The sequence below is a fragment of the Pseudomonas sp. MYb118 genome, assembly GCF_040947875.1.
Taxonomy (GTDB): domain Bacteria; phylum Pseudomonadota; class Gammaproteobacteria; order Pseudomonadales; family Pseudomonadaceae; genus Aquipseudomonas.
The window spans coordinates 505446-563116 of the sequence record NZ_JBFRXN010000003.1; the positions used below are offsets into that span (position 1 = coordinate 505446).

At 62.9% G+C, this 57671-nt stretch carries 44 protein-coding genes (2 of these 44 cut by a window edge); 26 read left to right on the forward strand and 18 right to left on the reverse strand.

Annotated features, from left to right (window positions below; all coding sequences use genetic code 11):
• The 13 genes from ABVN20_RS23795 to ABVN20_RS23855 form a co-directional block, all read left to right on the forward strand.
• Window positions 1-1626, forward strand: partial view of a fumarate reductase/succinate dehydrogenase flavoprotein subunit gene (locus ABVN20_RS23795; RefSeq protein WP_368558708.1) — the 3' portion only. 105 nt of this gene lie to the left of the window's left edge; the window shows 1626 of its 1731 coding nt (coding positions 106-1731); the start codon falls outside the window, past its left edge; the stop codon is at window positions 1624-1626.
• A gap of 25 nt (window positions 1627-1651) precedes the next feature.
• On the forward strand, window positions 1652-1897 hold the full coding sequence (locus ABVN20_RS23800; RefSeq protein ID WP_008060065.1) for a ferredoxin family protein: 246 nt from the start codon (window positions 1652-1654) through the stop codon (window positions 1895-1897).
• Between the two features lie 150 nt (window positions 1898-2047).
• Window positions 2048-3454 (forward strand): ABC transporter substrate-binding protein, encoded by a 1407-nt coding sequence (locus tag ABVN20_RS23805; protein WP_368558197.1) that lies wholly within the window; start codon window positions 2048-2050, stop codon window positions 3452-3454.
• 133 nt (window positions 3455-3587) lie between these two features.
• Window positions 3588-4370: an ABC transporter permease gene (locus tag ABVN20_RS23810; RefSeq protein WP_368558198.1), complete on the forward strand. Its 783-nt coding sequence runs from the start codon at window positions 3588-3590 to the stop codon at window positions 4368-4370.
• Window positions 4370-5218: an ABC transporter ATP-binding protein gene (locus tag ABVN20_RS23815; protein WP_368558199.1), complete on the forward strand. Its 849-nt coding sequence runs from the start codon at window positions 4370-4372 to the stop codon at window positions 5216-5218. The genes ABVN20_RS23810 and ABVN20_RS23815 overlap by 1 nt, the downstream gene beginning before the upstream one ends.
• On the forward strand, window positions 5215-6177 hold the full coding sequence (locus ABVN20_RS23820) for a HEAT repeat domain-containing protein (protein WP_368558200.1): 963 nt from the start codon (window positions 5215-5217) through the stop codon (window positions 6175-6177). Before ABVN20_RS23815 ends, ABVN20_RS23820 begins: the two co-directional genes overlap by 4 nt.
• A complete protein-coding gene (locus ABVN20_RS23825; protein WP_368558202.1) occupies window positions 6174-6449 on the forward strand; it encodes a DUF971 domain-containing protein in 276 nt (91 codons plus the stop codon). Before ABVN20_RS23820 ends, ABVN20_RS23825 begins: the two co-directional genes overlap by 4 nt.
• A 242-nt stretch (window positions 6450-6691) precedes the next feature.
• Window positions 6692-7309 (forward strand): transcriptional repressor LexA, encoded by a 618-nt coding sequence (gene lexA, locus ABVN20_RS23830; protein ID WP_368558203.1) that lies wholly within the window; start codon window positions 6692-6694, stop codon window positions 7307-7309.
• The gene (gene imuA / locus ABVN20_RS23835; protein WP_368558204.1) at window positions 7309-7926 is read left to right on the forward strand and encodes a translesion DNA synthesis-associated protein ImuA; all 618 of its coding nucleotides are present in this window, start codon (window positions 7309-7311) and stop codon (window positions 7924-7926) included. Before lexA ends, imuA begins: the two co-directional genes overlap by 1 nt.
• Before the next feature lie 7 nt (window positions 7927-7933).
• Entirely contained in the window at window positions 7934-9349 is a 1416-nt protein-coding gene (locus tag ABVN20_RS23840; protein ID WP_368558205.1) for a DNA polymerase Y family protein, read from the forward strand.
• A complete protein-coding gene (locus ABVN20_RS23845) occupies window positions 9325-12423 on the forward strand; it encodes an error-prone DNA polymerase (protein ID WP_368558206.1) in 3099 nt (1032 codons plus the stop codon). Before ABVN20_RS23840 ends, ABVN20_RS23845 begins: the two co-directional genes overlap by 25 nt.
• A gap of 285 nt (window positions 12424-12708) precedes the next feature.
• The gene (locus tag ABVN20_RS23850) at window positions 12709-14772 is read left to right on the forward strand and encodes an ATP-binding protein (protein ID WP_368558207.1); all 2064 of its coding nucleotides are present in this window, start codon (window positions 12709-12711) and stop codon (window positions 14770-14772) included.
• A gap of 158 nt (window positions 14773-14930) precedes the next feature.
• Entirely contained in the window at window positions 14931-17567 is a 2637-nt protein-coding gene (locus tag ABVN20_RS23855; protein WP_368558208.1) for an excinuclease ABC subunit A, read from the forward strand.
• Window positions 17568-17775: 208 nt separating this feature from the next.
• Here the strand turns inward: ABVN20_RS23855 and ABVN20_RS23860 are convergent, their stop codons facing one another.
• From ABVN20_RS23860 to ABVN20_RS23885, 6 genes are read right to left on the reverse strand one after another with little or no spacing between them, the layout of a single operon-like run.
• Entirely contained in the window at window positions 17776-19719 is a 1944-nt protein-coding gene (locus tag ABVN20_RS23860) for a response regulator (RefSeq protein ID WP_368558209.1), read from the reverse strand.
• The gene (locus tag ABVN20_RS23865) at window positions 19709-20584 is read right to left on the reverse strand and encodes a sensor histidine kinase (RefSeq protein WP_368558210.1); all 876 of its coding nucleotides are present in this window, start codon (window positions 20582-20584) and stop codon (window positions 19709-19711) included. The genes ABVN20_RS23860 and ABVN20_RS23865 overlap by 11 nt, the downstream gene beginning before the upstream one ends.
• Window positions 20577-21581, reverse strand: a complete 1005-nt coding sequence (locus ABVN20_RS23870; RefSeq protein ID WP_368558709.1) for an ATP-binding protein — start codon at window positions 21579-21581, stop codon at window positions 20577-20579. Before ABVN20_RS23870 ends, ABVN20_RS23865 begins: the two co-directional genes overlap by 8 nt.
• A complete protein-coding gene (locus ABVN20_RS23875; RefSeq protein ID WP_368558211.1) occupies window positions 21578-21982 on the reverse strand; it encodes an ATP-binding protein in 405 nt (134 codons plus the stop codon). The genes ABVN20_RS23870 and ABVN20_RS23875 overlap by 4 nt, the downstream gene beginning before the upstream one ends.
• Window positions 21979-22341 (reverse strand): STAS domain-containing protein, encoded by a 363-nt coding sequence (locus ABVN20_RS23880; RefSeq protein WP_368558212.1) that lies wholly within the window; start codon window positions 22339-22341, stop codon window positions 21979-21981. The genes ABVN20_RS23875 and ABVN20_RS23880 overlap by 4 nt, the downstream gene beginning before the upstream one ends.
• A gap of 4 nt (window positions 22342-22345) precedes the next feature.
• Complete coding sequence (locus tag ABVN20_RS23885) at window positions 22346-23197, reverse strand: STAS domain-containing protein (protein WP_368558213.1); 852 nt, start codon at window positions 23195-23197, stop codon at window positions 22346-22348.
• A 235-nt stretch (window positions 23198-23432) separates the two neighbouring features.
• Here ABVN20_RS23885 and ABVN20_RS23890 point away from each other — a divergent pair, with 235 nt between their 5' ends.
• Complete coding sequence (locus ABVN20_RS23890; protein WP_368558214.1) at window positions 23433-23609, forward strand: hypothetical protein; 177 nt, start codon at window positions 23433-23435, stop codon at window positions 23607-23609.
• Window positions 23610-23736: 127 nt separating this feature from the next.
• Here ABVN20_RS23890 and ABVN20_RS23895 read toward each other — a convergent pair whose 3' ends face one another.
• Window positions 23737-24372, reverse strand: coding sequence for a TetR/AcrR family transcriptional regulator (locus ABVN20_RS23895; RefSeq protein ID WP_368558215.1), 636 nt, complete (start codon window positions 24370-24372; stop codon window positions 23737-23739).
• A gap of 160 nt (window positions 24373-24532) precedes the next feature.
• On the opposite strand from ABVN20_RS23895, the gene ABVN20_RS23900 reads away from it, so the two are divergent.
• From ABVN20_RS23900 to ABVN20_RS23915, 4 genes are all read left to right on the forward strand, one after another.
• Entirely contained in the window at window positions 24533-25699 is a 1167-nt protein-coding gene (locus ABVN20_RS23900) for an ATP-NAD kinase family protein (protein WP_368558216.1), read from the forward strand.
• Between the two features lie 36 nt (window positions 25700-25735).
• Window positions 25736-27139, forward strand: a complete 1404-nt coding sequence (gcvPA, locus tag ABVN20_RS23905) for an aminomethyl-transferring glycine dehydrogenase subunit GcvPA (RefSeq protein WP_368558217.1) — start codon at window positions 25736-25738, stop codon at window positions 27137-27139.
• A complete protein-coding gene (gene gcvPB / locus ABVN20_RS23910; protein WP_368558218.1) occupies window positions 27136-28692 on the forward strand; it encodes an aminomethyl-transferring glycine dehydrogenase subunit GcvPB in 1557 nt (518 codons plus the stop codon). The genes gcvPA and gcvPB overlap by 4 nt, the downstream gene beginning before the upstream one ends.
• Window positions 28693-28825: 133 nt before the next feature.
• Window positions 28826-30448, forward strand: coding sequence for an acyl-CoA synthetase (locus tag ABVN20_RS23915; RefSeq protein ID WP_368558219.1), 1623 nt, complete (start codon window positions 28826-28828; stop codon window positions 30446-30448).
• A 257-nt stretch (window positions 30449-30705) separates the two neighbouring features.
• Here the strand turns inward: ABVN20_RS23915 and ABVN20_RS23920 are convergent, their stop codons facing one another.
• Window positions 30706-31143, reverse strand: a complete 438-nt coding sequence (locus ABVN20_RS23920) for a nuclear transport factor 2 family protein (protein WP_368558220.1) — start codon at window positions 31141-31143, stop codon at window positions 30706-30708.
• A 250-nt stretch (window positions 31144-31393) separates the two neighbouring features.
• A complete protein-coding gene (locus ABVN20_RS23925) occupies window positions 31394-31915 on the reverse strand; it encodes a DUF4142 domain-containing protein (protein ID WP_368558221.1) in 522 nt (173 codons plus the stop codon).
• A 216-nt stretch (window positions 31916-32131) separates the two neighbouring features.
• Here ABVN20_RS23925 and ABVN20_RS23930 point away from each other — a divergent pair, with 216 nt between their 5' ends.
• Window positions 32132-32374, forward strand: a complete 243-nt coding sequence (locus ABVN20_RS23930) for a DUF465 domain-containing protein (RefSeq protein ID WP_368558222.1) — start codon at window positions 32132-32134, stop codon at window positions 32372-32374.
• 110 nt (window positions 32375-32484) lie between these two features.
• Window positions 32485-32673 carry a hypothetical protein gene (locus ABVN20_RS23935; RefSeq protein ID WP_368558223.1) on the forward strand — a complete coding sequence of 63 codons (189 nt, stop codon included), beginning with the start codon at window positions 32485-32487 and terminating at the stop codon, window positions 32671-32673.
• A gap of 114 nt (window positions 32674-32787) precedes the next feature.
• Here ABVN20_RS23935 and ABVN20_RS23940 read toward each other — a convergent pair whose 3' ends face one another.
• The 6 genes from ABVN20_RS23940 to ABVN20_RS23965 form a co-directional block, all read right to left on the reverse strand.
• Window positions 32788-33879: an SMP-30/gluconolactonase/LRE family protein gene (locus tag ABVN20_RS23940; RefSeq protein WP_368558224.1), complete on the reverse strand. Its 1092-nt coding sequence runs from the start codon at window positions 33877-33879 to the stop codon at window positions 32788-32790.
• On the reverse strand, window positions 33876-35021 hold the full coding sequence (locus tag ABVN20_RS23945; RefSeq protein ID WP_368558225.1) for an SRPBCC family protein: 1146 nt from the start codon (window positions 35019-35021) through the stop codon (window positions 33876-33878). The genes ABVN20_RS23940 and ABVN20_RS23945 overlap by 4 nt, the downstream gene beginning before the upstream one ends.
• A 107-nt stretch (window positions 35022-35128) precedes the next feature.
• The gene (locus tag ABVN20_RS23950) at window positions 35129-35992 is read right to left on the reverse strand and encodes a LysR family transcriptional regulator (protein ID WP_368558226.1); all 864 of its coding nucleotides are present in this window, start codon (window positions 35990-35992) and stop codon (window positions 35129-35131) included.
• A gap of 153 nt (window positions 35993-36145) precedes the next feature.
• Entirely contained in the window at window positions 36146-37063 is a 918-nt protein-coding gene (locus ABVN20_RS23955; RefSeq protein WP_368558227.1) for an IS110 family transposase, read from the reverse strand.
• 748 nt (window positions 37064-37811) lie between these two features.
• Window positions 37812-38126 carry an SCP2 sterol-binding domain-containing protein gene (locus ABVN20_RS23960; protein ID WP_368558228.1) on the reverse strand — a complete coding sequence of 105 codons (315 nt, stop codon included), beginning with the start codon at window positions 38124-38126 and terminating at the stop codon, window positions 37812-37814.
• Between the two features lie 50 nt (window positions 38127-38176).
• Window positions 38177-38887 carry a histidine phosphatase family protein gene (locus ABVN20_RS23965; RefSeq protein ID WP_368558229.1) on the reverse strand — a complete coding sequence of 237 codons (711 nt, stop codon included), beginning with the start codon at window positions 38885-38887 and terminating at the stop codon, window positions 38177-38179.
• A 200-nt stretch (window positions 38888-39087) separates the two neighbouring features.
• Here ABVN20_RS23965 and sohB point away from each other — a divergent pair, with 200 nt between their 5' ends.
• The 3 genes from sohB to ABVN20_RS23980 all read left to right on the forward strand — a co-directional run bounded on the left by sohB (window position 39088) and on the right by ABVN20_RS23980 (window position 48982).
• Complete coding sequence (sohB, locus tag ABVN20_RS23970; protein ID WP_368558230.1) at window positions 39088-40110, forward strand: protease SohB; 1023 nt, start codon at window positions 39088-39090, stop codon at window positions 40108-40110.
• A gap of 174 nt (window positions 40111-40284) precedes the next feature.
• Complete coding sequence (locus ABVN20_RS23975) at window positions 40285-45162, forward strand: DUF6543 domain-containing protein (RefSeq protein ID WP_368558231.1); 4878 nt, start codon at window positions 40285-40287, stop codon at window positions 45160-45162.
• Window positions 45155-48982 (forward strand): DUF6543 domain-containing protein, encoded by a 3828-nt coding sequence (locus ABVN20_RS23980; protein WP_368558232.1) that lies wholly within the window; start codon window positions 45155-45157, stop codon window positions 48980-48982. The genes ABVN20_RS23975 and ABVN20_RS23980 overlap by 8 nt, the downstream gene beginning before the upstream one ends.
• 214 nt (window positions 48983-49196) lie before the next feature.
• Here the strand turns inward: ABVN20_RS23980 and ABVN20_RS23985 are convergent, their stop codons facing one another.
• Entirely contained in the window at window positions 49197-49691 is a 495-nt protein-coding gene (locus ABVN20_RS23985) for a DUF934 domain-containing protein (protein WP_368558233.1), read from the reverse strand.
• Window positions 49675-51333, reverse strand: a complete 1659-nt coding sequence (locus tag ABVN20_RS23990) for a nitrite/sulfite reductase (protein WP_368558235.1) — start codon at window positions 51331-51333, stop codon at window positions 49675-49677. Before ABVN20_RS23990 ends, ABVN20_RS23985 begins: the two co-directional genes overlap by 17 nt.
• A 521-nt stretch (window positions 51334-51854) precedes the next feature.
• Here ABVN20_RS23990 and ABVN20_RS23995 point away from each other — a divergent pair.
• Window positions 51855-52928 carry an ABC transporter substrate-binding protein gene (locus ABVN20_RS23995; protein ID WP_368558236.1) on the forward strand — a complete coding sequence of 358 codons (1074 nt, stop codon included), beginning with the start codon at window positions 51855-51857 and terminating at the stop codon, window positions 52926-52928.
• Here the strand turns inward: ABVN20_RS23995 and ABVN20_RS24000 are convergent.
• Window positions 52925-53143 (reverse strand): DUF2970 domain-containing protein, encoded by a 219-nt coding sequence (locus ABVN20_RS24000; RefSeq protein WP_368558238.1) that lies wholly within the window; start codon window positions 53141-53143, stop codon window positions 52925-52927. The genes ABVN20_RS23995 and ABVN20_RS24000 overlap by 4 nt on opposite strands.
• 251 nt (window positions 53144-53394) lie before the next feature.
• Here ABVN20_RS24000 and ABVN20_RS24005 point away from each other — a divergent pair, with 251 nt between their 5' ends.
• Both ABVN20_RS24005 and ABVN20_RS24010 read left to right on the forward strand, forming a co-directional pair.
• Entirely contained in the window at window positions 53395-54558 is a 1164-nt protein-coding gene (locus ABVN20_RS24005; protein WP_368558239.1) for a DUF6543 domain-containing protein, read from the forward strand.
• Between the two features lie 32 nt (window positions 54559-54590).
• Window positions 54591-57671: the 5' portion of a leucine-rich repeat domain-containing protein gene (locus ABVN20_RS24010; protein ID WP_368558240.1), read on the forward strand. Its footprint extends 543 nt past the window's final position; the window shows 3081 of its 3624 coding nt (coding positions 1-3081); the start codon lies at window positions 54591-54593; its stop codon lies off the right edge, out of view.

Consider the following 57671-nt stretch of genomic DNA (forward strand, 5'->3'; position numbering starts at 1 on the left):
CGCGTGTTGTTGATCGACAAGGCCAACGTGAAACGCAGCGGCGCGATCAGCATGGGCATGGACGGCCTGAACAACGCGATCATCCCCGGGCATTCGACACCCGAGCAGTACACCAAGGAAATCACCATCGCCAACGACGGCATCGTCAACCAAGCGGCGGTCTATGCCTACGCCACCCACAGTTTCGAGACGATCGAGCAACTGGACCGCTGGGGCGTGAAGTTCGAGAAGGACGAGACCGGTGACTATGCGGTGAAAAAGGTCCACCACATGGGCGCCTATGTGTTGCCAATGCCGGAAGGACACGACATCAAGAAAGTCCTGTACCGCCAGTTGAAGCGCGCGCGGGTCGCCATCACCAATCGCCTGGTGTGCACCCGGTTGCTCAAGGACGAGGAGGGCGCGGTCAATGGCGTGATGGGCTTCGATTGCCGCACTGCCGATTTCCATGTGATCAAGGCCAAGGCGGTGATCCTGGCCTGTGGCGCGGCGGGACGCCTGGGCCTGCCGTCCTCGGGTTACCTGATGGGCACCTATGAAAACCCCACCAATGCCGGTGACGGCTACGCCATGGCCTATCACGCAGGGGCGGAACTGGCGAACCTGGAGTGTTTCCAGATCAACCCGCTGATCAAGGATTACAACGGCCCGGCCTGCGCCTACGTGACCGGTCCTCTGGGTGGCTACACCGCCAACAACAAGGGCGAGCGCTTCATCGAGTGCGACTACTGGAGCGGTCAGATGATGTGGGAGTTCCACCAGGAGCTGGAGAGCGGCAATGGTCCGGTGTTCCTCAAGCTCGATCACCTGGCCGAGGAAACCATCCAGAACATCGAAGAGATTTTGCACAGCAATGAACGGCCGAGTCGCGGCCAATTCCACGCCAATCGCGGCACCGACTACCGCACGCAGATGGTCGAGATGCACATCTCCGAGATCGGTTTTTGCAGCGGGCATTCGGCGTCCGGGGTGTGGGTCAACGAGAGGGCGGAAACTTCGGTCAAGGGGCTGTATTCGGCCGGTGACATGGCGGCCGTGCCGCACAACTACATGCTCGGTGCGTTCACCTACGGCTGGTTTGCCGGCAACAACGCCGCGGACTACGTTGCAGGTCGTGAGTTTTCTGAAGTCGATGCCGCGCAGGTCGAGCTGGAAAAACAAAGGGTCTACGCACCGCTGGATCGCGAGCACGGCCTGCCGCCGGCCCAGGTCGAGTACAAGTTGCGCCGCTTCGTGAACGACTACCTGCAACCGCCGAAAGTGACGAAGAAGATGCAAATCGGCCTGCAACGTTTCAGCGACATCCAGCGCGACCTCGACCAGATCAAGGCGCACAACGCCCACGAACTGATGCGCGCCATGGAAGTCAGCGTGATCCGTGACTGCGCGGAAATGGCCGCCCGGGCTTCGTTGTTCCGCGCCGAAAGTCGCTGGGGGCTTTACCACTATCGGGTCGACCACCCGCAACGTAACGACAGCGACTGGTTCTGCCATTGCCACCTGAAAAAGGATGAAAACGGTTTGATGAGCAGTTTCAAGAAAGCCGTCGAGCCTTACATCATCCCGCTGGATGCCGAAGAAATGCAGGCCTACGACCGGCTGCGAGTCGGTGCCTTTGCCGCCTGAGCACCCTTATAAGAGAGACCGTGAAATGGCCTATCAACCCCAGGAAATCTTCTTTCGCTCAAACGCCCCGGTCACGGTCGATGAAGACCTGTGTATCGCCCATAAAGGCTGCACCGTGTGCGTCGACGTCTGCCCGATGGACCTGCTGGCGATCAATCCGGCCACCCAGAAAGCCTACATGGCGTTCGATGAGTGCTGGTATTGCATGCCGTGCGAGAAGGACTGCCCCACGGGGGCAGTGAAGGTCGACATTCCCTATTTGTTGAGGTGACTGACAGGGCCCCATCGCGGGCAAGCCCAGACACCAGAGAAACCGCCACCCGGCCACCCCGGACGCTTGCTTGAAAAACACCCCTCGTTTCCCACCACGCCCTGATCGTGGCGGAGACGAACACCTAAAATGATTCGAGGGGACACACCCATGTTATTGCGCGCAGCATTCGCCGGTCTGGTACTGGCTTCGTTCACCTTGTCGGCTTCGGCCGAAACCATCCGCATCGCCATCGGCACTCAGGACACGACCATCAACTGCGCCGCCGGCGGCCTGTTGATTCGCGAACTGGGCCTGCTGGACAAGTACCTGCCCCACGACGGCCCATACAAGGATGCCAAATACGAGGTGGTGTGGAAGAACTTCACCAGCGGCGCGCCGCTGACCAACGAAATGGTCGCCGGCAAACTCGACTTCGGCGCCATGGCCGATTTCCCCGGCTCCTTCAACGGTGTTGCGTTCGAAACCGCCGGCAAGCACAGCCTGTTCATCAACGTGTTGTCGGGCAGCATCAAGGGCAGCGGCAACGGCATCGTGGTACCCAGTGCCTCGAGCGTACAGTCCCTGGCCGAGCTGAAGGGCAAGACCATCTCCGTGCCGTTCGCTTCGACCTCACACGGCATGTTGCTGCGGGCCGTGGCGGATCAGGGTTGGGACCCGCTCAAGGACGTCAACATCATCGCCCAGGCGCCGGAAGTCGCCGGTTCCGCCTTGCAGGCTGGCAAGATCGACGCCCACGCCGACTTCGTGCCGTTTGCCGAACTGTTCACCAGCCGTGGTTTTGCCCGCAAGATCTTCGACGGCTCCCAGGCCAATGCGCCGACCTTCCATGGCGCGCTGGTGGATCAGGCCTACGCGAAGAAGTACCCGGAAATCGTCGTTGCCTACCTGCGCGCCAGCATCGAAGCCAACCAGTTGCTGGCCGATGAGCCGGAGAAATACAGCGAGCTGATCGCCAAGGTCACGGGCGTCGATGCCGAGGTCAACTACCTGTTCCACGGCCCGCTCGGCGTGCAGACCCGCGACCTGAGCTGGAAGCCGGAATACCGCCAGGCGGTCGGCACCGCCATCGACACCCTGAAATTGCTGAAGAAGGCGGACCGGGGTCTGGATCTCAACACCTTCATCGACGACCAATACATCCGTGCCGCGTTCAAGGCGTCGAACCTGGACTACAACGCTCAACTGACCAATTACGCACAAACTCCGCTCAAGGCCGTGGATGCGGCGAGCGGCAAGCCCATCACCGACTTCAAGCATGTCGCCGAGATCTGGGTGCGTGGCGAGCTGAAGGTCCGTCAATACGCCTCGGCGGAGTCGGCATTCACCGCGTTGGCCAGCCTTAAACAGGAAGGCAAAAACATCCGTGCGGTGTATGCCCAGGCCAGCGACAGCGGCATCAAGCTGCTGGCCGACCAGGCCTGGTTCGCCAGTGACGCCAAAGGCCGCCTGAGCGCGTTCCTGCTCAAGGGCCAGGCCCAGCAATACGCCACGGCGCAGGGCGGCAAGGTGTTCGACTTCACCGATGCCACGACCCAGGCCGTGGCGACTCGCTGATGCCCTGACCCTATCCATGTAGGAGCGAGCTTGCTCGCGATCGCGGTAGCTCAGTCACATCAACGCTGACTGATACGCCCTCATCGCGAGCAAGCTCGCTCCTACAGAGGTGGGGCTGCCCGGAGGAATAATTGTGTATAGATCACTCCAACGCTGGCTCCCCAGAGCCGCCTCACTACTGCTCTGCCTGCTGTTCTGGCAGTTCGCCGCCAGCCACCACTGGAACCTCGGCCTGGTCACCTTCGCCAACGTACCGACCCCGTGGTCCGTCGTCGAAGCGGCGCTCGGCCTGGGGGACTCCGGCAAACTGGCCCAGCACCTGGGCAGTAGCCTCAGCCGGGTGTTCGCCGGTTACCTGGCGGCGCTGGTCCTGGGCATTGGCCTGGGCCTGGCCATCGGCCGTTCGAAATGGGCCGAAGACCTGTTGCTGCCGCCCCTTGAAGTGCTGCGCCCGATCCCCGCCGTGGCGTGGATTCCACTGGCGATCCTGATGTTCCCGTCCTCGGAACTGTCGATGGTGTTCATCACCTTCACCGGCGCCTTGTTCCCGATCCTGCTCAACACCGTGCACGGCGTCGAAGGCGTCGACCCGCGCCTCATTGCTTCGGCGAAAAGCCTGGGGGCAGGGCGCTGGGCAATGTTGCACGAGGTGATCCTGCCTGGCGCCGCGTCGAGCATCATTACCGGGCTGGCCATCGGCATGGGCACGTCGTGGTTCTGCCTGGTGACGGCGGAAATGATCTCCGGGCAGTTTGGTATCGGTTATTACACCTGGGAGTCCTACACCATTCAGAACTACCCCGACATCGTCGTCGGCATGTTGCTGATCGGTGTACTCGGGATGGGCAGCAGCCTGCTGATCAAACGCCTCGGCGGGTTGTTCACGCCCTGGCATCGACCACGAGGAAAAGCCTGATGAGCATTCTTCAACAACCTGAAGGGCAGATCGACATTTGCGGTCTGTCGATCCGCCTCGGCGAGGGACGGGCGGCGTTCGAAGCCGTGCAGGGCCTGGATTGCCAGATCGAGCCAGGACAGTTCGTGTGCATCCTCGGACCATCCGGTTGCGGCAAGTCCACCTTGCTCGGCGCGCTGGCCGGCCACCTGCAACCCTGCGCCGGCAGCCTCAAGGTCGACGGCGCTGACGTGTCGAGCCCGTCGCCGCAGCGCGGCATGGTGTTTCAGCAGCACACGCTGTTCCCTTGGCGCACGGTGCGCGACAACGTGGCGTTCGGCCTGAAAATGCGTGGCATCGGCAAGGCCGAGCGGCACCGCGCGGCCGATGAAATTCTGGCGCTGGTCGGCCTGGAAGGGTTCGCCGAACGCTGGCCGGATCAGCTTTCCGGCGGCATGCAACAACGGGTGGAGATCGCCCGGGTGTTGATCAACCGGCCACGCCTGTTGCTGATGGATGAGCCGTTCGGTGCGCTCGATGCCCTGACCCGTTTGAACATGCAGGAACTGCTGCTCAAGATCTGGACGCAGATTCGCACCACGGTGGTGTTCGTCACCCACGACATCGACGAGGCGCTGTTTCTCGCCGATCGCCTGCTGGTCATGAGCTCACGCCCTGGGCGGATCATCGAAGACCTGCGCCTGGACTTTGCGCGACCGCGTACCACCGAACTGGTCACCAGCCACGAGTTCTCGCGCTTGAAGCGCCATTGCCTCGAACTGCTGCATCACCAGGAGGGTCGGCAGTTACCGCGCCTGAACCCGCTGGGCCTTCCTCTCGAAAACAAACTGCCGCGATTTGCCCTATGACTTCTCTATTCGATGTAACCGATAACGACGACATTCTCGCCCTGCAACCGCGCCTGACCGACGAGGACCCCGGCGTGCGCCGGATTGCCTTGATCGAATTGGCTGACCTCGAGGAACCGGACGGCCTGCTGTGGCTGGTCAATCGACTGGTTGAGGACCCGACCGAGGAAGTCCGCGCTGAAGCCGCGCGCTTGCTCGAGGCCTGGGAGGACACGCCTGTGGTCGCAGCGTTGTGCCAGGCCCTGACCGACCCTGCGCCGACGGTACAGGCTGCCGCCGCGCAGAGCCTGAGCCTGCTCAAGAGCGAGGCCGCAGGCCGGGTGATCCTGCCGTGGACCGGGCACGCCGACGTCAGCGTGCGCATCGCCGCGTTCCGGGCCTTGCGCGAATTGCGCTTTGCCGAGGCCGCCCCGGCGGCGTTGTTGGCGTTGGCCGACCGTGACGCCAACGTCCGGCGTGAGGCGGTTGGCGTATTGGGCTGGCTCAAGCAGCTCGATGCCTTGCCGGCGTTGGCTCGGCTGGCCAGTGATGACCCGGATACCGACGTGCGCCGCGCGGCCACCGGGGCGCTGGGGCTGGCGTCTGATACGCAGGTGCTGCCGGCGTTGCGTCAGGCGTTGCAGGATCAGGCCTGGCAGGTGCGTGAAGAGGCCGCCACGACGCTGGGCAAGGTCGGACATGGCGAGGCCGGGCCGGCCTTGATTGCGGCGCTGAGCGACGATTACTGGCAGGTGCGCCTGCGCGCGACCCGCAGCCTCGGCCGATTGCGCTTTGCCCCGGCACTGGACGCGTTGATCGAAACCCTCGGCCATCGCATCAGCAATCTGCGCAAAGAAGCTGCACTGGCCCTTGGCGAGCTCAACGAAAAAGGCGCCATCGCCGCCTTGCAGGCCGCCCAGGACGACGGCGACCCGGAAGTGCGTAAAGCCGTGCGCATCGCCCTGGGCCAGTTGCAATGAACCCGCTGGCGATCGGCAACTCGCGCAGCCGACAGCAGTTGCGCCTCAACTGGCCGGATGGACGCGAACAGCTACTGGCCCACGCCGAACTGCGCCGCCAGTGCCCATGCTCGCAATGCCGGGCGTTTCGCTTGCGAGGCACGCCGCCGTTGGTGGATGAGCGTGTGCGGGTGGTTGAACTCCATCCGCAGGGGTATGGGCTGCAATTGATCTTCAGTGATGGGCATGAGCGCGGGATTTATCCGTGGGCGTACCTGGCTGATCTGACCTGATCCAGAATCTGTATGGCTGTACCGGCCTCTTCGCGAGCGGGCTCGCTCCCACAATTGTTTAAATGGGAAGGCGAATTTTGCATCCACTGAAAATCCCCTGTGGGAGCGAGCCTGCTCGCGATGGTCGTTAACGATAACGCTGGCTGTCTGACACCCAGCGGCGCTCTTGCATCTATCGCGAGCAAGCTCGCTCCTACAGTTCATCTACAAATTCTTGTAAGAAAAATCGCAAAAGAGTACAAATGTACTCCATGACGACTTTAACTCCCCGCCGTACCGCCATCCTGACCTTCATCCGCGAGCGCATCGCCGAGCACGGTCAGTCCCCGAGCCTCGCCGAGATCAGCGAGGCCTTTGGTTTTGCCTCGCGCAGCGTGGCGCGCAAACATGTGCTGGCGTTGACCGAAGCCGGTTTCATCGAGGTCAACCCGCATCAGGCCCGGGGCATTCGTTTGCTCGGGCAACCGGCGCGCCCCGAGTTGCTGGACATCCCGGTGCTCGGTCGGGTGGCTGCAGGTGCGCCCATCGGTGCCGATGCCGATGTACATAGCCGCCTGCTGCTCGACCCGGCGCTGTTCTCCCGCACACCGGACTACATGTTGCGGGTGCGCGGCGACTCGATGATCGAGGACGGCATTCTCGATGGCGACCTGGTGGGCGTTCACCGCAGCCCCGAGGCGGTCAACGGGCAGATCGTCGTCGCCCGGCTGGAAGGCGAAGTGACCATCAAGCGCTTCGAGCGGGTCGGCGACAAGGTGCGCCTGTTGCCGCGCAACCCGGCCTATCAGCCGATCGTCGTCGAGCCCGGCCATGACCTGGCAATCGAAGGGGTGTTCTGCGGCCTGGTGAGGCAAGGCTGATGGGTGCCGTCGTCGCGCTGGACACGTTGTTCAATGGCGGCCAGGTCTGGAAGGGCCGGCCTGCGCCACCGACCGCCAGCCCGCAACCCACCGGGCATGCCGCGCTGGATGCGGCGCTGCCCAGTGGTGGCTGGCCGGAAGCGGCGCTGAGCGAAATCCTCCTGGCCGGGCAGGGCATTGGCGAGTTGCAACTGGTGTGGCCGACCCTGGCCCGGCTGGCGGCTGCTGGCGAACGTATCGTGCTGGTGGCGCCGCCGTTCGTGCCGTATCCGCAGGCCTGGGAAAACGCCGGCATCGACCTGCGCCAGTTGTCGATCATCAAGGCCTGCGAACGCGATGCCCTGTGGGCGGCAGAGCAATGCCTGCGTTCGGGCAGTTGCGGCGCGGTGCTGTGCTGGCCGCACAAGGCCGACGACCGCGCGTTGCGGCGCTTGCAGGTGGCGGCCGAAACCGGCTCGACCCTGGCGTTTGCCTACCGCTCGATCAAGGAGGCGATCAACCCGTCCCCGGCGGCCCTGCGCATCGCCATTGACGCCCGGCCTGCGCAATTGCGTGTGCTCAAGTGCCGGGGCGGGCTGGCCCGCTCGGCGCCGATTGCCTTTGCCGTGGGGCATTGAGGTTGCCATGCGTTGGGTGTGCATTGTTTTCCCGCAATTGGCGCTGGACGCGGTACTGCGTCAGCGCGCCAACCCCGATGAACCGCTGGCGCTGCTGACCGGTCCGGCGCAGCGCCGGGTGTTGCAGGCGGTCAACGCCCCGGCGCGTGAGCTGGGTTTGCGCCCCGGCCAGTCGATGACCGCCGCCCAGGCGCTGAGCAAGGGTTTCGCCACCGCTGAATACGACGCCGCCGAAATCGAGCACTGGCAACAGTTCCTGGCGGCCTGGGCCTATCGCTTCAGTGCCCAGGTCAGCGTGCATTACCCGCGCGCGGTGGTCTTCGAGATCGAATCCAGCCTGGGCCTGTTCGGCGACTGGGCGCAACTGGAATCACGTCTGCGCCGCGAGCTCGACGAGCTGGGCTTTCGTCATCGCATCGTCGCGGCGCCCAATCCGGTGGCGGCGCGGATCCTGGCCAACGCCTATGACGGCCTGGTGGTGCCTGACGAACAAGCCTTGCAACGTCATCTGTGGCCATTGCCCGTCGACCGTATCGGGCTTGAGGCCAAGGTCGCCACGGCGTTGTCGCGCATGGGCCTGCGCACCCTGGGCCAGGTCCAGGCGTTGCCCCGGCAGAGCCTGGCCCGGCGCTTCGAGGCCCAGGTGCTCAAGCACCTGGACGCGCTGTTGGGCCTGCGGCGCCTGGCGCTGGCGTTCTACCTGCCGCCGGATCGTTTCGATGTGCGCATCGAACTCAATTTCGACGTGCAATCCCACCAGGCGCTGCTGTTTCCACTGCGCCGTCTGACCGGCGACCTGTCGGCGTACCTCTGCGGGCGCGACAGTGGCGTGCAGCGGTTCGACCTGCACCTGGAGCACAACGGCTTGCCGGACAGCGTGATCAAGGTCGGTTTGCTCAGCGCCGAGCGCGACCCGGCGATGCTCTTCGAGCTGGCCCGCGGGCGGCTGGAGCAGGCGCAGGTCGAAGCCCCGGTGCGCGGTTTTCGCCTGCGCGCCGAAGACCTGCCGGCCTTCGTGCCGCAGTATCAGGAACTGTTCGACGAGCGCCCGCAGCAGTCCTTGCCCTGGGAGCAACTGCGCGAACGCCTGCGCGCCCGGCTGGGCGATGACGCGGTGCATGGTTTGCGCTTCCAGGCCGACCACCGCCCCGAATGTGCCTGGCAGGCCGGTGACGACAGCCGCCGCTGCCCGAGCCTGCCGGGGGTGCAGCGCCCGGGCTGGCTGCTGACCGAGCCGCAGGAGGTCCATGCCGCCTCGACGCGTATCCTCATGGGCCCGGAACGCATCGAGACCGGCTGGTGGGACGGCGACGACGTGCGCCGCGATTACTACCTGATCGAAACCCGCAGCGGCCAGCAAGGCTGGGCTTTTCGGGCGGTGGGTGAAGAAGGCCCGTTGTGGTTGCAGGGCTGGTTCGCATGAGCCTCGACTACGCCGAGCTGCACTGCCTGTCGAACTTCAGTTTCCAGCGCGGTGCCTCCAGCGCCCTGGAGCTGTTCCAGCGGGCGAAAAAGCACGGTTACCAGGCCCTGGCGATCACCGACGAATGCACCCTGGCGGGCATTGTCCGCGCCTGGCAAGCGGCCAAGTCCGTGGAGCTGCCGCTGATCATCGGCAGCGAAGTGCGCATCGAAAACGGCCCGAAACTGGTGTTGCTGGTGGAGAACCTCGAGGGCTATCAGCACCTGTGTCGGCTGATCACCCAGGCGCGCCGACGCACGCAGAAGGGCCAGTACCAGGTGTTGCCCAGTGACTTCGACCAGCCCATGCCGGGGTTGCAGGTGCTGTGGGTGCCCGATGCGCCGGATGACCACGAACAGGGCCGCTGGCTCAAGCAGGTGTTCGCCGACCGGCTGTGGCTGGCGGTGCAGTTGCATCGTGGCCAGGACGATCAGCGGCGCCTGCAGCAACTATTGGCGTTGGCAAGGACGCTGGACATTCCGGCCGTGGCCAGCGGTGATGTGCACATGCACTGCCGTGGCCGCCGTGCCTTGCAGGACACCATGACCGCGATCCGCCATCACCTGCCCGTGGCCGCTGCCGGCTTGCGCCTGCACCCCAATGGCGAACGGCACCTGCGCAGCCTCGAACTGCTGGGCGAGCTGTACACACCGGCACTGTTGCAGGCCTCGGTGGACCTGGCCCGGCGTTGCACCTTCGACCTTGGCCAGTTGCGTTATCAATACCCCAAAGAACTGGTGCCCGAGGGCTACTGCGCCAGTGGCTGGCTGCGCCACCTGACGAAAGAGGGCATCGCCTGGCGCTGGAAAAAAGGCGCGCCGAGAAAGGTGCTGCGCCAGATCAGCAAGGAACTCGAGCTGATTGCCGAGCTGGGTTATGAAAGCTATTTCCTCACCGTGCACGACGTCGTGAGCTTCGCCCGCCAGCAGCACATCCTCTGCCAGGGTCGTGGCTCGGCGGCCAACTCGGCGGTTTGCTACGCCCTGGGCATCACCGAGATCGACCCGGACCGCACCACGCTGCTGTTCGAGCGCTTCATGTCCAAAGAGCGCAACGAGCCGCCGGACATCGACGTGGATTTCGAGCACGAGCGCCGCGAGGAAGTGCTGCAATACGTGTTCCGTCGTTATGGCCGCGGGCGCGCCGCGTTGACCGCCGTGGTCAGCAGTTATCACGCTGCAGGCGCCGTGCGCGACGTGGCCAAGGCCTTGGGCTTGCCGCCGGACCAGATCAATGCCCTGGCTGATTGTTGCGGTCACTGGAGCGATAACACACCGCCGCTGGAGCGCCTGGTCGAAGCCGGTTTCGACCCGCAAAGCCCGGTGCTGCGCCGGGTCTTGAGCCTGACCGATCAATTGATCGGCTTCCCCCGGCACCTGTCGCAGCATCCCGGTGGTTTCGTGATTTCCGAACAGCCGCTGGACACCCTGGTGCCGGTGGAAAACGCCGCCATGGCCGATCGCACCATCATTCAGTGGGACAAGGACGACCTCGACGCGGTCGGCCTGCTCAAGGTCGATATCCTCGCCCTAGGCATGCTCAGTGCGATCCGCCGCTGTTTCGACCTGTTGCGCCGCCATCGCAATCAGGACCTGACCCTGGCGACGATCCCCTCTGAAGACGCGGCCACCTACGAGATGATCAGTCGCGCCGACACCATCGGCGTGTTCCAGATCGAGTCGCGGGCGCAGATGTCGATGCTGCCGCGCCTCAAGCCCCGGACCTTCTACGACCTGGTGATCGAAGTGGCCATCGTCCGCCCGGGGCCGATCCAGGGCGGCATGGTGCATCCGTACCTGCGCCGGCGTAATAAAGAGGAACCCGAAACCTATCCGTCGCCGCAGCTTGAGGTGGTACTTAAGCGCACCCTTGGCGTGCCGCTGTTCCAGGAACAGGTGATGCAGATCGCCATTGTCGCCGCCGACTACAGCCCCGGAGAGGCCGATCAACTGCGTCGCTCCATGGCTGCGTGGAAACGCCACGGCGGGCTGGAACCGCACAAGGAACGACTGGCCGCCGGAATGAAGAAAAATGGCTACACCGCCGAGTTCGCCGCGCAGATCTTCGAGCAGATCAAGGGGTTCGGCAGTTACGGCTTCCCCGAGTCCCACGCCGCCAGTTTCGCCTTGCTGACCTACGCCAGTTGCTGGTTGAAATGCCACGAGCCGGCGGCCTTCGCCTGTGCGCTGATCAACAGCTGGCCGATGGGTTTCTATAGCCCCGACCAGATCCTGCAGGACGTGCGTCGGCATCATTTGCAGGTGCGCCCGGTGGACGTGCGCGCCAGCGACTGGGATTGCAGCCTGGAACCGCTTAACGTCGGGCAGCCGGCGATTCGCATGGGCCTGCGTATGATCAAGGGGTTTCGCGAGGAGGATGCCCGGCGCATCGAGGCCGCGCGGACCAGGGGCGCGTTCATCGACGTCGCCGACCTCGGCGAGCGCGCGCAGCTCGACAGTCGGGCGCAGGAGCAACTGGCCGACGCCGGTGCCTTGCGCGGGCTGGCCGGTGATCGGCATCGGGCGCGCTGGGAAGTGGCCGGGGTGCAGAAGCAACTGGGGTTGTTCGAAGGGTTGCCGAGCCAGGAAGAGATCGTTGTGTCACTGCCCAAGCCGACAGTGGGCGAAAACCTGCTGGCCGACTACACCAGCCTTGGCACCACCCTGGGCCCGCACCCGCTGGCCCTGTTGCGCGGCGAATTGAGGGCCCGGCGCTGTCGCAGCTCCAAAGAGTTGCAGGCGGTCGAGCATGGTCGCCCGGTCAGCATCGCCGGACTGGTCACCGGGCGCCAGCGGCCGGGCACCGCCAGTGGCGTGACCTTCGTTACCCTGGAAGACGAGTTCGGCAACGTCAACGTGGTGGTCTGGCGCGATCTGGCCGAGCGCCAGCGCAAGGTGCTGGTGGGCTCGCAATTGCTCAAGGTCGATGGCCGCTGGGAAAAGGAAGGCGAGGTGCGCCACCTGATCGCCGGGCGTTTGAGCGATTTGAGTGAACTGCTCGACGGTATCAACGTGCGTAGCCGGGATTTCCACTAACCCAATTACAGCAATCCCTATGTGGAAACGCACCTTGTGGGAGCGAGCCTGCTCGCGATGACAGCCAGAACAACACGGACATTCAGAAACCCAGCGTCATCGTTGGCGACCATCGCGAGCAGGAGCCCGGCGGATCTGTAGGAGTGTCCGACAGATTCAGCTATATCTCAATGAAACCATTACCCTGCATGATGCTCGAAACAAACGGGCGTCAATCACAGGACTCAGAGCCAGTCGATGCATTTTCTAGACGATAGCCACGGGTGTGCCGGATGGCGCGGTGAGATGGCCGGTCGGATCCGCACGTTCGACTGGAGCCACACCGAATTGGGCAGCCTCGACACCTGGCCCGCCAGCCTGTGCAGTGCGGTACAGATGCTGCTGGCCTCGCCGGTGCCGATCGTGATGCTGTGGGGGCGGATGGGCTACATGATCTACAACGACGCCTACTCGGTCTTCGCCGGTGGGCGCCACCCCTATCTGTTGGGCGCGCCGGTGGAGCTGGGCTGGCCGGAAATCGCCGAATTCAACCGCAACGTGGTCGATACCTGCCTGGCCGGTGGCACCTTGACCTTCCACAGCAAGGAACTGGTGCTGCTGCGTGATGGCGTGCCCGAAGATGTCTGGATGGACCTGTATTACAGCCCGGTGGCCGATGATACGGGCAAACCGGCCGGGGTCATGGCCATTGTGGTGGAGACCACTGACCACGTGATCTCCGAGCGCCGGCGCCAGGAAGCCGAGGCTGCTTATCGTGCCGACAACGAACGGGTGCGCCTGGCGCTGAATGCCGGGGCCTTGCTCGGTTCGTTCGTCTGGGACATCAAGGCCGACCGGCTCTCGGGGGATGAGCGTTTCGCCCGGACCTTTTCCTTCCCGCCCGACCAGCGTCTCGACGACCTGCCCATCGCGTACGCCGAATCGAAGATCCACCCCGACGACTTCGCCTGGGTCAACGAGCAGGCCAACCGCTCCGTAGCCACCGGCGAGCCCTTCAACGCCGAATATCGGGTCCTGCGCCCCGACGGCGGTTATCTGTGGGTGCAGGCCAGTGGGTGCTGCGAGTTCGACGAGCAGGGCCAGCCGTTCCGCTTTCCGGGGGTGGTGATCGACATCCACGAGCGCAAGATCGCCGAAGAGTCGCTGCTCAAGTTCACCCGCAATCTCGAACAGCGCGTGGCCGATGAAGTCGGCGCGCGGCTGGCGGCCGAAGAGCAACTGCGCCAGTCGCAGAAACTCGAAGCCATCGGCGGTCTCACGGGCGGCGTGGCCCATGACTTCAATAACTTGCTGCAGGTGATCGCCGGCAACCTGCACCTGCTGGCGCGGCACGAGCCGGAAAATGCCAATGTGCAACGCCGGGTCTCGGCATTGATTGCGGCGGTGGAGCGCGGCGCCAAGCTGTCGGCGCAACTGCTCGCATTCGCTCGCCGCCAGCCGTTGTCGCCCGCGGTCTGCGACCCCCTGCAGATTTTCGAAGGCCTGGGCGAGTTGCTCCAACGAGCGCTGGGCGAGACCATCCAGATTGATGTGCGGCTGCCGCAGGCGTCCTGGTACATCCACGTCGATCGCAACCAGTTGGAAAATGCCATCCTCAACCTGGCGATCAATGCCCGCGACGCTATGCAGGGTGAGGGTGTCATCGAACTCAATGCGCAGAACGTCACGCTCGACCGCCAGTTCTGCGCCGGCAAGGGGATCGTCGAAGGCGATTACGTGCGGGTGGCACTGAGCGATACCGGTGTCGGCATGTCCGAGCAGGTGCTGGCCCAGGCATTCGAGCCGTTCTTCACCACCAAGGCCGATGGCAAGGGCACCGGCCTGGGCCTGAGCATGGTGTTCGGCTTCGTCAAACAGAGCGGTGGGCACATCGAGATGTCCAGTGTCGAAGGCGAGGGCACACGGGTGCAGTTGTATTTCCCGCGCAGCCGGCGGGCGTTGCTGGTCGAGCCCGCCGACCCTGGCCCGCACGAAAAGGGTGGTCACGAAACCATCCTGGTGGTCGAGGACAACGAAGCCGTACGGACCTCGGCCGTCGAGCTGCTGACGGAGGAGGGCTACCAGGTACTAACCGCCAGCAACGCCGATGTCGCCATGCAGATGTTGCTGGAGGGGGCGGCGGTGCAATTGATTTTCACCGACGTGGTCATGCCCGGCCTGATCAAAAGCACCGACCTGGCCGCCTGGGCCAAAGTGCAGACGCCGCCGGTGGCGGTGCTGTTCACCTCCGGCCACACCCGTGACATGATCTCGCGCAACCACCAGCTCAGCCCCGACACGTTCCTGCTGGGCAAACCCTACCGCCCCGAAGCGCTGATGCGCATGGTGCGTACGGTGCTCAATGGCTGAAACCCATTCCTGAGGGGGTGAGCAGGCTTCACTGTGGGAGCGAGCCTGCTCGCGATGGCGGCATTACATCCAATGAAGATGTTGAATGTTATAGCCCTATCGCGAGCAGGCTCGCTCCCACAGGTGAAAACCCCATAATTCCAATGACAAGGCCACCCATGACCGCCAAGCGCCCCACCAACCCACCTTCCAACATGGTCAGAGTGCGCGGGGCCCGTGAGCACAATCTCAAGAACGTCGACGTCGACATCCCCCGCGACGCATTGGTGGTGTTCACCGGGGTGTCCGGTTCGGGCAAGTCGTCCCTGGCGTTTTCCACCCTGTACGCCGAAGCGCAGCGCCGTTACTTCGAATCCGTGGCGCCTTATGCGCGGCGCCTGATCGACCAGGTCGGGGTGCCCGACGTCGATTCCATCGAAGGCCTTCCGCCGGCAGTGGCCTTGCAACAGCAGCGCGGTACGCCGAGTACACGCTCTTCGGTGGGCAGCGTGACCACTCTGTCGAGCCTGATCCGCATGCTCTACTCGCGCGCCGGCAGCTATCCGCCGGGCCAGCCGATGCTGTACGCCGAGGACTTCTCACCCAATACGCCTCAGGGCGCGTGCCCGGAGTGCCATGGCCTGGGACGAGTGTATGAAGTCACCGAAGCACTGATGGTCCCTGACCCCAGCCTGACCATTCGCCAGCGCGCCGTGGCGTCTTGGCCTCTGGCGTGGCAGGGCCAGAACCTGCGCGACATCCTCGTGACCATGGGCATCGACGTCGACATTCCCTGGCGCAAGCTGCCGAAAAAGCAGCGTGACTGGATTCTCTTCACCGAGGAAACCCCGACCGTGCCGGTGTATGCCGGGCTTACCCCGGAAGAAACTCGCGTCGCCCTCAAGCGCAAGATGGAGCCGAGCTACCAGGGCACGTTCTCCGGCGCCCGGCGCTACATCCTGCACACCTTCACCCATTCGCAAAGTGCGCTGATGAAGAAGCGCGTCTCGCAATTCATGATCGGCAGCCCGTGCCCGTTGTGTGCCGGCAAACGGCTTAAGCGCGAGGCGTTGTCGGTGACCTTCGCCGGCTATGACATCGGTGAACTGTCGCAAATGTCGCTGTTGCAGGTGGCCGAGGTCTTGCGCCCGGTGGCTGCGCACAGCTACATTGATGAAGGCGATGAAGCGGGCGAGGTGTTGACCCACCAGCAGACCCGCGACGCCCGCGAGCAACGGGTGGCCCACGGTGCCAGCGGTCACGCCAACGCCCCGGACGTGCGCCACACGCCCAACCTGTCGGTGGAAAAGCGCCTGGCCGCGCAACGCATTGCCCAGGACCTGCTGGAGCGGGTCAGCATCCTCACCGACCTGGGGCTCGGCTACCTGGCGCTGGAGCGCAGCACGCCGACCCTGTCTTCCGGCGAATTGCAGCGCCTGCGCCTGGCCACGCAACTGGGCTCGCAGTTGTTCGGGGTGATCTACGTGCTGGACGAACCTTCGGCCGGCCTGCACCCGGCGGACGGTGAAGCGCTGTTCGAGGCCTTGCAGGGCTTGAAGGCGGCGGGCAACACCCTGTTCGTGGTCGAGCATGACCTGGAAACCATGCGCCGGGCCGACTGGCTGATCGACGTCGGCCCGGCGGCGGGCGAACATGGCGGGCAGGTCTTGTACAGCGGGCCGCCCCAAGGCTTGGCTGGCGTGGAGAACTCGCAGACTCGAGATTACCTGTTTGCCGAGCAGGTCACGACCTCAAGGAGCGGGCGCAAACCGAAGGACTGGTTGCGCCTTGACGGCATCACCCGCAACAATCTCATTAACCTCAGCGCCGAATTTCCGTTGGGCTGCTTCACTGCCGTGACCGGTGTTTCCGGTTCCGGCAAATCCAGCCTGGTCAGCCAGGCGCTGCTGGAATTGGTGGGCGCACACTTCGGGCGCGGGGCTGGCGACGGCGAAGCCGCTGAGTTGAGCCTGGAAGACGACGCGCCGCAGGTCAGTGGCGGCAAGGTCAGCGCCGGCCTGGAATCCATCAAGCGCCTGGTGCAGGTGGACCAGAAGCCCATCGGCCGTACGCCGCGCTCGAACCTGGCGACCTACACCGGTCTGTTCGATAACGTGCGCAAGCTCTATGCCGCCACCGACGAGGCCCAGGCCGCAGGGTTCGACGCCGGGCAGTTCTCCTTCAACGTCGCCAAGGGCCGTTGCGCAACCTGCGAAGGCGAGGGGTTCGTCAGCGTTGAATTGCTGTTCATGCCCAGCGTCTACGCACCATGCCCGACCTGCCACGGCGCGCGCTACAACCCCGAGACGCTGGCGATCACCTGGCAGGGCCTGAACATCGCCCAGGTGTTGCAGTTGACGGTGGACCAGGCGGTGGAATTCTTCAGTGAACAGGCGGGCATTCGCCGTTCTCTGGAGGTGCTGCGCGACATCGGCCTGGGTTACCTCAGGCTGGGTCAGCCGGCCACAGAGCTGTCCGGTGGCGAAGCCCAGCGCATCAAACTGGCCACCGAGCTGCAACGCAACCAGCGCGGGGCGACCCTGTACGTACTCGACGAGCCGACCACCGGCCTGCATCCCCGGGATGTCGACCGCTTGCTGGAGCAGTTGAACAACCTGGTGGCGGCGGGGCACACGGTGATCGTGGTCGAGCATGAAATGCGCGTGGTGGCGCAGAGTGACTGGGTGATCGACATCGGGCCGGGGGCAGGGGATCAGGGCGGCAAGATCGTCGTGGCCGGTACGCCGCAGAAGGTTGCCAGTAGCAAGAAGAGCCGAACGGCGCCATTCTTGGCCAGGGTGTTGGGTAAGGGCTGATACCGCATCGCGAGCAGGCTCGCTCCCACAGGGGATCTATGGTGTTCCCATACCCCCTGTAGGAGCGGGCTTGCCCGCGATGGGGCCGGCACAGCCAACATGTTCATCGACTGACCCACCGCAATCGCGAGCAAGCTCGCTCCTACAGAGGATGTTTGAACAACACCGGTCCCCTGTGGGAGCGAGCCCGCTCGCGAGCTTTTGATCTTCAGGCCCCGTCGATCGTCCGCCGAACCTTGTCCAGCAACTCACTGATCTGGAACGGCTTGACCAGCATGTCCATGCCATCGCCGAGGAACACCTGGCGATTGAGGGCGTTTTCGGCGTAGCCGGTCATGAACAGGATCGGCAGGCTTTCGCGCCAGCCACGGGCAACGTCCGCCAGTTCGCGGCCGTTCATGCGCGGCAGGCCGACGTCGGTCAGCATCAGGTCGATGGACGGGTCGTTCTGCAAACGCTCCAGCGCGCTTTCGATATCACCGGCCTGGGTGCACCGATAGCCGGCATCCACCAGCACTTCGGCGACGAACATGCGCACCGACGGCATGTCCTCGACGATCAGCACATGCTCGCCAGTGCCCTGCGCATCGACCACCGGCGGGGCTTGCTCGACCGTGGTCGGGTCGCTGCTGGCCGGCAACATGATGGTCACTTCGGTGCCGCGTCGGGCCACGCTGCGGATGTGTGCGTCACCGCCGGATTGCCGGGCGAAACCGTAGATACTCGAAAGCCCCAGGCCGGTGCCCTGGCCCAGCGGTTTGGTGGTGAAGAACGGATCGAACACCTTGTCGATCACGCTGTGCTCGATGCCGGTGCCGTCATCGCGCACCGCCAGCGCCACGTAGGCGCCGTCCGCCAGTTTCGGGTCGCCATGGGAGTAGGCCGCATAGGTGCTGACCCAGATATTGCCGCCCTCGGGCAGGGCATCGCGGGCGTTGATCACCAGATTCAACACCGCGCTTTCCAGCTGGATGGGGTCGACCAGGGCGATAGCCGCCTTGGAGGTCAACTCCAATCTCAAGGTGATGTGTTCGCCAATGGTGCGCGCCAGCAGTTCCTCGAGTGAGCGAATGTGTTCGTTGATGTCCACCGGCCGCGTATTGAGCGGTTGCTGACGGGCGAAGGCCAGCAGGCGATGGGTCAGCGAGGCGGCGCTCATCGCCGAGTTGAGGGCCGCTTCGGCATAGAACTGAACCTTGTCCGTCCGTGCATCGGCCATGCGTTTCTGGATCAGTTCCAGGCTGGTGATGATGCCGGTCAGCAGGTTGTTGAAGTCATGGGCGATGCCGCCGGTGAGCTTGCCCAGGGCGTCCATCTTCTGCACTTGCAGTAACTGGGCTTCGGTGCGCACCCGTGAGGCGATCTCGGTTTCCAGCTGCGAGGTGGCGTCGTCCAGCCGTGCCAGGTGCGAGCGCTCGCGGTGCCGATGTTCGGTGACATCCTCGACGAACACCAGGCTCAGCTCCGGCGTGCGATAAGGCGAAATCTGCCACTCGGTCTCCCGTTCTTCGCCCTCGACCCGCATGTTCAGCGTACCTTTCCAGCGCTCGCCGACGCTCAAGCGCAGGCGCAGTTCATCGAGGATAACTTCCTGATGATCGGCAAACGACTCGCGCAGAGCGTCCGGGTCGCGGTTGTCCTGGATGAGCCGGGCGAAGGCATGGTTGCATTCGTGCACCTTGAGCTGGGCGTCGAGCACGGCGATGGGTGCGGAAATATTGGTGAAAATCTCGCGAAAGCGCGCCTCGCTCTCACGCAGGGCGTTTTCGGTGTCGCGTACCCGCAGCAAGGTGCGCAGGGTCGCGAGCAACACATCGGCGTCAACCGGGTGGATCAGGTAGGCATCGGCGCCGGCGTCCAGGCCGGTGATGATGTCGCCGGACTGTATCGAGGCGGCGGAAACATGGATCACCGGGAGCAGGGCGGTGGCAGGTTCCGAGCGCAGTTTGCGCACGATGTCGAAGCCGCTCATGTCCGGCAGGTTGACGTCCAGGATCAGCGCGTCGAAGGTTTCCCTGTCGATCAGGTCGAGACCTTCGCCACCGGTCCCGGCTTCTTGCACGATGTAGCCATGCCGTTCCAGGCGCCTGCGCAGGGCGTAGCGCGTGGCAACGTTGTCATCGACGATCAGCAGGCGGATATCACGTTTCATCGGCGGGCTCCGTGGCGATCGCCAGCGGGATGATCACAAAGAAAGTCGAACCAACCCCGGGCGTACTCTCGACGCCGACTTCGCCGCCCAGCAGGGCGGCAAAGCGTTTGCACAACGAAAGCCCCAGGCCGGTACCGCGCAGGCGCTTCTGCAGGGGGGAGTCGACCTGGGAAAAGTCCTCGAACAATGCACCATGCAGCTCGGGAGCGATGCCGATCCCGGTGTCGGTAACGGCGAAACGGATGCGGTCGCTGCCTTCCAGCCTGGCCGACACGCGCACTTCGCCGCGGGTGGTGAACTTCAATGAGTTGGAAATGAAATTACGCAGGATCTGCCCGAGTTTCTTGTCATCGGTGTACAACCTTGGCAGGCCGACGGGTTCCTCGAAAATCAGGTCCACGGCGCTGGCATCGACGATGGGCCGGAACATGCCGCGCAAGGCGGCGAACAGGTCGAACATGTCGAACCAGGCCGGAGAAATGGTGATGCGCCCGGCCTCGATCTTCGCAAGATCGAGAAGGTCGTCGACCATGTCGCTCAGTTCGCGCGCAGCATTGCTGACGAAGTTCACCTGTTTGTGTTGCTCGGGGCTCAGCGGCCCGTCGAGTTCATCGGTCAACAGGCTGGCGATGCTCAGGATCGAGCCCAGTGGCGTGCGAAACTCATGGCTCATGTACGACAGGAAGCGGCTCTTGAGGTCCGAAGCCTGGCGCAGTTGTTCGGCCTGGGTGTCGAGCTCGGCATACAATGCCAGTACACCCTGGTTGGTTTCATCCAGTTCCGCACGCAGAGCGTCCGCTTCGCCTTGCAGGCGTGTCACCAGGGCGGCCTGTTCGTCGATCTGACTCAGGGGTGTATCAGCCATGGGCTGTCTCCAGAGCAATGACCAACACCGTGACGTCATCACGCCCACGGCAGAAGTCGCGGTGCAGGATGGCGGCGATCACGGCGGGATGGCGGTGTACCAGGCCGGGATAGTCTTGCAGGTTCCAACGCGATTGCAGGCCGTCGCTGTACATGATCAACAGATGTCCATTCACTTGAGCATAGTCAAAGGGTTGGGTGCGTCGGAATTGTCCGCCAACGATGCCGGGATGGGAGGCCAGCCCACGGGATTTTTCCGGGCCGATCAGGCTGGCGCCGATGTTGCCGATGCCCACGAATCGCAGGGCGTTGCCATCGAACTGCGCGACGGCAACAGCACCGCCGCGGGTGCCGGTCATGGCGTCATGCAGGTCATTGAGTAACAGCGTCGGATCGGAGAAAGGCGCGACGGCAAAGGCTTTTTCGCCAGCCTTGGCCGCCTGTTCTGCCTCCGGGCCGTGTCCCAGGCCGTCGATGACCAATGCACTGATACCAGGGCCGTCGAATGCCAGATGCCAGGTGTCACCGCATGCAGGATCGTTGTGCAATGAATGCTGGCTGATACCTATCGGCAGGTCCCGAGCCTTGTCGTTGCGCGGGTAGAGGCGGGCCAACAGCGCCGCCCCGCGTGCATCGGCGTAGACATCGAACACTTCGGCCTGGCGTGATATGGCACCCAGGCCAATGCCCTGGGTGCCGCGGGTGGAAAAGCCGTCGGCCAGGCAGGCGTCCACGTCGAAACCGGCCGCGCGGTCGATGGCGAGGATTTCGATCCCCGCACTCGATGCGCGTGGCACCACCCTCAAGTGCAGCTCGCCGTGGCTGGCGTGTTTAAGGATATTGCTCGCCAGCTCCGTCGTCACCAAGGCCACCCGTCCGGCATCGGTGGCATCGAAGCCGTGTTTTTCCGCGACCTGCTGGGCAATACGACGCGCGTGACCGACCTGGCTGCTGTCTTCGATTGGCAGCACTTGGGTCATTGACCCCGAGATATTCATGTCCATCGGGTAATAGTTATGCGAGTACCTTTGCCGGGCTCGGTATCGAGTTCGAATTCTTCCACCAGCCGCTTGGCGCCGGTCAGGCCCAAGCCCAGGCCGCTGCCGGAGGTCCAGCCGTCGGTCATGGCCAGCTTGAGGTCCGGGATGCCGGGGCCTTCGTCACGAAACACCAGGCGCACGCCGGTACGGCTGCCTTCCTCGATGATCTGCCAGTCCATGTCGCCGCCACCGCCATACACCATGGTGTTGCGCGCCAGCTCGCTGACGGCGGTCACCAGTTTGGTCAGGTCGATCAGGCGCATGCCGCATTCGGTGGCCAGCTTGCGCGTGAGTTGTCGGGCCAGCACCACGTCCTGCTCGATGTGAATCGGTTGGGAGCCGCTGTTGCGCACGGTCATTGCTGGCGTACTCGGTCCTGAAGCAGTTTCATACCGCGCTCGACGTTCAGTGCGGTGCTGACACCGGGCAAGGTCAGGCCCAGCTCCACCAGGGTGATCGCCACGGCAGGCTGCATGCCCACCAGCACGGTCTGGGCGTCCATGATCCTGGACAGGCCCGAGATGGTGCCGATCATTCGGCCGATGAACGAGTCGACCATGTCCAGCGCCGAAATGTCGATCAACACGCCGCGCGCCGAGGTCCGGCTGATGCGCTCGGACAGGTCGTCCTGCAGGGTCAGGGCGAGTTGGTCATGCATGTCGACCTGGATGGTCACCAGCAGGAAGTCGCCCATTTGAAGAATCGGTATGCGTTCCATCGCCTTAGCCCGCCTTGCTAACGGTCAGCCCCACGCGGGTCAGGGCCAGTTTCAGTGCGTCGGCCAGGTTGGCCTTGGTGACTACGCCTTGCAGGTCCAGGCCCAGGTGCACAATGGTCTGGGCGATTTGCGGACGCACGCCGCTGATGATGCAGTCGGCGCCCATCAGGCGAATGGCGGTCACGGTCTTGAGCAGGTGCTGGGCCACGAGGGTGTCGACGGTGGGCACGCCGGTAATGTCGATGATGGCGATTTCCGAGCCGGTATCGACGATGCGTTGCAGCAGCGCTTCCATCACCACCTGGGTGCGTTGCGAGTCGAGGGTGCCGATCATCGGCAGGGCCAGGACGCCATCCCACAGCTTGACCACCGGCGTCGACAGTTCCAGCAGTTCTTCCTGCTGGCGCTTGATCACTTCTTCGCGAGATTTCTGGAAGGTGCGGATGGTGTGCATGCCCAGGGTGTCGAGCAGCTCGGAGATTTCCCAGAGTTGTTCGGCCAGTTGCGCCGGATTGTCCTTGTAGTGAACTTGCAGCAGGGCGAACAGTGGGCCCTTGAGCGCGAAGATGAAACTGGCGGTTTGCTGCGAGTCCTGGCCGAGCAGGGCGCGGCTGCGCGAGAGTTTTTCCAGGAACAGACGGATCTCGTCCCAGCCGCCGGCGGCCAGGTTCTGGCCATTGCCGCTTTCCAGGCCGTTGATGATCAATTGCAGGAATTCGGCGGTCTGTTGCTTGATTTCGATGTCTTTGAGGTTACGCGTGGCGCCACTTTGTTCAAGGCCGGTGAACCAGTCTGCAATCAGTTGCGTCTGGTTTTTCTTGATAGCGTCAAGTGTGCTGGTCTGCAGTGCTGCCATGTGCGTGAGCTCCTGGAAAGTGTGCGCCGATTCCCCGAATAACGACCGGCGCAGTTCAATGACATTGGCGTGTTGAAATAGTTGTTCGCTGCGGCGTGATTATTTAGCCCGGCGCATTAATACATTAGTTGGCACTGCGCAAAGTTGCGTCCATTTGACATCAATCAGCCATCGGAGGGAACCCTGGGCGGGCCGCGGCTTCGAAATGGTTATGGCAGTGATCAACGAGGTAGTTATGAGAACCCAGGACGACGGACAAACCCCTGAACCCGAAAGCGCCGACGAGTCGGTGGACCAGAAGCAACATCACGACGATAACGACAACGAATTCAGCCCGGGCTTCAAGCCTGATCCGGATCGACCCAAGCCCAGTGAAGAGACGGATGCGGACATTGATACCGATGGGGGCTAAGAGTTATCGCCATAAAAAAAGAGCCGCATGCGGCTCTTTTTTATGGCTGGCACGTTACCTGTAGGAGCGAGCTCGCTCGCGAAAAAACCATCAGGCTCCGCGAACAGCCAGGCAACCGTTGGACTCGTTAACGCCCATCGCGACGGTTCGACGCCTCGACGATCTCGCTCCTGCCGTCTGCCATCAGCAACCCCGAAGCCAGTGCAAGGAAGCTCTCGATGGCCCTTTCGGAGGCGGCCTGGGGATCTTGCGCATGGGCAATCCACAACGACGCGCCGAGCAGGGCACCCATGATCAGGCGGGCGGTGGCTTCGGTGTCGACCGGGCGAATGGTCCCTTCATCCATCAGGCGCTGAAGGCTGCGTTGAGTGCTGCCGATGCAGGCATTCTGGCTGGGCCATTGCGAAGGGTCACCCAGCGCGGCGGGGCCGTCGAGGAACACGATGCGCTGGATTTCAGGCTCCAGCGACATCTTGATGTAGGCGATGGATTCCTCGAGAAAGCCCTCCCAGGGTGTGTTCGCCTGTTCGATGATGACCGCCAGACGCGCCACCATTTCCGCATCTATCTGGGCGATGACCGCCTGTAACAGGCCTTTCTTGTCGCCGAAGTGGTGGTACAGCGCGCCACGGGTCAACCCGGCCTGAGCCGTGAAATCGTCCATCGAACTGTCCGCGTATCCCTTCGCGGCAAACGCGTGCCGCGCAGCCTTGATCAGTTTGCCGCGAGTCTCCGCGATCATGTCCGCACGCTTTTGAGCCATCGCTCGTCTTCCCCCATAAAAAATAACATTCGCGGCGTATGTCAGTTGACATGCGCGGCGTATGTCTTATTATTTCTCACATACGAGGCGTATGCAAATGGCGCGAGTCGTGTGCTCTCCGACATTTCTCTTGCCGCCATCCAACACAGGATACCGATCAATGCTCAAGCCGTGCGATTGCGTTACTTCACTGGACTCTGAGTTTCAGGGAAAAACCATCGGGTTGATCGTCAATCCGGTTGCCGGCATGGGCGGGCGCGTGGGGTTGAAAGGCACCGACGGGCCGGAGATTCTGCGCGAGGCCATGCTGCGCGGCGCACAGCCGGTCTCCGGCGAGCGTGCTCTGCTGGCGCTCAAGCGTCTGGCGGCGTCGAACACGCCTTTTCGTCTGATGACCGGCTCCGGTGAGCTGGGTGAAGACGTGGCGCGCAGCGTCGGTCTGGAACCCATTGTCGTTTACACCGCATCGCCCGGTTCGAGCCAGCCGGACGACACACGCAAGGTCGCGCTGGTCATGGCGTACGCCTGCGTTGATCTGCTGCTGTTCGCCGGTGGCGACGGCACCGCCCGTGATGTGTTGGCGGTGGTCGGCGACCGGGTGCCGATCCTGGGTATTCCGACGGGCGTCAAAATGTATTCCGCCGTCTTCGGCACCAACCCGGAAAACGCCGGCCATCTTGCCGCGCGGTTCGTCGCGGCAGAGTCGTCGGTGCGCTTTCGCGAGGCTGAGGTGATGGACATCGACGAAGCGGCCATGCGCAACGACCAGGTGTCGGCGCAACTCTACGGCTATGCGCGCAGCCCCTACGAACGCCACCTGGTGCAAAACGCCAAGGCCGGCTCGGTGCCCAACGAGAATCTGGCGCTGGACGCCGCCTGCCGGCAAATCGTGCGGCAGATGCAGGCAGGTTGCCTTTATCTGCTGGGGCCGGGCACGACGACGCGCCGGGTGATGACCGAGCTGGGCCTTCCTTCGACGCTGCTGGGCGTGGATGCCGTCATGGACGGCGCGCTCGTCGGTGCTGACCTGAACGAGCAGACGCTGCTGCGGCTGATGGAAGGACGTGAGACCCGCATCATCGTCGGCGTGCTCGGTGGCCATGGCAGCTTGTTCGGGCGCGGCAACCAGCAGATCAGCGCCGAGATCATCCGCCGCACCGGGCGCGAACACATCATCGTCGTCACCTCGATGGACAAGCTGTTGTCCCTCGATGCCGGCTGCCTGCGCGTCGACACCGGTGACGCCGAGGTCGACGGGATGCTCAGCGGCCACATCCGCGTTCACACCGCACCTGACCGATCGGTTTTCTTCAGGGTTCGAACCTGATCTTTCGTTTCATCCGAAAAACACGAGGATACATCCATGAGCAATCATGTCGCCCATCCGTACATGGCGAACTCTGTGCCTGCGCTCAAACAGGAGATGCTCGACTCGATCGGCGTCGCCAGCATCGAGCAATTGTTCCAGCAGATCCCCGATGAACATCGCCTGCAACGTCCCATCGACTTGCCGCCGGCCCTCAATGAAAGCGAGCTGCGTCGACATCTGGTCCGCACGTTGTCGAAGAACAAGACCTGCGAACAGAACCTCAACTTCCTCGGCGCCGGTTGCTGGCAGCACCATGTTCCGGCTGCCTGCGACGAGGTGGTGCGCCGTAATGAGTGGCTGACGTCGGTGTTCGGCGAGCCCAGCTCGGACCACGGGCGCAATCAGGCCTGGTTCGAATTCTGCAGCCAACTCGGTGAGCTGCTGAACATGGATCTGGTCGGCATGCCCGTGCGCAGTTGGGGCTGCGCCGCCGGTCATGCGATTCGCATGGCCACGCGCATCACCGACCGCAGCGAAGTCGCGGTGGTCCGTGCCATCGACCCGGAACGGCTGTCGGTCATCCGCAACTATTGCGAGCCGGTGGACATGCCGAGCCACATCGTCGTGCGTCTGGTCGATTACGACCCGGCAACCGGCTTGCTCGATCTCGACCATCTGCGTGCTTCGATCGGCGCGCAAACGGCTGCCGTCTATTTCGAAACCCCGTCCTACCTCGGTGTGATCGAACAGCAAGGCGCGCAAATCGCCGCCATCGCCCATGCCGTGGGGGCAGAAGTGATCGTCGGCGTCGACCCTATTTCCCTGGGTGTCCTGGCGGCGCCGATCGACTTCGGCGCAGACATCGTGGTCGGTACCACGCAACCGCTCGGCGTGCACATGAACTGCGGTGGCGGCGTCAGCGGTTTCATCGCGACGCGTGACGAAGAACTGTATGCGCACCAGTATCCGACGCTGTTCATCAGCATTGCCGAAACCACCCAGCCCGGAGAATACGGGTTTGGTCTGAGTCTGTTTGAGCAGTCGTCCTACGGCCTGCGTGACAAGGGCAACGACTGGACCGGGCACTCGGTTTACATGTGGGCGATCGCCAACGCCGTGTACATGGCGATGATGGGCCCCAAGGGCTTCGAAGACGTCGGCAAGGTCATCCTGCAACGGGCGCATTACGCGGCGAAGCTGCTGGGCGACATCCCCGGTGTGCGGGTGGTGTTCCCCTCGGGGTTCTTCAAGGAATTCGTGGTCAATTTCGACGGCACCGGGCTCAGCGTGAAAGAGATCAACAAGCAACTGCTCGCGCTCGGGATCTTCGGCGGCAAGGACCTGACACAGGACTTCCCGGCGCTGGGGGCCAGCGCGCTGTACTGCGTCACCGAAATCCACACCCAGGCCGATCTGCAACGCCTGGCCGATGCACTCAAAAAGGTAATCGCACAATGAGCACGACACTCAAGCCATACCATGCCCCCGTGTGGAGCGAACCGGTCATTCTGCAGATGGGCTATCCGGGCCGCCGCGGTGTGATTTTTTCCGATGTCGAGGACGACGTGCAGGCGGCGGTCGGCAGCGCTGACGATTTGATCCCCGCGAGCATGCGGCGCTCGCACAAGCCGGCGTTGCCGGAAATGTCCGAGCCCGAAGTGCTGTACCACTACCTGCGCCTGTCGCAGCAGACGCTGGGCATGATGAACATCAGCCTGTTTGGCACCTGCACCATGAAATACAACGCGCAGATCAATGAGGCCATGGCCTGGCGCCCGGAAATGACCCACGTGCATCCCTACCAGGACGAGGACACCCTGCAGGGTGCGCTGGAAGTGGTTCACGGTATGGACACCATTCTGCGTGAGTTGTCCGGCATGGATCAGTTCATCTTCCAGGCCGGTGGCGGTGCCGATGCGGCGTACACCAGCTGCGCCGTGACCCGTGCCTACCATGCTTCGCGCGGTGAACTGGCGCAGCGTGACGAAATCATCACCACGATACAGACGCACCCCAGCAGTGCCGCGACGGCAGCGGCCGCCGGCTTCAAAGTCATCACCCTGATGATCGAGGAGAATGGTTACCCGTCGCTCGAATCGCTCAAGGCGGCCGTGTCCAATCGTACTGCGGCGTTGATGGTCAACAACCCGGACGACATGGGCGTGTACAACCCGCAAATTCGCGAATGGGTGAAGGTGGTGCACGAGGCGGGCGGCCTGTGCTTCTACGATCACGCCAACTTCAACGGCGCGATGACCAAAATCCGCGCTCGTGAACTCGGCTTCGATGCGTGCATGTTCATGCTGCACAAGACCTTTGGCGCGCCGAAAAGCGGAGTCGGCGGTCCGGCGGTCGGTGCTTATGGTTGCTCCGCGGAGCTGGCGCCATTTCTGCCGGCCCCCGTGGTGGCCTTTGATGGCGAACGCTACAGCCTCGATTACGACCGTCCGCAGAGCTCCGGCAAGATCCGTGAGTTCTGGGGCAACGTGCCGGTCATTCTCAAGGCCTATGCCTGGTCTCGTGCCATGGGCGCGCAGGGCATGGCGCAGGCGTCGGATATCTCGGTGCTGGCCAACAACTACATGGAAAAGGGTCTGCTGGCGATACGCGGCGTGACCCGCTCACACCCCGATGCCACGAGCCCGCGGATGGAAATGACCCGCTACAGCCTTGAGCAGCTCAAGGAGGACACAGGGGTAGACGTGCACGACGTGCAGAATCGCATGAGTGATTTCGGCATCGACCCCATGTGGAGCAGTCATCACCCCTGGCTGGTGCCTGAGCCCTTTACCCCGGAGCCGGGCGAAATGTACGGCAAAGAGGCTCTGGACACCTGGATTGCGGTGCTGGCGCACATCTCCGATGAGGCCTATTCCAACCCTGAGGTGGTCAAGACTTCGCCGCACAACCAGGCGATTCACCGGTTGAAAAGCGCACCGCTGGAAGACCCGGCACGGTGGGCCATGACCTGGCGCGCCTACCTGCGCAAAAACAAACGGCAGACGGCCTGAGTTACCCGCTACCGTTACAGCGGCCCCGTCGATCAGGCGGGGCCGTTTTGAAACCTGATCAGAGCTAACAATCAGCCATCGGAGGTTTCCAGCACAGCGACACCGGCTGGTGATCTCCCCACAGGACAACCTCATGTCGATTTACGAAACCGGCCTTGCGCCTTCGTCCGTCAACCATATCGCGCTCTCTCCGCTGAGTTTCATCGAGCGCACGGCGTCGGTCTACGGTGAGTATCCCGCCGTCATCCACGGTTCCATCCGGCGTAACTGGCATCAGACGTATGAACGCTGCCGGCGCCTGGCGAGTGCGCTGGACAGGCGCGGCATTGGCAAGGGCGATACCGTGGCGGTGATGCTGCCCAATATCCCGGCCATGCTCGAAGCCCACTTTGCGGTGCCGATGATCGGCGCGGTGCTCAATACCCTCAATGTGCGACTCGATGCGCAGGCGATCGCCTTCATGCTCGAACACGGCGAAGCCCGGGTGTTGATCACCGACCGTGAATTCCATGGCGTCATCACCGAAGCCCTGAGCCTGCTGTCCGATCCGCCACTGGTGGTCGATGTGGACGATCCCGAATACGGCGAAGGGCGTGCCGTCAGCGCGCTGGACTATGAAGCGTTGCTGGCCGAAGGCGATCCGCAGTTCGCCTGGCGATGGCCCGATGATGAATGGCAGGCCATCTCCCTCAATTACACCTCCGGTACCACGGGTAACCCCAAGGGTGTGATTTATCACCACCGCGGCGCTTACCTCAACGCCCTGGGCAATCAGATGACTTGGGCTATGGGCAATCACCCGGTGTATCTGTGGACGCTGCCCATGTTCCACTGCAATGGCTGGTGCTACCCCTGGACGGTCACCGCGCTGGCCGGCACCCACGTGTTCCTGCGTCGGGTCGATCCGGTAAAAATCCTCGAGCTGATTCGCGAACATCGAGTCAGCCACTTGTGCGGGGCGCCCATCGTGCTCAATGCGCTGGTCAACCTGCCGGAGGCAGCAAAGATCGCCATCGAGCATCCGGTCAGCGCCATGGTCGCCGGTGCAGCACCCCCGGCGAAGGTCATTGGTGCGGTCGAGGAAATGGGCATCAGGATCACCCACGTCTACGGGCTGACCGAAGTCTATGGGCCGGTGACGGTGTGCGCCTGGCATGCGCACTGGGATGAACAACCACTGCCCGAGCGGGCACGGATCAAGTCCCGCCAAGGGGTACGCTACCCGACGCTTGACGGGCTGATGGTCGCCGACCCGCAAACCCTGGCGCCCGTACCCAGCGATGGCACCAGCATGGGCGAGGTGTTCATGCGCGGTAACACGGTGATGAAGGGCTACCTGAAAAACCCCGAAGCGACGGCGGAGGCGTTCAGGGGCGGCTGGTTCCATACCGGCGACCTGGCGGTGCGACACCCCGATGGCTATGTCGAAATCAAGGACCGCCTCAAGGACATCATCATTTCCGGCGGCGAGAACATCTCCACCATCGAACTCGAGGACGTGCTCTATCGCCATCCGGCGGTGCTGGAAGCGGCCGTGGTGGCCCGCCCGGATGAAAAATGGGGCGAAACCCCTTGCGCGTACATCACGCTGAAAACCGGTCATGAGCACACGCAAGAGGCGGACGTCATTCAGTTCTGCCGTGAACACCTGGCGGGTTACAAGCTGCCTAAAACCGTGGTGTTCCGCGACCTGCCGAAAACCTCGACGGGCAAGATCCAGAAGTACCTGCTGCGCGACTGGGCCAGGGCGCTCTGAACTCAGCAGAACCAGGGGCCGGCGCTTCGCTGGCCTCTGGTTCTGCTGATGCTATACCGACGAATCTGCACCCTGGAGGCCGGCGGAGGCCGGCAAGCAGAGGTCATCGGCGTTCGGGATGTCCGCTGTGCCGGCGTCCTCATGCCTCAAGATATCGCAGGCAAAGTAGTCGGCGGGTCGGCAGTCGTTCTGCGGGCACATGTCTTCAGGCCGAAAGGCATAGGTTCTGAAAAAAGGCATCGGTGTCTCCAGCGCGATCAGAGTCGCGCGACTTTCTGCGGTTCGCCTCCGCCCCAATACAACCAGGTCCATCCATCGCTGTTGCGTTGGAAGACGCCGGTCGCGACGTACTGGACGACGGTGGGCTCGCCGTTTTCGAGGGTGTGGCCGTCGATGCGAATCTGCGCCCAGGCAATATCCCCGCGCATCCAGGAAACCACCAGCCGCGGCTCCCAGCGGATGTTCAGGGTGGTCACCCACGTCACCCCGTTCTGCACCGCCTCGGTCCCCATGAAATATTCATCCAGACCGGAGCCGGCGATGGCGACGTCCGGGTCGGCGAAAAAACGCGCGACGTCGGAGCCTGGAGTGGAAAAGCCCGCCAGGACTTCGGCGATAAACGCATTGAGCGATTCCCGGGTGGCCGGGTCGCAGATCATGGACGGGGATTGATAACCAGCGAGACGTTCAATCATCGGGTATTCCTCTTCAATTACGGGGTAGGCCGAAGGACGCGGCCGAGCGGTACGCTGAACATACGCAGCGTATGTAATTGATGTTATTTGGCATACATTGCGTATGTCAAGTAACGAGGCGATGAGACTTACCCCTGTAGGAGCGAGCTTGCTCGCGATGGAAGCCCAGGCAACGCTGAGTGTCAGATAGACCTCATTATCGTTGACCTCCATCGCGAGCAAGCTCGCTCCTACAGGGGACGGGGTCCAATTATTCGCTGGGGTGAGCGGCCTGCAGTTTCTTGGCCATTTCCAGGTGTTTCTCCAATCCAGGCAACATCTTCTGGGCAAAACCTTTCAGTTCAGTCGCGCCTTTGGTTTTGTCATCGGTCACCGTGTTGGCTTCCTTCTTGAACAACTCGATGGCTTCCTCGTGGGCCTTGACCTGATTGTTGGCATAGGCCGCATCGAACGATTCATCGCGCATGTCGAGGATCTTTTCCTTGGCCTGTTTCACCAGGGTCGTGGTGTCCGGCACTTCGATGTCGTTCTTCTTGGCGATGGTGGCCAGTTCATCGTTCGCCTTGGAGTGATCGGTGATCATCATGTTGGCGAATTCCTTGATGTCCGCTGACTGGCTTTTTTCCAGGGCGAGCCGGCTGGTTTCGATCTCCGCGATGCCGCCCGCAGCGGCGTTGTCGACGAAGTCATTGCTGGTGGCGGCAAAAGCCGTGCCCATGCCGGTACTCAGGGCGACAGCCAAGGCGAGGTGGCGCAGGTTAAATCCGTCCATTGGTCATTCTCCACACTGGTTTTTTTAGCGATCCGCTGATCGTTAATCTGTGGAGGCCGACGAGCGGACAAAGGTTTGATCGGGTTTGCCGGAGGGCGACGAACGGACACCGCTGGTCTGATTGGCGGTCGACAGAACCCGTCAACCAAGGCCATTCTGATAGTTGGCGAACGCAATAGATCGCGTTTGCAGTCGATCAACAAACGGAGGTGTTCCATGCCGGTGCCACACAACCTTTATGCGGATTTGAATCGTACCAAGGAAGATATCCAGCAAAGACGCACCAAGGATCCGTTACTGGATTCACTGCTTACCAAGTATTCGCAGGCGGATGCCGAGGTAGTGGAGGCTGAAAGCGCCAAATCGGATGCACCCAGTGATGACGCACTCAAGAAACTCAAGGAAAAGCGTCTGCTGGTGAAAGACAAGATTGTCCAGCAGCTCGAAAGAACATCCTGAAACAGCGGCCTCAGCCACCGACGACCGGTGGCTGGAAAATTGGAACGGCGTTAAATCCCGGCACCTCGAATGATCAGAGCCCGACTTCACGGCTCCATGCGAGGTGCCCCATGAACGATCCCAAATTCCCCAGCGAAGAGCAGGGCGGCTACGACCCCATTCCCACCGATCCACAGCCCTTGAGTCCGAACCGCACCACGGTCAACCCCGAGGATGAACCGGGCATTGATGAACTGCCCAATGACGAGGGGGCGATTCCGTTGAGGGAGGATGATGGGACGGACATTGAGCGGAAATGACCCCCCAGTCCACCTGTAGGAGCGGGCTTGCCCGCGATGGCGGCTTGTCAAACAACACATGTATCGACTGATACACCCTCATCGCGGGCAAGCCCGCTCCTACAGGGTCAGGTGCTAATCCTTGAGAGCCTCACTCAACGGCAACCGCGCCATGTGCTGCTCCTTCAACGAACCGAAATACAACCAGTCCCCATACTCGCGCACCGTGGTGATCGGCGAGTAATTGCCCTGGCTGCCATCCTGCAGATTGGCGATCACCTTGCCGTCCACGTCCAGCCCAAGAGCAAACCCGCGTTTCTCCACCGGCTTGGGCAGCACGGTCAGCGCCCGGGTGATCATCTTGCGCACGAATGGATGCTCAGCCGTGCCATCGAGCAAGGCGTTGCGCGGTGCATAGAGCGCCACCCAGAATCGGTCCCGGCCGTTGAACGCCAGGTTGTCGGGCAGCCCCGGCAGGTTGTCGATGAACAGGTCATGGGTGCCAGCCTTCGGCCCGGTCAGCCAATAGCGGCTGATGCGATAGGCGCCGGTTTCGTTGACCAGCACATAGGCATCGTCGGGACCCAGGGTCACGCCGTTGGCGAACTCCAGCTTGTCCAGCAGCACCGATGTTTTACCGGTCTGGAAGTCATAACGCAGCAGGCGGCCGTCACCGCCGTGTTCGATGATCGCCTCGCCGTCGTGGCCATAGCCGAAGCGACTGGAAGCGTCGCTGAAGTAGGCGTAGTGGCCGGGCTTGTCGATGGCCACGTCGTCGGTGAAACCAAAAGGCACGCCGTTCGCTGCGGTGGTCAGGGCCACCAGACGCCCCTGGGCATCCAGCGACAACAGGCCCTTGACCGCATCGGCGATCACCAGCAAACCGTTGGGGTGGCGCGCCAGGCCCAGCGGCCGGCCACCGGTATCGGTGAGCACTTTGGTGGTCTTGCCGTCGAGGCTGCTGCGGATCAGCCGACCGTCATGCAAGCCGGTGATCAGCACGTCGTTCTCCAGCAGCAAGGCCTCCGGGCCGTCGATGTCGCCTGGGCCGACGCGCTCGAGGCCTTTGAGGCGCTGGTTGTCGGCGTAGGGGCCGCTGCTCATCGAGGGCGCCGGTGGCGGCGTCCAGGCCACCGGCTGCACTTTGGTCGGCATCAGCAGCAGGAAGGCGAGAATGGCTACGATCACCGACCCCAGCAGATGATGAAACCTGACGGTTCGCCTCACACGGTGACTCCCGCCGATGTCAGGTGTTTCTCGGCCATCTCACGCAAGGCCAGCATCGAGGCGGCTGACTCGCGCTCGATGCGACGCTTGAGCAGCAGGCGGTTGGCGACCTGCATGGCCAGGCCGGTAAATTGATAGTCGAGGGTGCGCACAAAGCGCGTGGTGTCGCCTTCGGCCACGCATTCGTAAGTCAGCAGCAACGACAGACCGTTATCGCCCTGGGCCCGTGCGGACCAACGGCGGCCGGGCAGGTATTCGCTGACCACCCAGCTCAGATGCCCGTCGCGCCCGCCGGCGCGAATGTCTTCTTCGAAGTGTGCACCGGCATGCAAGGCGCCCTGGGGGCCTTCGATGCGCAGCGACGACGGGTGCCATTGCGGCCAGCAGGTCACGGTGCTGGCGTAGGTGAGGACGGCAATCGGATTGCCGGCGATGCTGATCTGATGTTGCATGCGGGTCATGGGCATTCTCGTCGTGTCCGTGAAGTCAGGCTCGGGCTCCCAGTAGAGGGTGCCGAACAGGTAGTCCGTCAGGGGAAAAACGATGTTGAAATTGCGCTCCTGCATCAGTTCGCGACGGTGATGCAGCTCGTGCAGGCGACGCATCTGCCGGATCCAGGGCCAGTGGGCCACGGGGTGGGTAGGCGGCAGGTGTTCGCAGGCATGGAACACTTCATAGGCCAGGTAGCCCAGCACCAGGCACCCGCCGACGAGGCCCGCAACGTTGCGGTCGACCAGTTGCAACAGCCACCAGATCGGCAGGCTGATCAGCAGCGTGTGCACCACGATCAGCCAGGCCGGAAACAGGATCACCCGCCAGTCGCGGGCGCTGTCGTAGGCCATGCTGCCAGGGGCGAAGAAACTGTGATGGTCACCCGCATGGCGGGCATAGAACAGGCGGGCGAAGCCTTTCTTGTGGTGCCCCAGGTGGCGATGCACGCCATACACGCCGACGTTGAACAGCAGCAACGTCAGCGGCACCGCCAGCCACTCCAGCGCCGTCACCTGATGGACGCGGCTCCAGAATAGCGCGATGGCCACGATGCCGAACGAGAGCACGAAGGCGCCGTGCAGCCAGGGGTTGTAGAGGGGGGAGATGGCCGCCCGGTAGCGGTGGCGAAAAGCTTCGGTGGTCTGCCTCACTGCATTCACCCGCGTTTATTGTTATCCCAGCAGATTAGACGATCCAGGCGCCTGCGCAGGCGCTAACGTCAGGGGACACAAATGCCAAGTTCCGGGATAAAACGCACTCAGCTCAGCGGGTTCCAGCGCTGGGACCAGTCGTCATCGGTCTTGATCACCTCGCGCAGCAGGTCGAAGGCGTGTTGCAGGGTGGCCGAGTCGCGATCGCGCGAGTACACCAGGTACGTCGGGTAGCTGAATTCCGGCGACTTGGGCACCTGTTCCAGCACACCGCTTTGCAGGTAGCTCTGCACGACACGGGTACGGAAATAAGCGCTGCCACCGTTTTCCAGGATGTATTGCAGGGCCAGCGGACCGAGGTTGAAGCTCAGCGCTGCCTTGGCTTTTTCCGGCAGTGCCGCATCGTGTTGACGGCGGAAGTCGTGGCCCCAGTCGATGTACACGTAGGGTTCTGTGCGGCCGGGCGTGCGCACCAGAATCAGCTTTTCTTCGAGTACCTGCTCAACCTGAAGACGCGGCCAGTATTCCGGTTGATAGACCAGCGCCGCATCCAGTACCCCCAGTTCCAGTTGGCGCAACAGATTTTCGCCGTCACGGATCTCCATGCGCAGCGCATGACTGGGGATCTTCTCGCGCAGTTCAGCGGCCCAACTGAGCATCAGCGGGTTGCACAGGCTGACCTCGCCACCGATGTGCAGCACATCGTGATAACCCTCGGGCAGCGGCAGGTCCCGGCGCGCCGCTTCCCAGGTTTCCACCAGTTGGTTGGCATAGACCACGAAGGCTTCGCCATTGGGCGTCAGGCGGGCGCCGGCGCGATTACGCACGAACAGGGTGCTGCCCAACTGGCTCTCGAGTTTCTGCACCCGGGCGGTGATTGCGGTCTGGGTGACGTGGAGCTTTTCTGCGGCGGCAGCAAGGCTGCCGTGGCGGACGATTTCCAGAAAGGTGCGGGCGAGGTCGATATCCATGGGGCGGCCGGTCGGTGAAGTGGTGGCATTGTAAGAGCAACTACCCTGTGGGAGCGAGCCTGCTCGCGATGGCGGCTTGATGGGCTGCGTTCCGCCCGGACCATAGGTCACCTTGCCATCCTGTGGGAGCAACTGTCTTACCCATACCGCTCATCACCGCCACTCTGTTCCGTCTCGCAGCATGGCGTTGAGTCTGATCAGCAGTATTCGCATGCAGGCGATGAGCGCGACTTTTGCGCTCTTGCCTCGCTCGCGTAAAGCCTCGTAGCGTGTTTTGAAGTCTGCCTGGTGGCGGATTACGACCCAGCAGGACATGTAGAGCGCACGTCGGACCCGAGCTCGTCCCCCGTAAATCTGGCGCTTCCCGCTGTGATTGCCGCTGTCATCGTTGTACGGCGCGATGCCGGCCAACGCCGCGATCTCCCGGCGATTCAGCTCACCAAGTTCGGGCAAGTAAACCAGCAAACTGGCGGCAGCCACTGTGCCGATGCCTTTAACAGCAATCAGCCGCTCGGTTTTCTCTGCATCCAGGTCGCGCATGCTTTGGTTGATGGCTTTGCCGAGTTGCCTGATCTGTACCTGCAAATAGCGAATGTGTTCCTCGATCATGCCGACAACCGCTGGCAGCTGGGCTTGTTGCAGCCGACGCTTGTTGTCGTCTCGCTGCTGAACCAAGTGTTCACGCAATTGAATCAGCTCGCGTAGAGCCTCTCGCTGAGGCGAGACGGCTGGGGCGCAGGGAGCATGCAGAGCTTCGGCGAACGCGGCCAGGACAGCGGCGTCGATCGGATCGGTCTTGGCATTCTTGCCCATTGCCACGGCAAAGGCTCTGGCTCGCCGGGGATTAATCCTGAGCACGTTGAAGTGCGCGCTTTGCAGGGCGGCCATGCTTTGGCGTTCATAGCCTCCTGTGGCTTCCAGCAAAATCCGGCCCACCTCGTAACGATTCAGGCGCTCGACCAGTTCAACAAAGCCTTCAGAGGTATTGGGAACGTCGAAGCCTTCGTTCTGCGGTTGAACCCAGACGACGAGCGTTGATTTGGCGATATTGATACCGACCCAGGAAATCATGGCAAAACCCTCTTACACTCAGGAGTGAGAGTGCTCTGGCTTTGCCCACGCTTGTGATTCGAGTGGCGCTCGTCCAACTGTTCGGGCTTATGGGCCAGAGTGGAAAGGTGGATGGCAGCTTGGCTCCCACACGTGCTTTAAGCACCGCGGACTCACAGCTTGCCATCCACCCCTCTCACCTCTGAGTTTATTCCCTGATCAAGACACAAGCGGGCTTGCCCGCGATGGCGGCTTGACAGGTGTACATATCCTTTTCTGTGGGAGCGAGCCTGCTCGCGATGGCGGTCTGACAGGTGTACATATCCGTTTCTGCGGTCATGGCCGCTTAGGGTTCCGCCCTTACGGCGGGTGACTTTGGGGCGCCAAAGTCACCAAAACGCCCGGCCCCTGACGTACGGCCCTTCGCTGGCGCTCCGGGTTCCCTCGCTCCGGTCCTGCTCCGTGGGCCCGCCGCCATCGGCCATCCTTGGCCGAGGGCGGCTAACCCGGCATCCATGCCGGGTTGCCCACTGCGCAGAACCTCCACTCGGCCTTCCGACGGGGCGATCTGTGTCGCCTGTGGGATCGCGGCTTTTCTTTCTGTAGGAGCGAGCTTGCTCGCGATGGTCGTCAACGATGACGCGGGAAACCTGATGCCCCGCGGCGCACTTCAGTCCATCGCGAGCAAGCTCGCTCCTACAGCGAACGGGCGGCTCAAAAATGACAAAACCCGCCACCAGGGCGGGTTTTGTGTGCTTTCGCGGCAATGTTACGCCGGGAACAGCTCGGACAGTTTCATCGCCAGCATCATGTCGCCTTCGGCGCGCAGTTTGCCGCCCATGAAGGCTTGCATGCCGTCGGTTTCGCCGCTGACGATGCCTTGCAGGGTTTCGCCGTCCATCACCAGGGTGACCTGGGCGTCAGGGTTTTCGCCTTCCTTGAGCTCGCAAGTGCTGTCTTTGACGATCAGCGAGAAGTGCTTGGTGTCGTCGATGCGAAAACCGAAGACCAGGTCCAGACCGGCAGCAGCGGCTGGGTTGAACTTGGCTTGCATTGCTTGTACGGCATCAGCTACGGAGGTCATGGTTCGATCCTTTTTGGGTGGGTTACAGCCAGGGTCACAAGAGTCCGGACTCAGCGAAATGTGATGAGTTCCGGGGCTTTCAACAGTTGCAGGTGTGCATGACTGTTGAAAGAAGCCAGTGCCACCTCGCGACCACGGAACTTCAATTGGTTGAGCGAGGTGTTGACGATTTGCCAGTTCAGTTCAAACGCCTGGCGAGCAGGCATTTGCGTAATCAGGTGGAGCAGGGCAGTGATGGTGCCGCCGGAGGTGAACACGGCGATTTTCTGGGTGTTGTCGGCGTTGTCCAGGATCCGGTGCAGGCCCGTCTGGACCCGCTCGACGAAACCCAGCCAGCTTTCCAGGCCCGGTGTGTCATAGGTGCCGGCCAGCCAGCGTTCGATGATCAGGGCGAAGATGCGCTGGAACTCGCTGCGGTTCTGCGCGGCGTTGCGCAGGATGTCCAACGCCTGCGGTTCATCGTCGAGCATGGCGGGCAGCAGGGCGCGGATCACCGCGTCGGCATCGAATTCGTTGAACGCCGGATCGGTTTCGACGATCGGTACCGGCAGGCCCACGGCGGCGAACTGCTCCAGCGCGCTGGCGGCGGTATGTTGCTGGCGGCGCAGGTCACCCGACAGGCAGCGGTCGAAGCTCAATCCCAGCCCGGCAAGGTGCTGGCCGAGGATTTCTGCCTGGCGCACACCCGTGGGCGACAGGACGTCATAGTCGTCTGCACCAAAGGAGGCCTGGCCATGTCGAATCAGATAAATGCTGCCCACGTCCGCGTCGTCCCGGTACGTTGAAGGTTCGGCGAGGTTATGAGGATGACGGTGTGCTGTCAATGAAAAAACATACGCTTGTTTGAAATGCCCGTTACAGGCCTGTTTCCTGAGGTTTCCCCGCTGGCTCCGGGGCTGGCGCATGGGTATGCTGGTGCTATCGCGCGCGAACGGCTGCGCATCGTAATGAAGGAGTCCTTGTGGAGTTTTTGACCGAATACGCGGTTTTCCTGGCTAAGACCGTGACATTGGTGATTGCCATCCTGGTAGTCCTGGCCAGTTTTGCGGCCCTGCGCAGCAAGGGGCGGCGTAAAACCAGCGGCCAGTTGCAAGTCAGCAAGCTCAATGATTTCTACAAAGGGTTGCGCGAACGCCTGGAGCAAACCCTGCTGGACAAGGACCAGCTCAAGGCCCTGCGCAAAGTCGAGGCCAAATCCGACAAGAAGCAAAAGAAAAAGCCGGAGAGCAAACCGCGGGTCTTCGTCCTGGATTTCAACGGCGACATCAAGGCTTCGGCCACCGAGAGCCTGCGCCACGAAATCACCGCGCTGCTGACCCTGGCCACGCCCAAGGACGAAGTGGTCCTGCGTCTGGAAAGCGGTGGCGGCATGGTCCACAGCTACGGCCTGGCCTCTTCGCAACTGGCGCGCATCCGCGATGCCGGCGTTCCCCTGACCGTGTGCATCGACAAGGTCGCGGCCAGCGGCGGCTACATGATGGCGTGCATCGGCGAGAAGATCATCAGCGCCCCGTTCGCCATCCTCGGCTCCATCGGCGTGGTCGCGCAGTTGCCCAACGTCAACCGCCTGCTGAAAAAGCACGACATCGACTTTGAAGTGCTGACCGCCGGTGAGTACAAGCGCACCCTGACCGTGTTTGGCGAAAACACCGAGAAGGGCCGCGAGAAGTTCCAGGAAGACCTGGACATCACCCACCAGTTGTTCAAGAACTTCGTATCGCGCTACCGCCCGCAACTGGCCATCGACGAAGTCGCCACCGGCGAAATCTGGCTCGGCGTGGCTGCGCTGGACAAGCAACTGGTCGACGAGCTGAAAACCAGCGACGAATACCTCGCCGAGCGGGCGAAGAAATCCGAGCTGTATCACCTGCACTTCGCCGAACGCAAAAGCCTGCAGGAGCGCATTGGCATGGCGGCCAGCGGTTCGGTCGACCGCGTGTTGCTGAGCTGGTGGAACCGCCTGACCCAGCAGCGTTTCTGGTAAGCGCATCACGGGTCCTGTCGCGGCTTCGGCGACAGGATCCTGTGCGGTACATATCTGTTTTAACGTCTCTTTATCCTGTTGTTTTCAAACGCTTATCCATCGGCCATTTGCGCTTTTTCCATGCCATGTTCGACCTTAAGCTGAGGGCTCTTATCAGCCTCAAGGTCGTTCAACATGGATGTGAACACGAGCACTGCCCAACCAACGCCTGCACAACAAGGCGTTTTTTTTGATCTGCTGAAAAGGCAGACGCCTGCCTGGCTGCTGGAGTCCTCCGCGCAGCTACGCCACCAACTGTATGAAAGCCTGAAAAACAGCTATCGGACACGCCAGGCGGCGCTGGACGATCTCAAGGCGTTGAAATCCCCCGAAGCGTTCTGCGCGCCGCTACTGAACCTGGCGATGTCGGCCAAGCTGGGCGAGACCTTCGACGTCGAGGGCGTGGTTTTTCAGCATATCCGCTCCACGTCCAGCTTTCTGGGTCTGCGCAAAAAACTGGTGTTACCCATTGAGCGGGACCTGTTGACCGCCGCCTGCGAGAACTTCGAGGAGCACGAAACCCGCGCCGACAACTACCACGAAAGTTCATTGATCCTCCTGCCCGAGGCCATCACCGGCCGGCCGACCGAAGTCGTTGCCATCGAGCCCCATGAGTTCGCGCAACTGTGTCGCACGCTGGACCTGGGCAAACAGTACCAGCGTCACGTCAAAACGCTGTTCGGCGATGGCACGCAACCGGGCTCATTGCAGGAAAAGTTCATGGCCAGCGCCAGGGACCAGTTCGAAGTGGCCCGGCACATCGCCGTGATGAAAAAGCAGGTCGGCGCCGATGTCCACGCCATGCTCAAGTTGCTCACCGATAGCGCCTCGCCGATCACATTGGGCAAGAACACCCTGGGCTTGCAGCGTTTGCAGATGTTCGGGATCAAGCTCAATGGCGTGATGTTCATCGGCCCGGTCGGGGAGCATGCCGACGATGATTACCGTTGCGTCGTTTATCTGCCTGGCGATCCGCTGCACCCGCTCAAGGAGTATGCGTCCTTCACCGACTTCGAGGTGGAGTTGTGCCGGCGCCTGCGGACCCCCGAGTACTGCCAGTTCTTCCTGCGCTTTGTCGCGCTGAAGGATCGCCAGGCGTTTCTCCAGGGCGTCGAAACGCAGTCGAGCCTTTCCCGTGGCACGCCGTTGCCCGCCACCAGCCGGTTCACCTTGCTTGAAGGCTTTGACCTGGAGGACGAGGTGAAGACCGATCTGTTCAAGGCCCTTTACGCGCAGCATGCGGCGCAGGTCATCGCCGATGCGCGGTTGCTGGTGGTGCCCACCGGTGACGAGGATGAGAAGAGCCGCTTGGCCAGGCTGGAAACTTACCAGTTGATCGGCCTCAACATCGCGCTGTTCGTGGCTTCGTTCGTGCCCGTGGTGGGCGAGGTCATGTTTGCCGTGGCCGGCGTGCAACTGTTGCAGCAGGTCTACGACGGTATTGGCAGCTGGAGCCGGGGCGAGCAGGAGCAGGCCACCGACTACCTGTTCGATACCCTGGAGAATCTGCTGCTGCTCGCGGCCACCGGCGCCGGTGCAACGGCGCTGCACCGCACTTACAAGGCCGTCAGGGCTTCGGATTTCGTCCGAGGCTTGCGCGCGGTGTCCGTTGCCAATGGTGCCACAAGGTTATGGAAGCCGGATCTGGGCGCTTACCGCCAACCGTTGCGCCTGCGCCGCGACACCTCGGTCAGTGACCAGGGGCTGGTGCTCAGGCATGGGCGGCGCTACGTGCCGCTGGATGGCGAGGGGTATGCGGTGGATCCGTTGCCGGATTCGGGCCTGTGGGAAATCAAGGCAGCGGGGCGCTACTCGCCCGTGCTGGAAACCAATGGCGCAGGTGCCTGGCGACACGCCTCGGAGCTGCCCCAGGACTGGGACCTGCTGACCCTGTTCCGACGCTTTGGCTATCGCCAGCAGCAAGTGTCCGACACCCAGGCCTTGCAGATTCTGGCAGTCACCGGCCTGGATGAAATTCCGTTGCGCCAATTGTATGTCGAGCGGCGCAAGCCGATGGCTGCGTTGCTCGATACCGTGCGCCGCTTTCGTGCCGATGCCGCCGTCAGCCATTTCATCCAGCAGATGCGCACGCCGGCACTCGCCTCATCGGCCGATGCCGACTTGCAGCTTTACTTGCTGACCAACCTGGGCAAATGGCCGCGCGGGGTGGCCGTGAGCATTACCAATGCGCTGGGCAAGCCGATTGCGCATTATGGATCCTCCACGCCCAGCCGCACTGTCACGATCAGCGAGGAGCTGCTGCGCAACGGCCAGTTCCACGCAAAGCTTGTCGACGGCCTGAAAAAAGAGGAGCGTACGGCGCTGCTGGGCTCGTCCACCGCCAAGCACGCCGCGCAAACCACGCTGTTGATCAATCAGGCTGCCGAATACACGGAGCGCAAGCGCCTGATGCTGTTCGCCCGCCTGGTACGGCGCAACGATGCGCCACGGCATGATCAGGCACAGGCCATCCGCAGCGCGTTCAGCGAACTGCCCGGCAGTGTCGTCGATGAACTGGTGGAACATGCCGATCTCGGTGAATGGCAGGAACTGCAGGCGGGCCGGGTGCCGCTGCGCCTGGCCGAAGAGGCGCGGCGGTATGTGCAGGTGCTGCGCTTGAACCGTGCCTATGAGGGCCTGTACCTGGATGCCGCCAGCGATCCGGGCACGCACTTGCTGGTACTCGATACCCTGGAAAACCTGCCGGGTTGGCCGGCCGACGTCGCGGTGCAGATCACCGATTGGGCGAGGTCAACCGATGACAAGCCGCAAATCGGTCCCAAGGATGCCCCGCACAAGGTTTACATCGACGCCTATGTCGACCGCTTCGAGGCCCGGGACGCCGAGGAAAAGGAGCTGGCCCGGCACGCCGGACGCACGCGCCAGCATTTCTTCCGGACGTTGCGCGAAGGCCTGCCCGAATACGCTCGCAAAAGCCTGGGCGTGACGACCGACGATGGCGGCGCCAGCCTGCAGAAAAAAATCACCGAGCTGGCCCTGCAACGACGCGAAGCCATTGCCTCGATGATCGGTGTCCGGGCACTGCGCGCAGGTTATCGTTCGCCCATGGGGCTGGCCGATCCACCCAGCGAACCGGTGATCCTGCTCACCGCGCCCGACCCGAAAAAGTCGCCATCGCCCGTGCTGGTGCAACGTGCCAGTGAGCTGTATCCGCTGCACAGCCCGCAGCAGATCGAGCACTTTGTGCTGACGCTGGGCGCTGACGATACCCTAGCGCTGCGAGCGCTGCGAGCGCTGGAGCGCCTGCGCCACGAATACCAGAACCTGCGCTCGACCCTTGAACGCTGGGTCCATCGCGACAGCCATTATCAGGACGGTGACGGCCCCCGGCTGAAGGTGCCGCGCCACAGCAAGTCGCGGGCGGCCCAGGCGATCCTGCGCGGCTGGCGCAAAGAAACCGAGCGGGTCCTGCATGCGCCCCAGGCGCTTTACCGTTTGACGCTCGACGCCCAGCCACTCGGCGCCCTGCCGGTGCTGGTCGGCAACTTCAGTCACATCGGTACACTGGAAATGAACAAGGTGGGCAGCAGCGCCGGCCTCAACGTGTTCCTGCGCAACTTCACCCGCCTGCACACCCTGAGCCTCACCGGCAATCGCCTGACCCGCCTGCCACAGGCGGTGGCGGACATGCCGGACCTGACCCACCTGGACTTGAGTGACAACCAGCTTTATCTGACCAGCGAGTCGGTCACGGCGCTGGAGCACAAGACGAACCTGCAGACCCTCAATCTGAGTTTCAACCCCGGTTTGGGTCGTCTGCCGCCGATGACTTCGTTGCGCAAATTGCGCCACCTGGCCCTGCGCGGCAGCGGCATCAGCCTGTGGCCGGCGGGTGTCAGCGACTTGCCCGAGCTGCAAAGCCTGGACCTGCGCGATAACGCCATCGTCGACATTCCCGACGAGGCCTTCAAGGCCCGAGCAGCCCTGAGTCGCGGTACCAGTGTCGATGGCAACCCCTTGTCATCGGCCAGCCTTGAGGCAATTGCCAATTATCAGAAGACCCACGGTATCGACCTGGGGGTGATCACGGTCGACTATCGCCCCGTCACTTCGCCAGCGCCCGCGCAGGACCCAGGCGGCGCGCGCTGGACCACCGGCCTGCCAGCCGCCGAAGTCAGTCAGAAAAAGCAGCTGTGGGTGGCGTTGGCGGCCTGCGCCAACTCCGGGGATTTCTTTTACCTGCTGGGGCAACTGCAAAACACCGCCGACTTCAACCGGTTGCCGGGGTGGATGGCACAACGGGTGTGGAAGGTGCTGGAAGCGGCGGGGGAGGATGACAGTTGGCGACGCTCGCTGTTTCGCATGGCCCAGCTCGGGCGGGTCAGTGCCGAAGCACCGGCGCGGCTGTTCAGCAACCTGGAAGTGCGCGTGCTGTGCTTTCGCGCCATGGCCGCCGCGCGCACCGGCACCCGCACACTGGAAGGCGAACTGGTGCAGTTGATGCGCGGCCTGTTCCGTTTGCAGCAGGTGGAACGCCAGGCCTTGCTGGACGTCGCCAATCGCGCCGGCTCCAGCGCCATCAGCCGGACCCAGGCGCAGGAGCTCAGCCTGGTGTATCGCGTCGGGCTCGCCGAACGGCTGGCGTTGCCAGCACAACCCAGGGAAATCAATGTGACCCTGGGCGTCGAGGTGTCGCCGGCACAACTGGACAGCGCCTACCAGGCCATCGTCAAGGCGGAAACCCCTGAAGCGCTGCTGGCCTCGGTCGATACCCGCGGATTCTGGTACGAGTACCTGACCACTACTTATCAGGAACGCTTTACCGCCATCTCCGACAGTACGAGCCAAGCGCTGGTGCAACTGGAGCGGCAGACGGACCTGTCGCGGGCCGTCGCCAGTCAGCGCCTGAAGGCGATCATGGATAACGATCGCAACCTCAATCAGCAGCTGATCCGTCGCCTGACCAACGAGGCACTGGGGCGGCATCCGGACCTGGCACTGGCGGAGTCGACGGTGTGGGTCAATGACCGCCAGGAGGTGGCCGATGAATGATCCCGTCGCTGTCCGCTTACCGGGTCGGCGTGAGCCATTGCGCGCCTTGGCCGACGCCCCGCTACCGAAAAGCCCCGCCCAGCTCGCCCAGCAGGTGATCCGGGAAAAGTGGGGCGCGGTCCTCGAAGGGCAAACCGCGCAACTGGTCACCCTGCATTACGATTACGGGCTGCGTACCGAGGCGGGCGGCAGCCACGTCGGACGCGTCGCGAGCGTGCAGTCGCTGGTGCAGGTGCTGTTGTCCAACTACCAGACCGTGGGCGACGGACGCTTCGGCGAAAGCGCCTTCGGCCTGTACACGCCGCCCGATGTCGGCCCGGCCGTGCGCCTGCTGGACACGCCGGAGCCCACCGATGACCACCGCACCTATGAAGGCATCTATCGGCAGACGGTGCCGCCCACCTATGGCCCGCAGACGCAGCTCAACCTGCGGCCGGCGGACTTCAAACGCTGGGTCTGGCGACTGTTTTTCGATGAGCTTTATCAAAAGTACCTGGATGAAACCTGGCCATCGGACAAGGTGATTCTGGGCAGCCAGGCCTATGCGCTGCGGACCTCGACCAAAGCCGCCTTTGTCATGGGCGCCTGCCTGCAACACCAGGAACGCAGCCTGTCCGACCAGGGCCTGGGACTGGCGATGCAGGCGGCGGGACTGGCACCGGGGCAGGGCTGGGAGCAACTGACCATGGCCCGGTTGCAGGCGCCGACACGCCCGCCGGCTGAAATCGAAGTCAGCCGGCTCAGGCTCTATCGCTACAGCGCCACGGATATCTGGTGCTACCGGGCGCGCAGCAGTGGCCGGATGCTCATGTACATCCCCGGCAACTCGTCACCGCTGCATGAGTTCGGCGATGCCAGTCACCTGCGCCGCTGGTTGGTCGGGCAGGGCAAATCCGCGCAGACCCGTCAGGCGCTGGCGGCGCATTTCGCCGAGGACGATCGCCCTGATGGCACCTTTCACGCCGGCGTCCTCACCGCGCTGGAAGGCATGGCGCAGTACCCGCAACAGCATCGGTTGGGCAAGGAGGCCGGCCTGTTCAACAACGATGGTTACTGGGACCCCGCCGACTACATCGGTTTCGACCGGCCGCCGTCGGGCACCGACCCGTTCGCGCAACTGGTGCTGAGCATGAAGCAGGCGGCGCAGGCCAGCGTCAAAACCATTCGCAGCGATGCACAGGTCAACCGCGACAACCTCGGCGTCGTGGTCGAGCCCATCGTGCAGTGGGTCAACCGCTTCGGCCCGCTGGCGCTGTTCGTGCCTGGAGGCGAGGGCATCCTGGCGCTGGCAGGGCTGATCGACGCGGGGCTGGGCCTTGACCAGGCGCTGGAGGGCGAGACCGCGAGCCAGCGCTCCCAGGGCGTGGTGCGCACGGTATTCGGCTTGCTCAACGCGCTACCGCTGGCGGCCGAGGTGGCGTCGCTGGGGCGTGAAGGCGTCGAGGCTGGCGTGTTGATCGAACCTGAGAGCGAAGCGGCATCCATAGCCAGGCCGCCCCTGGCCACTCCTCTGGCCACGCCGCTGACCCGAGTCGAGCTGCTGCGTGGCATTGGCGCGCAGTTCACCGATGAGGTGCTGGCGCAGATCGGTCGGGTCACTGCCGTCGATGACGACATGCTGCGCCTCATGCAGGTCGGGCACCCACCGACGCCGCTGCTGGCAGACACCCTCGCGCGCTTTCGCCTCGATCAGGACGTCGCGCAACTGGCCGATACCCCTGCCGCCCGCACCAAATTGTTCGATGCGCGTTATCAGGCGTCGCAAGCCAGCGAACAGCCGTGGGTGTGCTGGTTCATGCGTCAATACCCCGAACTGCCCAGCGCGGCGGTGGCGCAGATGCTCGACCGTTACGGTGTTGACCTCAAAGCGGCAGTGGACGCCGCCGAGGCCAGGCACCTGTTTCGGCAACTGGACGGCAAGGCCCGCCAGTACCAGCAGCACGTGCGCTTGAATCGGGCCTACGAAGGTCTGTACCTGCGCTCGTTCAGCAGCCCGCAAACGGACACCCTGGCGCTGCACTCAATGGAAAACCTGCCAGGATGGCCCAAAGGTGTGCGCATCGAAGTGCACGACGCCAGCGGGCGTGTGCTGGATCGTATCGGCCCGCTCGATACGCTCGATTGCCGCCGCCTGATCAGGATCACCGGCGGTTACCAGCCCTTCAGCCTGACGCCCACGGCCGGCACCCCTCTGTATGACGCCATCGCCGCCGTGCTGACTGCCGATGAGCGAGCCGCGTTGCAGTTGCCCGCCGAGGCTCCCGGTATCGAGTTGCAGCTCAGGGTCGGCCGGCACCCATTACTCCGTGCGCAATTGACCCTGGGCCTGGGGCGGATGGATTCCGGCCTGCCGTTCGAGGCGCAGGGGCTGAGGGGCGGTGGGTATCCGGATACGCCACAGGGGCAGGCGCTGACCCATGCGATGATGAGCTCGCAGATCAAGGACCTCTACCCGACCATGCCCCGTGCAGAGGTCGATGCACTGCTGCTGCAACTGGGCAGTGGGGCGCAAGCCTACATTGACAGGGTCAAACAGCAGTTCCTGCAACTGTACGAGGACCTGGAAGTCTGGCTGGAAAAGGTGTCCGAGGACATCGACCACATGGACGTGCACTTCCTGCAGATGGGCGACCCCGGTACCGCCGGCATGACCGAGGAAGAACTGGCGCAAAGGAATGCGCAGCAGGTGCAGGCCACCATCGACTACGAGCGTGACAGTCGCGGTGAGCTGGCCGACGATTTGATCGCCATCCTGCAGAAACGCACCCCCGAATCCGGCAGTCATTACGCCGGGGATGCCATCAGCGGTTTCACCATGGATTTGAACAACGAGGACTATCATTGCCTGCCGGCGTTGAATGTGCGGTTCAACGATGTGGTGGGCTTGCACATGCAGAATCTGCAGATGGTCGAGCGGGAAAGCCTCAACGGGTTTCTCCAGGCCTTTCCCAAACTGCGCACCTTGACCCTGGAGAAGACTGACCTGCGCATCGCGAATGCCGCGGGGCAGCGGCACGGAGTGTTGCCGTCGGTGATCCCCCAGTTGCAGCACCTGACGGTGCTGAATCTGCGTATGACCCACCTGACCTTTGCCGAAGACAATGCCGGGCTGTTCAGCTCGCTGGTCAATCTGCAAGTGCTGGATTTGAGCGACAACCCGCTGGTGGTGCCTCCGGTGGTCCTGGACCTGGACCGGTTGCAGGTCTTCAGGCTCAACAACACCGCCATCCGTACCTGCCCGGTGGGCATTCGCGAGCAGCCGTACATGACCTTGCTGGACCTGCGCAACAACCAGATTCGCCGGGTGCCGCAGGCGATCTTCAATCAGGCCATTGCCAGGGACCGGGTGCTGTTGTGGAACAACCCCATCACCGATGAGGACACCTTGCGCCGGCTGATCGTGCATCGCCAGCAGACCGGCATCAACCTGTGGCTGAGTTCACCGACCCTGCAGTACTCCGAGGCGACCGGCTGGCTGCACGGGGTCCCGGCGCCGCAAGAGCAAGCGATGTTGCAGCTGTGGCAACGGTTGCTGAACAAACCGCGCGGCAACCGCTTCCTGGCCGCAATCAATGCGTTGACCCTGACGGCCGATTTCCAGATCGAATACCTGGCGTTGCAGGCGCGGGTCTGGACGCTATTGACCGAGGCCGACGCCTCACCGCAGTTGTGGCGACGCCTGACCCAGGGCATGCCTGTGCCAACCGGGATCTTTGACAACCCGTACGCGATGTTCACCGCCCTGGAAGACCGCGCCAGGGTGTATCGCGATTGGGTGGCCCTGGGCCGACCGTTCCCAGTCGAGCCCGGTGAGCCGTAAAAACGACAATGCCCTGATACCTTGCGGAATCAGGGCATTCTCATATCGGCGACACCATCCCGCAGGGGGGACTGCTTTTTGTGGGAGCGATCCTGCTCGCGATAGGCTCAAGGACACCGCGGGGTATCAGGCAGCCTGTGTCATCGTTAACGACCATCGCGAGCAGGCTCGCTCCCACAAGGGAAGGGGCTGATCGCGATGGTTGTAACGGCGCTTACCGCCGACGAAACAGCGGCAGCGGTTCGTCGGTGGCGGCCTGGTAGGTCACCGAGAAGTCCTTGAGGCTTTCGAGGGCTTCGTAGGGGTCTTTGTCGGCGCGCAGGGCGAAGGCGTCGAAGCCGCAGCGGTGCAGGTAGAACAACTGGTCACGCAGCACATCGCCAATCGCCCGCAGTTCGCCCTTGAAACCATAACGGTCACGCAGCAGGCGGGCGTTGGAGTAGTTGCGGCCGTCGGTGAAGGCCGGGAAGTTCAAGGCAATGACCTGGAACTTGTTGGCGTCTTCACCGATTTCCTCGGCTTCTTCATCGGCGTCCAGCCACACGCCCAGGCCGCCATCGCGGGCCTGGAGCATGCGCCCGTGTTCACGCCACAACTGCAGCGGCACGATGTAGTCGTCGCAGTTGCTGATTTCGTCGATGTTGAAATCCTTGGGCAGCAGGTGCCAGGTTTCGTCGACGACTTCGTTGTTCTTAATGATTCGCTGCATAGACGCGCTCCTTGAAGAGGTCGATACCGATGCGCTGATAAGTGTCGATGAAACGCTCGTCATCGGTACGCTGTTCAACGTAGACGTCGATCAGCTTGGAGATCACATCGGGCATGTCGTCCTGGGCGAAGGACGGGCCGAGGATCTTGCCCAGGCTGGCATCGCGGCTGCCGCTGCCACCCAGGGACACCTGGTAGAACTCTTCGCCTTTCTTGTCCACCCCGAGGATGCCGATGTGGCCGACGTGGTGGTGACCGCAGGCGTTCATGCAACCGGAAATGTTCAGGTCCAGCTCGCCGATGTCGAACAGGTAGTCCAGGTCGTCGAAACGGCGCTGGATCGACTCGGCGATCGGGATCGACTTGGCGTTGGCCAGGGAGCAGAAATCACCGCCAGGGCAGCAGATGATGTCGGTCAGCAGGCCGATGTTCGGCGTGGCGAAACCTTGCTCGCGCAGCTCGCCCCACAGGGTGAACAGCTGGCTTTGTTCCACGTCGGCCAGAATGATGTTCTGCTCGTGGGAGCTGCGCAGTTGACCATAGCTGTAGCGCTCGGCCAGGTCGGCGACGGCGTCGAGCTGTTTGTCGGTGATGTCGCCCGGCGCGACGCCGGTCGGCTTCAGGGACAGGGTCACGGCGACATAACCCGGCTTCTTGTGCGCCAGGGTGTTGCGGGTGCGCCAGCGGGCAAAACCAGGATGCTGCTGGTCGAGCTCGGCCAGTTCGGCGGTCAGGTTGTCCAGCGCCTTGTAGTCCGGGTCGACGAAATGCTTGGCGACGCGGTGCACTTCGGCTTCGGTCAACGTGGTCTGGCCACCGCGCAGGTGTTCCATTTCCGCGTCGACTTTCTGGGCGAAGACTTCCGGGGTCAGGGCCTTGACCAGGATCTTGATCCGCGCCTTGTACTTGTTGTCACGACGGCCATAGCGGTTGTACACACGCAGGATGGCGTCGAGGTAGCTCAACAGGTCTTGCCACGGCAGGAACTCATTGATGAACGCACCGACCACCGGGGTACGGCCCAGGCCGCCACCGACCAGCACACGGAAACCGACTTCGCCAGCGGCGTTGCGCACCGGCTCCAGGCCGATGTCATGCACTTCGATGGCCGCGCGGTCGGAGGTCGAGCCGTTGATGGCGATCTTGAACTTGCGCGGCAGGTAGGCGAATTCCGGGTGGAACGTGGTCCACTGGCGCACGATCTCGCACCATGGGCGCGGGTCGATCAGCTCGTCGGCCGCAACACCGGCGAACTGGTCGGTGGTGACGTTACGCAGGCAGTTTCCGCTGGTCTGGATCGCGTGCATCTGCACGGTGGCCAGCTCAGCCAGGATGTCCGGGATGTCTTCCAGTGCCGGCCAGTTGAACTGGATGTTCTGCCGGGTACTGATGTGGGCGTAGCCCTTGTCATAGTCGCGGGCGATCTTGGCGATCATGCGCACCTGGCGCGAGGTCAGTTGGCCGTAAGGCACCGCCACCCGCAGCATGGGCGCAAAGCGCTGGATGTACAGCCCGTTCTGCAGGCGCAGGGGGCGGAATTCTTCTTCGCTCAGCTCGCCTGCCAGATAGCGTCGGGTCTGATCACGGAACTGCTTGACGCGGTCCTCGATGATCCGCTGATCGTACTCGTCGTATACGTACATATAAGTCCTGTTCTCAGGCTGGGTCGGTCGGATCCAGTGGCGTTTGTCGCTGGCTGAAGTCTCCGAACCGCCTCGGCAATTCTGCGCGCACGGCCGCGCACTCCCAACGGAGCCGGGGCACGATACCAGTTTGCGTTTATGCGCAAAAGTGATGTTTGAGTATATGTAAAGAACCAAAACGACTAACGAGAATCGTTCTGGCTATACCCGCATTTGTAGTGCGGGCAATTGTCGTCTTTACTCTGCTCGAGTCTTCGTGCAATCACCTACAAAACCGACAAGAGGCGATGCAATGAGCAACCCTACCAAAGCTTCAAAGCCTGACAGTACGGTCGATGCCTGGGCCATTCTGTTTCTCATCATCCTGGTTGTGGGCACTGCGGTGTTCTGGGTCAGCCATCAATAACTGACTCCGTCCGGGCCCGGTTACGCGGATTGTCGGACAATCCGCGTAATTAACGCCTTTTAACCGGACTCGCTGGCTATAATGCGCGGCGAATTTCGGGGGGCTCGGACGATCAATGCTGAAGTTTTTCTACACCTTCCTGCTGATACTCGGTGCAGGTTACGGTTCTGCTGCGCGTGCAGAGTCGGTGTTGTTCCTCAATCCGGGCGAAGTGGACGAGGCATTCTGGGTCAGTTACTCGCAATTCATGCAGGCGGCGGCCACCGACCTGGGGATTGACCTGCGCATCGTCTATTCCCGGCGCCTGCCCGAACTGACCGTGGCCCAGGCTCGCCAGGCGCTGCAAGGTCCCGATCGCCCCGATTATCTGGTCTTCGCCAACGAACAATACATCGCCCCGCAGGTGCTGCGGCTGGCGCAGGGCAGCGGTGTGAAGCTGTTCATGGTCAATGCTTCGCTGACGGCCAACCAGATGAGCCTGCTCGGCGAGCGCCCGGATCGGCTGGGCAGCCTGGTGCCCAACGACGAGGAGGGCGGTTACCTGATGGCCAAGGAGCTGATTCGCCAGCATCGGCCGGTAGCGCCCGGCCAGACGATCGACATGCTGGCGTTTTCCGGCCTGAAGATCACGCCGTCGGCGCAACTGCGCGAAAAAGGCATGATGCGGGCGCTGGCCGAGCATCCCGAAGTTCGCCTGCGGCAACTGGTCTACGGCGGCTGGACACACAAACGGGCCTATGAGCAGGCGAAATTGCTGCGTCAGCGTTACCCGAATGTCTCGCTGGTGTGGTCGGCCAATGACGAAATGGCCTTTGGCGCGATGCAGGCCTACACCGAGGCCGGCCAGGTGCCGGGCAAGGACGTGCTGTTCAGCGCGGTCAACACCTCAAAGGAGGCCTTGCAGGCGAAGGTGCAGGGGCGCCTGACTGCGCTGATCGGCGGGCACTTCACCCTCGGCGGCTGGGCGCTGGTGCAGTTGCATGACATCGACCGTGGCGTGGACATCAGCCGTTACGGCGGTCGGGACCGGCAGATCCCGCTGCTGCAACTGATCGACACGGCCACCGCCAGGCGCATGCTGGCCATGGGCGAGGCGCCGGACTACGGCGTGGACTTCCGCAAGATGTCTGCCAAGGGCCGACCCGCCGGCTATCGCTACCCGTTCACCCTGCAAACCCTGATGCGCTAGACCCCGGCCAGCAACAGCACCAGTTGCACGATGCCGTACAGCGACAGGGCGAACACCACCGTGAAGAGGATCCCCAGGATCACGAAGTGACTGGGCTTGCCATGGGTGAAGTCCCGGGCCCGGTTTTTCCCGCTCTGCACCCCGAACGCCGCCGCCATCACGCTGTGCAACATTTGCCAGAAGGTTGGCGGTTTGTTGTCGATTGGATCGTCCATAAACCCCTCGTCTCGAAGTAGGCGTGTTGAGCATAGACAATGCCTGTAAACACCGCCCCCCCCTGTAGGAGCGAGCTTGCTCGCGATGGTAGATCAGGCAACGCTGGCGTCCTGACACCCCGCGTCATCGTTAGCGACCATCGCGAGCAAGCTCGCTCCTACAGGGTAAAGGGGAAGGGGAGATAACTATCTACCACCTGCCACTCAGCCGCCCATGATGTGCTGTCGCTCCCACCCAAAGGAGCGCCCACATGCCCCATCCCCACGTCACCCACAGCATCCACGCGCCATTGCTCGAACAGTCCATCCCAGATTGGCTGACCCAGGCCACGCCGCAACATCGTGAGGCACTGAGGAACGCCAACGCGCCGCTACCAGCCTGGTATCGCCAAGCCCCAAGACAACAACGCAAGGCGCTTGACGATAGCCTGGTCGCCCATTTCAAGGCGCAGAATCAACTGGGCGAGGCCCTGGCCGGGTTGCAGGACATCCACACCTTCGCCGAACCGCTGCTGCGGCAATGCCTCAAGACCCGGTTCGGGGTCGAGCTGGACGTCAACCAGACCTTCCTGCACCTGCTGCAAACGGTCGGGGTGGGCGCGGTGCTGCCGATTGAAATCGGTGCCTTCGAGGTGTCGAAGATGTCATTGCTGCAAGCCGCGCTGCACAACTTCGAAGAAGCCGAGTTCGAACCCGATGCCTTTCATCGCGCGTCCGGATTTGCCGTTCAATCGGCGCAATCCGCCACGCTGGAGCCCGTCGCGACATCCATGAGCGTGCCGGATTTCATCCAGGCCTGCCGGGCGCTGGATCTCGGCGACCAATACCAGCAGCACCTCAAGGGCGTGCTGTACCCCGACGATCCTGCGGCCCTGTACACCCTGCGCGAGCGATTCGACGCCGCGCAGAAAACCGCCCTGCGTGCCGCCGCCGAACGGGCGTTGCTGCAAAACGATATCGTGCCGGCCGACCACACTTCGATCCTGGCGATCATCGACGGTGACCGGCAGCCCCGGCAGGGGGGAAAGCCGATCCGCTTCTGTGAAATGACCCTGATGGACCGCCCGTTGAACGGCTGCATTGGCTTCACCTTCGGCGATCCCGCAGAGGATCCCGACGACCTGTTGCTGTACATCCCCGACGACCCTCATCACCCGCTCAAGCGCTACAAGACCTCGCAACTGGAAACAGCCCTCAGGCAGCAGTTCACGGCCAGGGATGAAGCCGCGCCGGACGACGGCCACCCTACGGCTTATCAGCGCTTCTTTAGCCGCTTTTTGGCCTATTCCGACCGCCCGTACTACTTCAGCCAGTTCACCGTCGACACCCCCGATGCCAGCTTCACCGACCGGCTGGCCACGCATTTTTCCCTGCTTCACGAAATGGGCTCAGGCCATGGCCGAGCACGAAACTGAGTCACCTTCCACCGCCGCCCACGATCCGCCAAGTGGCTAATCCACAACCGTTTCTCGCCCCATTATTCGTGCCGCTGGACAAGGATCGCGAAGACAACGTCGATCTCTGGAGCTGCCTGTTCGATCGCTATCGCGAGCGAATGATGGCGGACGCGCGCAGTTACGCCGTGCCCTCGGCCGAGATTGACGCGCGGGTGCGCAAGCAACTGTTCGCCCGCCTGCTCGACATCGGCATGCTGGTGCTGGGGGCGGTGTCGATGTTCGTGCCGGTGCTGGGTGAAGTGACGATGACGCTGGTGGCGTGTCAGTTGCTGGAGGAGTCGATTGCCGGGGTGGTCGAGTGGGGCGAGGGCGACCGTATGGCGGCCAAGGCGCATTTGCTCGATGTTGCGCAGAACCTGGTGTTGATGGGCGTCACGGCCGGCGTCGGCAAGGGACTGGCGAAGCTGTCCGTGGCACCCGCGCCGGCTGTGATCGAGGACTTGCACCCGGTCACCTTGCCCGACGGCAACACCCGCCTGAGCCGGGCGGACCTGGCGGGTTATGAAACGCCCGATTTTGCCGCTCCGGCCACCTTCGAACCCGACAGCGGACCGGATGCCATGGGCCGCTACGAGTTGGACGACAAGACCTATATCCGCATCGACGGCAAGGTCTTTGAGCAGACCTACGACCGCGACCTCAAGCGCTGGCGGATCCGGCACCCCAAAGACCCGCAGGCCTATCAACCCGTGCTGACCCACAACCGGGCGGGCGCCTGGCGCCATGTGCTGGAAAACCCGTTGGCCTGGAACCGCTTGAAGCTGTTGCGGCGCATCGGCCACCTGAGCGACGCCTGGTCCGACGAGCAATTGCTGCAGATCGCCGACATCAGCGAGACCAGCGACAACGCCTTGCGCCGCATGCATATGGACAATGGTCTGCCGCCCCCTGAGCTGGTGGATACTTTGCGGCTGTTCACTGCCGAGCGGGATGTCACTCATGTGATCGAGCAGGTGGTGAGCGGAGCACACATTGACGAGCGTTGCCTGCACGTACTGCCCCTGGTCCCCGAGTTGCCGGGCTGGCCCGTCGGGCGCACCCTGCAAATCTTCGATTCCCCTGGGTTGACCGGGGTGCGAGTCGAATACGGCCGTGCAAGCCAGCCGCCGAAACCGGCGATTCGCCTGAGCCGTTTCGACGTGTTGAGCGGACAGATGCCGGCGCGCGTTCTCGAGGCCTTGGACGACAGCGAGCGCGCTGAGTTGCTGGGGGCCGATGCCGCGCGGGAGCGGGTCTGGCATCCGCAGGTTTTGCGTGAGCAGATTGCCGCGGCTGTCCGCGCTCGACGACCGTCGTTGTTCAATCAGTTTTATCGCCACCGTACCCAGGGCTTGCCTCTGATCGACAAGCTGCAACGGTTCCACCCCGGGCTGAGCGACGCTGCGGCGCAGGACATACTGGCCCATGCCTCCGGCGGAGACATAACCACACTCAAAAGCACTGACCGGGTGCCGCGTGCCCTGCACAAGGAGGCTCGCTGCTATGTTCGACGTGGGCGCGCGAGCGGGGCGCGGGCGCGCCAGGCACTCGGCCTGGCCGACGGCGCAGCGGTATCGGCGCCCCAAGGACCCGGAAAACGTCGCTTCCAGCCACCGCGTCGAATCCGCAAGAACCTGCTGGGTTATCCCGCCAGTGGCGAAGGGATGCTCGGCTCCTCCGGACTGAACATTGCGTTGGTGCTGCGCTTGCAGCATTTGTATCCGGACCTGGAAATGGCCGAGGCCAACGGTATCGTCCTGGCCTTGATCAGGTCCGGGCAGAGCGACGCGCAGATCCTGCAGATGCTTGAACAGTTGCGCGAGCAATGGCTGGCGCTCGAGCAAACCCTGGAGAGTTGGGTGACGCAGGGCGGCAACGTAGAGCAGAAGGCCGAGGTGGCGCTGAGTTTGCGCAATACCTGGCGCGGCCGGCCTTTCGCCGAAGAAAACGCCGCTTACCGGCAGCTTGAACTGGTGTGTGACGAGCCATTGCCCACGCTCACCGCAGATTTTTCCCATGTGACGACGTTGCGCTTGCGCGTACCGAGCTCCACCGACCAGCAGATTCGTACGCTGCTGCGCAATTTTTCCGGGGTGATCAACCTCGACTTGCGCAGCAACCGATTGATCACCAACCCGATTGCCCGTGAAAACGCGGGCCACCTGCTGAACCTCGACCTGTCGGATAACCCGCTGTACCAGCTCGATGTCAGCGCCATGACCCAGCTTGAAGTGCTGATCCTGAAGGGCACGCAGTTGCAGGAGTGGCCAACCGGGGCGGACACCCTGTGGCACCTGGACTGGCTCGACCTGCGTGCCACGCGCATTCGCGAACTGCCTCCCGAGGCCCTGGCGCGTGATGAACTGCTGATCAACACCAACCTGAGCGGCGCGCCGTTGTCGGAAACCGCCCGGCAACAATTGCAGTTGGCCTGGCAGCGCTGCGAATCGACGTTGGGCTTGCCCGACGCGACGCTGGCGCGGTTTTTCCGCGAACCGGTGCCGGAACACACCATACGCCCCTTTGAAAACGGCACGTTGCTCGCCAGTCGATTGCTGCTGTTGCCGCCCAGGCTGCCTGCCGAACAAAGTACGGCGTCGTTTGTCCGGCGCCTGCGCAGGGTTGATCCCGCGTTGACCGAGGGCGAGGCCATGGCCGTGATCGAGGGGTGGCGTGTGGGCGTGACGGACGCCTGGGTCAATGCGCATATCGAAGCCTGGGGGCAACGTTTCGAAGCCGTCACCCGCCAATTGAATGGCTGGATTTTCTCCAGGCGCACGGGCCATCCGCTTTACGGCGGACGCTGGAGTTCCTCGCAGCGGCGCAGTGAGGCGGCAGAGAAAATCCTGGCGTGCTGGAAAAGGGGCTTGCGCGAAGCGGCTGGCGAGAATGCGAATACGCTGGACTTATCCAACATCGACGGGTTGGGGGAGTTGCCCCAATTGCCTGCCGGGTTCGATCACGTGCAGTCGCTGAACCTGCGCGGCAATGGATTGCAGGAGAATGACCTGGGTGGCTTTCTGCCGGCGTTCAGCCAACTGTGTTCGCTGGACTTGGGCCTCAACCGCTTGGAGCGCCTGCCCCAGGCCGCT

What these genes read in the sequence shown, in the direction of transcription:
- ABVN20_RS23800 (WP_008060065.1), top strand. Translation starts at nt 1,652, where the DNA reads ATGGCCTATCAACCCCAGGAAATCTTCTTTCGCTCAAACGCCCCGGTC.
- ABVN20_RS23805 (WP_368558197.1), top strand. Translation starts at nt 2,048, where the DNA reads ATGTTATTGCGCGCAGCATTCGCCGGTCTGGTACTGGCTTCGTTCACC.
- ABVN20_RS23815 (WP_368558199.1), top strand. Translation starts at nt 4,370, where the DNA reads ATGAGCATTCTTCAACAACCTGAAGGGCAGATCGACATTTGCGGTCTG.
- ABVN20_RS23820 (WP_368558200.1), top strand. Translation starts at nt 5,215, where the DNA reads ATGACTTCTCTATTCGATGTAACCGATAACGACGACATTCTCGCCCTG.
- ABVN20_RS23825 (WP_368558202.1), top strand. Translation starts at nt 6,174, where the DNA reads ATGAACCCGCTGGCGATCGGCAACTCGCGCAGCCGACAGCAGTTGCGC.
- lexA (WP_368558203.1), top strand. Translation starts at nt 6,692, where the DNA reads ATGTACTCCATGACGACTTTAACTCCCCGCCGTACCGCCATCCTGACC.
- imuA (WP_368558204.1), top strand. Translation starts at nt 7,309, where the DNA reads ATGGGTGCCGTCGTCGCGCTGGACACGTTGTTCAATGGCGGCCAGGTC.
- ABVN20_RS23840 (WP_368558205.1), top strand. Translation starts at nt 7,934, where the DNA reads ATGCGTTGGGTGTGCATTGTTTTCCCGCAATTGGCGCTGGACGCGGTA.
- ABVN20_RS23850 (WP_368558207.1), top strand. Translation starts at nt 12,709, where the DNA reads ATGGCCGGTCGGATCCGCACGTTCGACTGGAGCCACACCGAATTGGGC.
- ABVN20_RS23855 (WP_368558208.1), top strand. Translation starts at nt 14,931, where the DNA reads ATGACCGCCAAGCGCCCCACCAACCCACCTTCCAACATGGTCAGAGTG.
- ABVN20_RS23860 (WP_368558209.1), bottom strand. Translation starts at nt 19,719, where the DNA reads ATGAAACGTGATATCCGCCTGCTGATCGTCGATGACAACGTTGCCACG.
- ABVN20_RS23865 (WP_368558210.1), bottom strand. Translation starts at nt 20,584, where the DNA reads ATGGCTGATACACCCCTGAGTCAGATCGACGAACAGGCCGCCCTGGTG.
- ABVN20_RS23870 (WP_368558709.1), bottom strand. Translation starts at nt 21,581, where the DNA reads ATGAATATCTCGGGGTCAATGACCCAAGTGCTGCCAATCGAAGACAGC.
- ABVN20_RS23875 (WP_368558211.1), bottom strand. Translation starts at nt 21,982, where the DNA reads ATGACCGTGCGCAACAGCGGCTCCCAACCGATTCACATCGAGCAGGAC.
- ABVN20_RS23880 (WP_368558212.1), bottom strand. Translation starts at nt 22,341, where the DNA reads ATGGAACGCATACCGATTCTTCAAATGGGCGACTTCCTGCTGGTGACC.
- ABVN20_RS23885 (WP_368558213.1), bottom strand. Translation starts at nt 23,197, where the DNA reads ATGGCAGCACTGCAGACCAGCACACTTGACGCTATCAAGAAAAACCAG.
- ABVN20_RS23890 (WP_368558214.1), top strand. Translation starts at nt 23,433, where the DNA reads ATGAGAACCCAGGACGACGGACAAACCCCTGAACCCGAAAGCGCCGAC.
- ABVN20_RS23895 (WP_368558215.1), bottom strand. Translation starts at nt 24,372, where the DNA reads ATGGCTCAAAAGCGTGCGGACATGATCGCGGAGACTCGCGGCAAACTG.
- ABVN20_RS23900 (WP_368558216.1), top strand. Translation starts at nt 24,533, where the DNA reads ATGCTCAAGCCGTGCGATTGCGTTACTTCACTGGACTCTGAGTTTCAG.
- gcvPA (WP_368558217.1), top strand. Translation starts at nt 25,736, where the DNA reads ATGAGCAATCATGTCGCCCATCCGTACATGGCGAACTCTGTGCCTGCG.
- gcvPB (WP_368558218.1), top strand. Translation starts at nt 27,136, where the DNA reads ATGAGCACGACACTCAAGCCATACCATGCCCCCGTGTGGAGCGAACCG.
- ABVN20_RS23915 (WP_368558219.1), top strand. Translation starts at nt 28,826, where the DNA reads ATGTCGATTTACGAAACCGGCCTTGCGCCTTCGTCCGTCAACCATATC.
- ABVN20_RS23920 (WP_368558220.1), bottom strand. Translation starts at nt 31,143, where the DNA reads ATGATTGAACGTCTCGCTGGTTATCAATCCCCGTCCATGATCTGCGAC.
- ABVN20_RS23925 (WP_368558221.1), bottom strand. Translation starts at nt 31,915, where the DNA reads ATGGACGGATTTAACCTGCGCCACCTCGCCTTGGCTGTCGCCCTGAGT.
- ABVN20_RS23930 (WP_368558222.1), top strand. Translation starts at nt 32,132, where the DNA reads ATGCCGGTGCCACACAACCTTTATGCGGATTTGAATCGTACCAAGGAA.
- ABVN20_RS23935 (WP_368558223.1), top strand. Translation starts at nt 32,485, where the DNA reads ATGAACGATCCCAAATTCCCCAGCGAAGAGCAGGGCGGCTACGACCCC.
- ABVN20_RS23950 (WP_368558226.1), bottom strand. Translation starts at nt 35,992, where the DNA reads ATGGATATCGACCTCGCCCGCACCTTTCTGGAAATCGTCCGCCACGGC.
- ABVN20_RS23955 (WP_368558227.1), bottom strand. Translation starts at nt 37,063, where the DNA reads ATGATTTCCTGGGTCGGTATCAATATCGCCAAATCAACGCTCGTCGTC.
- ABVN20_RS23960 (WP_368558228.1), bottom strand. Translation starts at nt 38,126, where the DNA reads ATGACCTCCGTAGCTGATGCCGTACAAGCAATGCAAGCCAAGTTCAAC.
- ABVN20_RS23975 (WP_368558231.1), top strand. Translation starts at nt 40,285, where the DNA reads ATGGATGTGAACACGAGCACTGCCCAACCAACGCCTGCACAACAAGGC.
- ABVN20_RS23980 (WP_368558232.1), top strand. Translation starts at nt 45,155, where the DNA reads ATGAATGATCCCGTCGCTGTCCGCTTACCGGGTCGGCGTGAGCCATTG.
- ABVN20_RS23985 (WP_368558233.1), bottom strand. Translation starts at nt 49,691, where the DNA reads ATGCAGCGAATCATTAAGAACAACGAAGTCGTCGACGAAACCTGGCAC.
- ABVN20_RS23990 (WP_368558235.1), bottom strand. Translation starts at nt 51,333, where the DNA reads ATGTACGTATACGACGAGTACGATCAGCGGATCATCGAGGACCGCGTC.
- ABVN20_RS23995 (WP_368558236.1), top strand. Translation starts at nt 51,855, where the DNA reads ATGCTGAAGTTTTTCTACACCTTCCTGCTGATACTCGGTGCAGGTTAC.
- ABVN20_RS24000 (WP_368558238.1), bottom strand. Translation starts at nt 53,143, where the DNA reads ATGGACGATCCAATCGACAACAAACCGCCAACCTTCTGGCAAATGTTG.
- ABVN20_RS24005 (WP_368558239.1), top strand. Translation starts at nt 53,395, where the DNA reads ATGCCCCATCCCCACGTCACCCACAGCATCCACGCGCCATTGCTCGAA.